Source organism: Veillonella montpellierensis (assembly GCF_947090115.1).
In the GTDB taxonomy this organism is placed as follows: domain Bacteria; phylum Bacillota; class Negativicutes; order Veillonellales; family Veillonellaceae; genus Veillonella; species Veillonella montpellierensis.
Map to the genome: position 1 here is coordinate 1 of NZ_CAMUMS010000002.1, position 57,671 is coordinate 57,671.

At 34.5% G+C, this 57,671-nt stretch carries 43 protein-coding genes and 1 riboswitch (1 of these 44 running past the window's edge); of the genes, 2 read left to right on the top strand and 41 right to left on the bottom strand.

Annotation, left to right across the window (positions count from 1 at the left end; genetic code table 11):
• Positions 1-161: 161 nt before the first annotated feature.
• The 18 genes from gpmI to P6940_RS01200 all read right to left on the bottom strand — a co-directional run bounded on the left by gpmI (position 162) and on the right by P6940_RS01200 (position 23,221).
• Positions 162-1,697, bottom strand: coding sequence for a 2,3-bisphosphoglycerate-independent phosphoglycerate mutase (gpmI, locus tag P6940_RS01115; protein ID WP_277292932.1), 1,536 nt, complete (start codon positions 1,695-1,697; stop codon positions 162-164).
• A 15-nt stretch (positions 1,698-1,712) separates the two neighbouring features.
• Positions 1,713-2,474, bottom strand: a complete 762-nt coding sequence (gene tpiA, locus P6940_RS01120; RefSeq protein WP_277292933.1) for a triose-phosphate isomerase — start codon at positions 2,472-2,474, stop codon at positions 1,713-1,715.
• Between the two features lies 1 nt (position 2,475).
• Entirely contained in the window at positions 2,476-3,654 is a 1,179-nt protein-coding gene (locus P6940_RS01125) for a phosphoglycerate kinase (RefSeq protein WP_277292934.1), read from the bottom strand.
• Positions 3,655-3,734: 80 nt separating this feature from the next.
• Positions 3,735-4,745 carry a type I glyceraldehyde-3-phosphate dehydrogenase gene (gene gap / locus P6940_RS01130; RefSeq protein ID WP_277288622.1) on the bottom strand — a complete coding sequence of 337 codons (1,011 nt, stop codon included), beginning with the start codon at positions 4,743-4,745 and terminating at the stop codon, positions 3,735-3,737.
• A 67-nt stretch (positions 4,746-4,812) separates the two neighbouring features.
• Complete coding sequence (locus P6940_RS01135) at positions 4,813-5,838, bottom strand: sugar-binding transcriptional regulator (protein WP_277292935.1); 1,026 nt, start codon at positions 5,836-5,838, stop codon at positions 4,813-4,815.
• A 136-nt stretch (positions 5,839-5,974) separates the two neighbouring features.
• Positions 5,975-7,273, bottom strand: coding sequence for an amidohydrolase (locus tag P6940_RS01140; RefSeq protein WP_277292936.1), 1,299 nt, complete (start codon positions 7,271-7,273; stop codon positions 5,975-5,977).
• Positions 7,274-7,392: 119 nt separating this feature from the next.
• Entirely contained in the window at positions 7,393-8,637 is a 1,245-nt protein-coding gene (locus tag P6940_RS01145) for an adenosylhomocysteinase (RefSeq protein ID WP_028257310.1), read from the bottom strand.
• A 137-nt stretch (positions 8,638-8,774) separates the two neighbouring features.
• On the bottom strand, positions 8,775-9,824 hold the full coding sequence (gene mtnA / locus P6940_RS01150; protein ID WP_277292937.1) for an S-methyl-5-thioribose-1-phosphate isomerase: 1,050 nt from the start codon (positions 9,822-9,824) through the stop codon (positions 8,775-8,777).
• A 13-nt stretch (positions 9,825-9,837) separates the two neighbouring features.
• Positions 9,838-10,632, bottom strand: a complete 795-nt coding sequence (gene mtnP, locus P6940_RS01155; RefSeq protein ID WP_277292938.1) for an S-methyl-5'-thioadenosine phosphorylase — start codon at positions 10,630-10,632, stop codon at positions 9,838-9,840.
• 342 nt (positions 10,633-10,974) lie between these two features.
• Entirely contained in the window at positions 10,975-11,844 is an 870-nt protein-coding gene (gene hslO, locus P6940_RS01160; protein ID WP_277292939.1) for an Hsp33 family molecular chaperone HslO, read from the bottom strand.
• A gap of 131 nt (positions 11,845-11,975) precedes the next feature.
• Positions 11,976-12,437 carry a 6,7-dimethyl-8-ribityllumazine synthase gene (ribE, locus tag P6940_RS01165; RefSeq protein WP_028257306.1) on the bottom strand — a complete coding sequence of 154 codons (462 nt, stop codon included), beginning with the start codon at positions 12,435-12,437 and terminating at the stop codon, positions 11,976-11,978.
• 50 nt (positions 12,438-12,487) lie between these two features.
• Positions 12,488-13,693 (bottom strand): bifunctional 3,4-dihydroxy-2-butanone-4-phosphate synthase/GTP cyclohydrolase II, encoded by a 1,206-nt coding sequence (locus P6940_RS01170; protein WP_277292940.1) that lies wholly within the window; start codon positions 13,691-13,693, stop codon positions 12,488-12,490.
• Between the two features lie 19 nt (positions 13,694-13,712).
• Positions 13,713-14,366, bottom strand: coding sequence for a riboflavin synthase (locus P6940_RS01175; RefSeq protein ID WP_277292941.1), 654 nt, complete (start codon positions 14,364-14,366; stop codon positions 13,713-13,715).
• Entirely contained in the window at positions 14,339-15,475 is a 1,137-nt protein-coding gene (gene ribD / locus P6940_RS01180; protein WP_277292942.1) for a bifunctional diaminohydroxyphosphoribosylaminopyrimidine deaminase/5-amino-6-(5-phosphoribosylamino)uracil reductase RibD, read from the bottom strand. The genes P6940_RS01175 and ribD overlap by 28 nt, the downstream gene beginning before the upstream one ends.
• A 74-nt stretch (positions 15,476-15,549) precedes the next feature.
• Positions 15,550-15,679, bottom strand: a riboswitch (FMN riboswitch).
• A 51-nt stretch (positions 15,680-15,730) separates the two neighbouring features.
• Positions 15,731-19,390, bottom strand: coding sequence for a PolC-type DNA polymerase III (locus tag P6940_RS01185; protein WP_277292943.1), 3,660 nt, complete (start codon positions 19,388-19,390; stop codon positions 15,731-15,733).
• Between the two features lie 28 nt (positions 19,391-19,418).
• Positions 19,419-20,399: a DNA polymerase III subunit delta gene (holA, locus tag P6940_RS01190; protein ID WP_277292944.1), complete on the bottom strand. Its 981-nt coding sequence runs from the start codon at positions 20,397-20,399 to the stop codon at positions 19,419-19,421.
• A gap of 21 nt (positions 20,400-20,420) precedes the next feature.
• Positions 20,421-22,781, bottom strand: coding sequence for a ComEC/Rec2 family competence protein (locus P6940_RS01195; protein WP_277292945.1), 2,361 nt, complete (start codon positions 22,779-22,781; stop codon positions 20,421-20,423).
• 8 nt (positions 22,782-22,789) lie between these two features.
• Positions 22,790-23,221: a helix-hairpin-helix domain-containing protein gene (locus tag P6940_RS01200; RefSeq protein ID WP_338116621.1), complete on the bottom strand. Its 432-nt coding sequence runs from the start codon at positions 23,219-23,221 to the stop codon at positions 22,790-22,792.
• 224 nt (positions 23,222-23,445) lie between these two features.
• On the opposite strand from P6940_RS01200, the gene P6940_RS01205 reads away from it, so the two are divergent.
• On the top strand, positions 23,446-24,675 hold the full coding sequence (locus P6940_RS01205; protein WP_277292947.1) for an aminopeptidase: 1,230 nt from the start codon (positions 23,446-23,448) through the stop codon (positions 24,673-24,675).
• Between the two features lie 302 nt (positions 24,676-24,977).
• On the opposite strand, the gene P6940_RS01210 is transcribed toward P6940_RS01205, so the two are convergent.
• The 6 genes from P6940_RS01210 to P6940_RS01235 all read right to left on the bottom strand — a co-directional run bounded on the left by P6940_RS01210 (position 24,978) and on the right by P6940_RS01235 (position 33,636).
• Entirely contained in the window at positions 24,978-25,457 is a 480-nt protein-coding gene (locus P6940_RS01210) for a deoxycytidylate deaminase (protein WP_028257297.1), read from the bottom strand.
• Positions 25,458-25,682: 225 nt separating this feature from the next.
• Positions 25,683-25,883, bottom strand: coding sequence for a helix-turn-helix domain-containing protein (locus tag P6940_RS01215; protein ID WP_277292948.1), 201 nt, complete (start codon positions 25,881-25,883; stop codon positions 25,683-25,685).
• A 1,045-nt stretch (positions 25,884-26,928) separates the two neighbouring features.
• Positions 26,929-28,224 (bottom strand): MFS transporter, encoded by a 1,296-nt coding sequence (locus P6940_RS01220; RefSeq protein ID WP_277292949.1) that lies wholly within the window; start codon positions 28,222-28,224, stop codon positions 26,929-26,931.
• 263 nt (positions 28,225-28,487) lie between these two features.
• Positions 28,488-29,003 carry a transcription repressor NadR gene (locus P6940_RS01225; RefSeq protein WP_028257363.1) on the bottom strand — a complete coding sequence of 172 codons (516 nt, stop codon included), beginning with the start codon at positions 29,001-29,003 and terminating at the stop codon, positions 28,488-28,490.
• Between the two features lie 55 nt (positions 29,004-29,058).
• On the bottom strand, positions 29,059-31,533 hold the full coding sequence (leuS, locus tag P6940_RS01230; protein WP_277292950.1) for a leucine--tRNA ligase: 2,475 nt from the start codon (positions 31,531-31,533) through the stop codon (positions 29,059-29,061).
• 213 nt (positions 31,534-31,746) lie between these two features.
• Entirely contained in the window at positions 31,747-33,636 is a 1,890-nt protein-coding gene (locus P6940_RS01235) for a glycosyl hydrolase family 18 protein (protein WP_277292951.1), read from the bottom strand.
• Positions 33,637-33,890: 254 nt separating this feature from the next.
• Here P6940_RS01235 and lgt point away from each other — a divergent pair, with 254 nt between their 5' ends.
• Positions 33,891-34,724 carry a prolipoprotein diacylglyceryl transferase gene (gene lgt / locus P6940_RS01240; RefSeq protein ID WP_028257365.1) on the top strand — a complete coding sequence of 278 codons (834 nt, stop codon included), beginning with the start codon at positions 33,891-33,893 and terminating at the stop codon, positions 34,722-34,724.
• Between the two features lie 183 nt (positions 34,725-34,907).
• Here lgt and P6940_RS01245 read toward each other — a convergent pair whose 3' ends face one another.
• The 17 genes from P6940_RS01245 to P6940_RS01325 form a co-directional block, all read right to left on the bottom strand.
• Entirely contained in the window at positions 34,908-35,735 is an 828-nt protein-coding gene (locus tag P6940_RS01245; RefSeq protein ID WP_277292952.1) for an energy-coupling factor ABC transporter ATP-binding protein, read from the bottom strand.
• 26 nt (positions 35,736-35,761) lie between these two features.
• Complete coding sequence (gene cbiQ / locus P6940_RS01250) at positions 35,762-36,565, bottom strand: cobalt ECF transporter T component CbiQ (protein WP_277287795.1); 804 nt, start codon at positions 36,563-36,565, stop codon at positions 35,762-35,764.
• 70 nt (positions 36,566-36,635) lie between these two features.
• Positions 36,636-36,947, bottom strand: a complete 312-nt coding sequence (locus P6940_RS01255) for an energy-coupling factor ABC transporter substrate-binding protein (RefSeq protein WP_277287794.1) — start codon at positions 36,945-36,947, stop codon at positions 36,636-36,638.
• Positions 36,947-37,723, bottom strand: coding sequence for an energy-coupling factor ABC transporter permease (locus P6940_RS01260; protein ID WP_277292953.1), 777 nt, complete (start codon positions 37,721-37,723; stop codon positions 36,947-36,949). The genes P6940_RS01255 and P6940_RS01260 overlap by 1 nt, the downstream gene beginning before the upstream one ends.
• A gap of 676 nt (positions 37,724-38,399) precedes the next feature.
• Positions 38,400-39,806 (bottom strand): ATP-dependent protease ATPase subunit HslU, encoded by a 1,407-nt coding sequence (gene hslU / locus P6940_RS01265; RefSeq protein WP_277292954.1) that lies wholly within the window; start codon positions 39,804-39,806, stop codon positions 38,400-38,402.
• A 178-nt stretch (positions 39,807-39,984) separates the two neighbouring features.
• Positions 39,985-40,524 carry an ATP-dependent protease subunit HslV gene (hslV, locus tag P6940_RS01270; protein WP_038113458.1) on the bottom strand — a complete coding sequence of 180 codons (540 nt, stop codon included), beginning with the start codon at positions 40,522-40,524 and terminating at the stop codon, positions 39,985-39,987.
• A complete protein-coding gene (gene trmFO, locus P6940_RS01275; protein ID WP_277292955.1) occupies positions 40,521-41,834 on the bottom strand; it encodes a methylenetetrahydrofolate--tRNA-(uracil(54)-C(5))-methyltransferase (FADH(2)-oxidizing) TrmFO in 1,314 nt (437 codons plus the stop codon). The genes hslV and trmFO overlap by 4 nt, the downstream gene beginning before the upstream one ends.
• Before the next feature lie 72 nt (positions 41,835-41,906).
• Positions 41,907-44,234, bottom strand: a complete 2,328-nt coding sequence (gene topA, locus P6940_RS01280) for a type I DNA topoisomerase (RefSeq protein ID WP_423839091.1) — start codon at positions 44,232-44,234, stop codon at positions 41,907-41,909.
• A complete protein-coding gene (dprA, locus tag P6940_RS01285; protein ID WP_051212029.1) occupies positions 44,224-45,402 on the bottom strand; it encodes a DNA-processing protein DprA in 1,179 nt (392 codons plus the stop codon). Before dprA ends, topA begins: the two co-directional genes overlap by 11 nt.
• Positions 45,402-46,958 (bottom strand): YifB family Mg chelatase-like AAA ATPase, encoded by a 1,557-nt coding sequence (locus tag P6940_RS01290; protein ID WP_038151018.1) that lies wholly within the window; start codon positions 46,956-46,958, stop codon positions 45,402-45,404. The genes dprA and P6940_RS01290 overlap by 1 nt, the downstream gene beginning before the upstream one ends.
• 23 nt (positions 46,959-46,981) lie before the next feature.
• Positions 46,982-47,350 carry a YraN family protein gene (locus P6940_RS01295; RefSeq protein ID WP_277292956.1) on the bottom strand — a complete coding sequence of 123 codons (369 nt, stop codon included), beginning with the start codon at positions 47,348-47,350 and terminating at the stop codon, positions 46,982-46,984.
• 176 nt (positions 47,351-47,526) lie between these two features.
• The gene (locus tag P6940_RS01300) at positions 47,527-48,318 is read right to left on the bottom strand and encodes a ribonuclease HII (RefSeq protein ID WP_277292957.1); all 792 of its coding nucleotides are present in this window, start codon (positions 48,316-48,318) and stop codon (positions 47,527-47,529) included.
• Positions 48,305-49,204 carry a ribosome biogenesis GTPase YlqF gene (ylqF, locus tag P6940_RS01305; protein ID WP_277292958.1) on the bottom strand — a complete coding sequence of 300 codons (900 nt, stop codon included), beginning with the start codon at positions 49,202-49,204 and terminating at the stop codon, positions 48,305-48,307. The genes P6940_RS01300 and ylqF overlap by 14 nt, the downstream gene beginning before the upstream one ends.
• Positions 49,205-49,424: 220 nt before the next feature.
• The gene (gene rplS / locus P6940_RS01310) at positions 49,425-49,766 is read right to left on the bottom strand and encodes a 50S ribosomal protein L19 (RefSeq protein ID WP_028257379.1); all 342 of its coding nucleotides are present in this window, start codon (positions 49,764-49,766) and stop codon (positions 49,425-49,427) included.
• A gap of 241 nt (positions 49,767-50,007) precedes the next feature.
• Entirely contained in the window at positions 50,008-52,059 is a 2,052-nt protein-coding gene (gene glyS, locus P6940_RS01315) for a glycine--tRNA ligase subunit beta (RefSeq protein ID WP_277292959.1), read from the bottom strand.
• 1 nt (position 52,060) lies between these two features.
• On the bottom strand, positions 52,061-52,936 hold the full coding sequence (gene glyQ / locus P6940_RS01320; RefSeq protein WP_028257381.1) for a glycine--tRNA ligase subunit alpha: 876 nt from the start codon (positions 52,934-52,936) through the stop codon (positions 52,061-52,063).
• A gap of 402 nt (positions 52,937-53,338) precedes the next feature.
• On the bottom strand, positions 53,339-57,671 hold the 3' portion of the coding sequence (locus P6940_RS01325; protein ID WP_277292960.1) for a TonB-dependent receptor plug domain-containing protein. It continues 620 nt past the right edge of the window; the window shows 4,333 of its 4,953 coding nt (coding positions 621-4,953); the start codon falls outside the window, past its right edge — the gene reads right to left on this strand; it ends in the stop codon at positions 53,339-53,341.

The following is a 57,671-nucleotide window of genomic DNA, read 5'->3' on the forward strand; positions in this document are numbered from 1 at the left end:
CACAAGGTTCACTATGGATTTTTTATGTGTTCAATTTCATTTTATAATTAAGCAATTATAAAAATTATTCATGCACTTTAATAAAACAGATAGTGTCATCTATTTAATAAAAAACTATAATGCCTATGTATCTATTATACGAAATATGCGTAGCTCCATCATCATTTATCTTGAACAAGTAAACTAGTTCCTGTCATATCAGAAGGTTGTTGAATCCCTGCTAATTCAAGAATTGTGGGAGCAATATCGCATAATGCACCTCTATGTAATGTACAAGATGCATGTTTATCACTTACTAATATAAATGGAACTAAGTTAGTAGTGTGTGCTGTATTAGGGCCACCCGTATTGTGATCAACCATAACTTCAGCATTACCGTGGTCAGCAGTAATTAATAAATCACCATCTATAGTTTGAATCGCCTTAGCAATTCGTCCTAAACAAGTATCGACTGCCGTAATTGCTTGTTTAGCGGCTTCAAAAACACCTGTATGTCCAACCATGTCTGGATTAGCAAAATTCAGGATAATTACATCATACAAATTTTTATTAATAGCCTCTATAACTCTATCGCAAACCTCATAGACACTCATTTCTGGTTTCATATCGTAGGTAGCGACTTTTGGTGAATTAACCAATATTCTATCTTCTAATTCCCAAGGTTCTTCTTTACCTCCATTAAAGAAATACGTTACATGTGCATATTTTTCTGTTTCTGCAATGCGTAATTGATGACATCCATGATGACTTAACACTTCACCTAATGTATTTTTTAACAAGCCCTTTGTATACACAATTTCTACAGGCAACGAATCTTCATATTTTGTCATGGTAGCCATGAAAATATGCTTTTGTCCACCTATTCTAGAAAAATCATCAAATGTATCTACTGTTAACGCCTTAGTAAGTTGTCTAGCACGATCAGGTCTAAAATTACAAAATAAAACGCTATCTCCATCGTTTATGGTGCCAGCATTATCAATAACAGTAGGAATTATAAATTCATCAGTAATGTTATTGTCATAAGAAGATTCTATAGCGTGTATAGCTGAAGTATCAAAATCTCCAATGCCATTCACCATGGCCTTATATACCTTTTCGATGCGTTCCCAACGATTATCACGGTCCATCCCATAATAACGCCCCCCAATGGTAGCAATCGATCCTAGACCTATAACACTCATAAAAGATTCTAAATCTTTTATATACGTACTAGCACTTTTAGGTGCCACATCACGCCCATCTAGCAACGCATGCACATATAGCTGTGTAACGCCTGCCTGCTTAGCCCCTTTAATAACAGCTTTCACATGCTCCAATGAACAATGTACATTACCATTAGAAATCAATCCAATAATATGTAATCTCCCCGTTTTTGCCTGTGCATATAATTTTTTGATAACTGGTTTATCATAAAACTCACCAGTTTCTGCATCGTTAGTAATACGAGTTAAATCTTGATATACAACACGCCCTGAACCAATATTTAAATGGCCTACTTCAGAATTTCCCATTTGTCCTTGTGGTAATCCAACGGCTAAGCCAGAAGCATCTAACATAGTATGAGGATAGGCATTCCAAAATGATGTGAAGTATTTTGGTTTTGCTTGTACAACAGCATTTGTTAAATCATTAGCATCACCAATCCCAAATCCATCCAAAATCGCTAGCATTACAGTCCGTTTTTCTTTTCTCATTTGATAGCCTCATTATTATATTGATAAAATAATATTCATAAATTCATCTGCATCTAATGACGCGCCACCAACGAGTGCTCCATCAATATTAGGCTTATGTAATAATGCCTTAGCATTATCACCTTTCACGCTACCACCATATTGAATACGCACAGAAGAAGCGACTTCATCATTAAACATAGTTTTTATCATATTTCTAATAGAGGAACATACCTCTTCTGCCTGTTCTGCTGTTGCAGTCATACCTGTACCAATAGCCCAAATCGGTTCATAGGCAATGATCATTTTAGATACTTCTTCACTTGATAACTCTTTTAATGCTGAAGTTAATTGATTCTTAATCCATGACAACGTTACATTCTTTTCTCGTTGCTCTAAACTCTCTCCTACACACAAAATAGGTGTCATTCCATAATGAAAAGCCGCCTTAATTTTTGCGTGAATATCGCTGTCACTTTCTTGAGCATATTCCCGTCTTTCAGAATGACCAATAATAACATAAGTACATCCTAATTCTGTCAACATAGGGGGAGAGATTTCACCAGTAAACGCTCCTTTATCGATAGCATGCATATTTTGAGCACCTAGTTGTATAGATGATCCATCTAGTAAATCAGTGACTGTACTCATAGCCGTAAAAGGAGGACATACCACAATATCACAACTTAGCTTATCTTTTTGTGAAGATATAGCTTTTTTAATAGCCTCAACTAATATAGTACTTTCTGTCACGGTACCATTCATTTTCCAATTACCAGCAATAATTTTTTTTCGCATCTTATACCTCTGCTAATGCGGCGATACCAGGAAGTTCTAATCCTTCTAAAAATTCCAAAGAAGCACCACCACCGGTAGAAATATGAGAAATTTTATCGGCCAACCCAGATTTCTTTATAGCCGATACAGAATCTCCTCCGCCAACAATTGTTGTACCGCTGGTTTCTGCTACCGCTTTTGCTATTTCATTAGTACCAGTAGCAAAGTTATCCATTTCGAAAACGCCCATTGGCCCATTCCATACAATTGTTTTCATCTGTTGGATAACCTCCGCATACATCTTACATGTCTTAGGACCTATATCAAGAATCATCCAACCATCTTCCACATCTTCTACAGATACTATTTTACGATTAGCATCATTAGAAAACGCATCCGCCACTACCACATCTACAGGTAATAACAACTTAGCGCAGTTATTATGTGCCTCCATACATAAATCACGTGCCACCTCATATTTATCAGTTTCAACTAATGAATTTCCTACAGGATTGCCACAGGCCCCAAGAAAAGTATTAGCCATACCGCCACCTATAATCATATAGTCAACTTTAGGTAATAAATTAGAGATAACAGAAATTTTATCACTCACTTTAGCTCCACCAATAATCGCAGCAAATGGTTTTTCTGGTCGCATTGTAGCTTTGCTTAAAAACATAATTTCTTTTTTTAATAATAACCCTGCTACCACAGGAATATACTTTGCGATACCGGCTACAGATGCATGTGCCCGATGGGATACACCAAAAGCATCATTAACTGCAAGATCCGCAAGACTTGCTAGTTCTTTTGCAAATGTTGGATCATTTTTTTCTTCCCCTACATGGTATCGTAAATTTTCTAATAAAACGATATCACCTTCATGCATAGCAGAAACAGTATCTTGCACCTTTTTACCAATACATTCATTAATAAATAGTACTGGTTTATTAAGTAATTCACCCAATCGTTTGGCACAAGGTGCTAATGTAAATTCTGGCTTACGTTCTCCTTTTGGACGGCCCAAATGAGACGCTAATACAATTTTACATCCTTTATCAATTAAAAATTGTATAGTTGGTATTGTAGCAGTGATACGTGTATCATCTGAAATACACCCATCTTGCAAAGGTACATTGAAATCAACTCGAACTAATACAGTTTTATGCCGTAAATCAATGTCTTCTATCGTTTGTTTCATATATATATCACCTTTATTATCATATACCTAAAAATAGTAGTTACTCATCCATCATATTTCTCGATAAATATAGCCGTTATTTATTCTAAACCAACACGTGCTATATAAGCAGCTAAATCTACTAAACGCAATGAATAGCCCCATTCATTATCATACCAAGCCACTACTTTAACTAAGTTATCTCCAATCACCATTGTTAAATCAGTATCAACGATAGAGCTTCTAGGATCACCATTAAAATCAGTGGATACCAATGGAATGTCAGATACACCTAAAATTCCCTTTAATTCGCCTTCTGCTGCTTTACGGAACGCATCATTAATTTCTTCTTTCGTAACATTTCTATTTAGTTCTACCGTTAAATCTGTAGCAGATACATTAGGTGTTGGTACACGTAGTGCAAATCCATCAAATTTACCTTTTAGTTCAGGCAAAACAAGCGCAACTGCTTTAGCCGCACCGGTAGTAGTAGGAATAATTGACAAGGCAGCAGCTCTAGCACGTCGTAAATCTTTATGACGTCCATCTAAAATACGTTGGTCATTTGTATAAGAATGTACAGTGGTCATCATACCACGTTTAATGCCAAAAGTATCACTCAAAACTTTTGCAAATGGTGCTAGGCAATTCGTAGTGCAGCTCGCATTGGAAATAACATGATGTTTCGATGGAATATAGTTTTTCTCATTCACACCCATAACAATGGTAATATCTTCATTTTTAGCTGGTGCAGAAATCAAAACTTTTTTAACAGTTCCACCAATATGAGCTTTAGCCTCTTCTGCTTTTCTAAACTTACCAGTACATTCAAGAACAATCTCTACACCATATTTAGACCAATCTAGTTCATCAATATTTCTTGTATGAAACACATGAATTTGTTTGCCATCCACAAACAATTCATCGCCTTTAGCATAAATTTCATTAGGAAGATTGCCATGTACAGAATCATATTTTAATTGAATCGCCGTACTTTCTGTAACACCAGTATCATTAATAGCAACTACTTCTACATCTGGATTTGTCATTGCTGCACGCATAGCACATTTACCAATACGACCAAAACCGTTAATACCAATTTTTACTGCCATTTTTATATCCTCCTAAATAATAACTATATAAAATACATATTATAAAATATGCTTATAGTAATCAATTCTATAAAATAGAAAGCAATTTAGCAATTTCTTCTGCTGCACTTTCATCAATAATAAGTGTTCCCCTCTTGCAGGCCCTCATAACGCCAATAATAGCGCGAGCTTTATGTTTTCCGCCTGCTACAGCAACTACATGATCAATAGTTTCTATATGCGATAAAGAGATTCCCACATTATTTGTGGCATATACAATTCTCCCATCGATAGCACAATATTGACCTAATGACTCACCAACAGCATGTTCTTCTTTCAATTTTTGTCGTTGTTCTAAAGAAATATGTCGTTGTTCTGCCATATGCATTGCTTCACCAATACCAAACATCATAATATTAGTTTGTTTCGATAACATAAGAATTTCTTTAATTTGTGGTTCCATTTCTGTCAATATCCGCAAGGACGCTGCTGAAAGTCCATCTGGCAAATGAAGCATTTTATAGGTACCATGAAATTTTTCTGCAATGACAGAAGAAATAACATTGGCCTGATATTCTACTCGCTCACCAATCCCACCTCTTGCAGGAATAATCGTAATAGGTAAATTCTTAGTAGGCAATGCTTCTGCTACCGCTGCCATAGTACTTCCGCCACTGACGGCCATTATTTGTCCCGGTTTAATAATTTCTTGTAAAACTTTAGAGGCACGATAGCCTAAATCTTTTAATATAGTTTCTCGCTCTTGTCCACTACTAGAAATGATAACACGGTCCAACTGTAATGCGTTACATATATTCTGCTCCAATTCACTGATTTTATTCAGTTCATGTAATGATGCAGATAATATTGGCAACAACTCCTCTCCTTCTTTAGAAAGTATCATCCCTTGTTGCGTAAATTCAATCAGTCCATTATCCTTCATAATTTCTACATGTGAACGTACTACACGTTCCGATAATTTACTCAACATAGCTAACATTCGTCTTCCAACAGGATGAGCGTACGAGATATGTGTCAGTAATAAATATCGTTCTTCAACGATTTTCATTAATTCTGGAGCTATTCGTTGATATATTTCTGATAAATCATTCACACTAAACCTCTATTCATACTTTAATTTCTTAAATGGACGTTTCACGTCCCGCAAAAAATAAAAAAAATAGAATATATCTCTAACCATATTGTACATGGTAGAGATATATTCTTCAAGTATATTTTACTATTATAGGTTAATGAGAAAAATATTCCTGTGCCTTTATGATTTCTGACCGTAATTTTTCTTCGTCAATGGTTAATAAACTTCTATCTTTCATAAGAATTTTTCCAGCTACAATAACAGTATTCGCATCTGATGAATTAGCCGCATATACTAATGAAGCCACATCGTTATAGCGAGGTAACCAATGTGCACCAGATACATCATACAAGACTATATCAGCTCTAAAACCTTCTTGTAATATGCCTAAGTCAGAATAATCAAGCGCCTTAGCACCATCAATGGTACCCATGTTCCATGCAACAGAGGCAGGAATCGCTTTTGGATTATATAAGCGAGCTTTATGAAGAGTAGCCGCTAATCTAACTTCTTCTAACATGTCTGCATTATTATTACTTGCTGATCCATCAGTGCCTAAACCTACTATGATTCCTTTGTCTTGCATTTCTGGTACAGGTGCAATGCCGCTTGCTAATTTTAAATTAGACTGAGGATTATGAGCCACACGTACACCTTTAGCGGCCATAATATCCATATCTTCTTCTGTTATATGTACACAGTGAGCTGCCAAGCAACCCATATCAAACAAACCTAACTCGTTCATATGGGCAATCGGTGTTTTACCTGTTTGTGAAATAACATTCTCTACTTCACCCTTAGTTTCACTCAAATGCATATGAATTTGTGCGCCAATTTCATGGCTAAGAGCAATTACTTTTTTCAAGTATTCATCTGGACAGGTATATGGTGCATGGGGCCCCAACATTACTTTTATACGATCATGATCATATCCATGCCAATCCATGAATAGTTGTTTATTCTCAACTAAAGCCGTTTCTGCTGTGGGAGCAACGCCCGCAAGTCCTCTTGACAGCACCGCTCTAATCCCCGTTTTAGCAACTTCTTGTGCCGTAGTATCCATGAAAAAATACATGTCGCTAAAACAAGTTGTTCCGCTACGCAACATTTCTGCTATGCCTAATTGCGTACCCCATTTTACATAATGATCTGTTAATTTAGCTTCCGTTGGCCAAATTGCATTTTCTAACCAATCCATAAGCTCCAAATCATCAGCATAATTACGAAATAATCCCATCGCAATATGTGTATGTGTGTTGATTAGGCCTGGTGTTGCTAATTGTCCATGTCCATCTAACACATCATTAGCAATAGTGCGTTCCTTTTCTTTTTCTTGTATATCATCTGCTGTTAACAGGCGACTGATATACCCATTATCGATGACTAAGGCACCATCTTTAATAATTGTATGACCACTCAAAATATTAATATTATGAATATATAATTGTCCCATTTAATTCACCCAATGCTTTACTGATAATTTTTATTACTATATCCCATAGAACTAGCAATACCTCTGGTATAGATAATCACTGACGTTAACATCTATAAAAGATCAATCACAATTGATTATTAATTTACTTTTGTCAAATAATCAATTTGTTCCTGTGTCAATGTATCGATAGCATATCCTAATGCAGCTAATTTTATACTAGCAATACGAATATCTAATTCATGTGGTAATACATATACTTTATTTTCCAATGTAGTGCTATGATTCATAATGTATTCTGCTGCTAATGCTTGCATAGCAAATGATAAGTCCATCACTTCCGCTGCATGTCCATCACCGGCTGCCAAATTAACCAAACGACCTTCAGCTAATAAATATAATCGAACACCATTTTTCATAGTATAGCATTCAATATTTTTTCTCACATTATGATGTTCCACCGCTAGTTCTTTTAACTCAACACCATTTACTTCGCAATCAAAGTGTCCTGCATTACACATAATGGCTCCATCTTTCATAGTTTCAAAATGATGCTTGCGAATGACATCTTTACATCCTGTGACAGTAATGAAAATATCACCAATTTTAGCCGCTTCATCCATTGGCAAAACTTTAAATCCATCAAAAATAGCTTCGATAGCTTTAATAGGATCTACTTCTGTAACATATACATGTGCACCAAGACCTTTAGCACGCATAGCCACACCTTTACCGCACCAACCATAACCGGCGACAACTACATTTTTCCCCGCTACAATTAAGTTAGTGGTTCTCATTATGCCATCCCACACAGATTGACCTGTACCATATCGATTATCAAATAAATATTTACAATACGAATCATTAACAGCAATCATGGGGAATGTCAATTGATTAGCATGTTCTAACGCATATAAACGATGAACGCCAGTCGTTGTTTCTTCTGCACCACCAATTAATCGTTCCTTTGCATCTTGTCGTGTAGTATGCAATAAGTTTACTAAATCGCCCCCATCATCAATGATAATATGTGGTTTATGATCTAACGCTTTATTGAGGAACATAAAGTATTCTTCTTCTGTGCAATCATGCCATGCATAAACAGTTAAGCCCATATCTACTAAACCTGCAGCTACATCATCTTGTGTAGATAACGGATTAGAACCAGTAACTATAACTTCAGCACCCGCTTTAGCAAACACAGTAGCTAAATACGCAGTCTTAGCTTCCAAATGAACGCTAACTACAACGGTTTTCCCCTTAAATGTTTGATTCTTAGTAAATTCTTCTGCTAATTCATTTAAGGCAGGCATAAAATTAGCAACCCAATCAATTTTCTTTCTACCTTCAACAGCCAAGTTAATATCTTTAATTAGAGATTTCATAGTTACATTGCATAATACGGAAGAAAATATTGTATTATGCACTCCTTTCTTTTATAAATTACTATACTATCTATTACTGAATGGTACAAATAAATTTAATTAATAGTGTCTATCTAGTTAATTAATAATTATATTAATTACATACACCCTTTTTGTAATGCACTAATGGACTCTCTATAATCAGGCTGCAATACGCCTTGTTCTGTAATAATAGCAGTTACTAATTCATGTGGTGTTACATCAAAGGCAGGGTTGAGTACATCAACACCTAGGGGAGCTACATTTTTTCCATATAAAGATGTCACTTCTTCATCAGATCTCATTTCAATAGGAATTTGTGTACCATCTTGTAATGTAAAGTCAAATGTACTATACGGAGCGGCTACATAAAATGGGATATCATGCGCTTTTGCCAATACGGCTACACCATAAGTGCCAATTTTATTAGCCACATCTCCATTGGTAGTAATGCGATCTGCTCCTACAATAACGGCATCAATGAATCCTTGTTGCATAGCATAGGCCGCCATACTATCTGTTTGCAAGGTAATCGGAATGCCTTCTTCATATAATTCAAAACTAGTCAGTCGTGCTCCTTGTAAGAGAGGGCGAGTTTCATCAGCATATACGCGTTCTAATTGTCCATTCTTATGAAGTTTTCGAATAACTCCTAGTGCTGTACCTATACCGGCTGTCGCTAAGGCACCTGCATTACAATGCGTTAAAATTCTCACACCTCTCTTTCCTTCAAATAGAGTAAGCCCATTTTCTCCAATCGCTTCATTTAACGCTTTATCTTCCTCTTCAATAACGATTGCTTCTTGCTCGATACTATTAATCACATCAGAAAATATTCCTACATGATTTTCAACTTTTTGTAATATACGTTCTATTGCCCATGCTAAATTAATAGCCGTAGGTCTAGACTCTTTCAGTATACATGCATTATGAATAAATGCTTCTAATTTATCTTTATAGGAACCGTCTTTAGTGTCTACTTCTCGCGCTACTAATACTAATGCATATGCAGCTGCCACTCCAATAGCTGGTGCGCCTCTAACACGCAACATTTTAATAGCTTCTACCACAGACCTCCAATCAGTACAATGAATATATTCAACTGTACTAGGAAGCTTTGATTGATCAAGTAAAACAAGCTCCTTGCCATTCCACGTAATAGGTTTCATGCTACAAATCCTCTTATAATTTAAAGCCACCATATTCACTCATGCGATGATGGCAATCATATACCACATTAGGATCTAATTGATCAATCACCTGCATAATCAGTTTTTTCAAATTCTCTGCTGATGCATCCATCATTTCTAACACTTCATGATGTGTTAAAACTGTTTTAGAAATACCTGCTGCATAATTAGTAATCATTGAAATTGTAGCATATGCAATTTCCGCTTCATTAGCTAAATTTACTTCCGGTACATTTGTCATTCCCACTGTATCGCCACCTAATAAAGCAAACATCTTAATTTCTGCAGGTGTTTCAAAGCGTGGTCCTTCTGTGCACACGTAGGTACCACCATTATGCATTTGAAGTCCTAAAGCAAGCCCTTCTTTCATAATAATTTCTCTAAGTTCTGGACAATACGGATTCGTCACGTCCAAATGAGCTACACCACGTTCATTTCCATCATAAAATGTAGTGATACGAGATTTTGTAAAATCTAAAAATTGATCCGTTAACACAAAATCTCCTGGTTTAAATTCTTCAGTAAGTGAACCGACTGCCGTAGTAGATATGATAAAAGTAACTCCTAGTTTTTTCAATCCCCAAATATTAGCTCTATAATTGATTAAATGGGGCGGAATGGAATGTCCTTTTCCATGTCTAGCTAAAAAGATAATTGTTTTATCTTTATAAGTACCTTCTGTATAGTGAATATCACCATAAGGTGTTTTCAACGACTTATCCTGAACACTAGTAAATATGGATGGGTCATACACACCTGTACCACCAATAATTGCAATCATACTCATATTATCACCTCAAACTAAATTAAATAAGTAATATCATCAAATATATACTATTATACCGCGTTATCAACAATTACAATACAAGCTATGCACTAAAGTAGCTATATTATATTATTGCTATCTACATCTATATATTACTACATAAAGTATTTCAAAACTGATTCACTGCATATTCTTTCACAAATTCTTATGTCAAACACCAATATAATACTGCATAGCTTTACCAATTAATGACATCTATATCTATTCCATGTCTCTATAACAACATACTATCTTCCTGATAAAGTTATACAGATTTTATAAATTCCTGTATCAACAAGCTTAGAATATGAATAGATATGTCTTCTATTCATTAAGCTTGAAAAGTTCTTTCAATTCATTCTGTGAAAAATGATATGTTTCATTGCAATAATGGCAAACTAATTCAGTAGTTGCATCCTCTAATAATGCCATTTTATCTGCTTTCGATAATGAAAGAAGGGCTTTTTCAAATCGTTCCTTATTACACGTGCATTGAAAGGATACATCATGATGATAGACTTCGTGAAAATCCATAGGAGCTAAAATTTTTTCTACTAATCCCTCTCCATCTGGATATTCTTTTAAAAACGCAGAGATAGATCCAATTTGATTAATATGCTCTTCAATCACTGCTAACACTTCATCGTTAGCATCTGGTAACGCTTGCACTAAAAATCCGCCTGCAGCTATAGTATGTCCATCAGCATCAAGTAAGACCCCCAAATTGATAGTTGAAGGTATTTGTTCAGACACATATAAGTAATACGCCAAATCATCTGCTATCTCACCAGAGTGCAAAGGACTGCTAGAGGAATAATTTTGTTTTAATTTAGTAAATCGTGTTACTTTTACCTCGCCATCAGTACCAACCACATGTCCTACATCTAATTTTCCTTTTCCTTGTAATGGCACTTCAATATGTGGATGATCCACGTAACCACGTACAGTATTGTCTGCGAAGGCATCCACATGAACAACACCTAACGGTCCCTTTCCATCTAATCGAATGCTTATGTTCTCTTTATTTTTAAAGTCACTCGCCATTAATAAGGCTCCGGTCATAGTGCGACCTAATGCAGCTGTCGCCACTGGCCACAAATCATGTCTTTTTCTTGCCTCATCTACGGTATTGGTTGTCACTGCAACAGACAATCTCACGCCATCTGTCGTAGTATATCGTTTAATATAATCCATAGTATATCCTACTCCTATACTAATACGGTGTTTCACTAAATCCATTAACATAAAAGGTATTATATAATAAGACACCTTATAATTGACAATCAGCACTAGCCTTTATCACATTATAAGGTGTTATATATTAATTACCCAATTGTATCTAATAGATTTACCATTTCAATAGCCCCCATAGCACAATCGAACCCTTTATTTCCCGCTTTAGTACCAGCTCTTTCAATTGCTTGTTCAATATTTTCTGTTGTTAAGATGCCGAACATAACAGGTACTCCAGTATCTAAACTAATATGTGCGATTCCTTTTGATACTTCCGCACAAACATAATCATAATGAGTAGTAGCACCGCGAATAACAGCACCTACACAAATAACTGCATCATACTTGCCACTTTCTGCTACTTTTTTAGCAATTAAAGGAATTTCAAATGCACCTGGTACCCAAATAGTTGTAATATCCTCTTCCGACACATCATGTCGTATTAAAGCATCCATAGCACCTGCAATTAATTTTGTAGTAATAAACTCATTAAACCGAGAGCCAATAATAGCAAATTTTTTATTTGTTCCTACTAAATTACCTGTTTGTAACATATATCCTCCTATATTTCCAGCAAATACAATTATAGTCCATACCTATTAATTTATATCTCTAATTGATGTCCCATTTTTTCTGTTTTTGTTTTTAAATATCCTGCATTAATATTATTAGCTTTAATAATCAATGGAATACGTTTAGATATCTTAATTCCCCAATGCTCAATTCCTTGGCGCTTAGTTGGATTATTTGTTAATAATTGAATGCTTTTGATACCAAAATAGCGAATAATTTGGGCTGCAATTGAATATTCACGCATATCTGCAGGAAACCCCAATTTTTCATTAGCTTCTACCGTATCATAACCTTGCTCTTGTAATGCATAGGCTTTAATTTTATTGGTCAACCCAATGCCTCTGCCCTCTTGTCTCATATACACTACAACACCTTGTCCGGCTTCATCAATTTTTCGTAACGCCCGTTCTAATTGCTCTCCACAATCACAACGTTTAGATCCAAAAACATCACCTGTTAAGCATTCAGAATGTACTCGTAATAATACATTTTCTTGACTAGTAACATCCCCTTTAACAATCGCCAAATGTTCTTTATTATCTAAGGCATTTTTAAATACATAAATATCAAAATCCCCAAACTTAGTAGGCAATTTGGACTTTGCTCCCAATGAAATAATAGATTCATGCTGTTTTCTATATTCAATTAAGTCTGCCACACTGCATATTTTCAAATTATGTTTCTTTGCAAACTGTAATAAATCATCAAGTCGTGCCATATGCCCGTCATCATTAGTAATTTCACAAATCGTCGTTGCTTCTTGTAACCCTGCTAATCGGCAAAGATCAACCGATGCTTCCGTATGACCTTGGCGAACTAACACACCACCCTCTTTATACTGTAAGGGAAATACATGGCCTGGCCGTCTAAAATCAGCAGGTTTCGCCTTTGGATTTAATAATTCACGAATTGTATGCGCTCGTTCTGCTGGAGATACACCTGTTGTTGTGTCCACATGATCTACCGTTACAGTAAATGCTGTTTCATGATTATCCGTATTTTTTTCCACCATTGCACCAATACCAAGTGCTTCAAGTCTCTCTGCTCGCATTGGTGTACATACAATACCACGAGCTTCTTTAACCATAAAATTGATACTTTCTGTAGTAGCAAATTCAGCGGCAATAACGAGATCGCCTTCATTCTCTCTATTTTCATCATCTACTACAATAATTAAATGCCCTTGTCGTAATTCCTCTAATACTTCTGGAATTGTATTAAATACTTCTTTACCCATAGGTTTTCTCCTCATATATTTATATAAATCCATTTTCACACAATAGCGCTTTAGTAACAGTCGTCTTCGATGTATCTTTTTGAGTATCACTTCTTAGAAAATGTTTAATGTAACGCCCTACTATATCTGTTTCTAAATTAACAAATGTCCCCTTATGCATATTTGATAAAATAGTTTCTGAAATAGTATGAGGAATAATCGATACTTGAAAGAACGTATTTTCTTTCTTTGATACTGTTAAACTAACCCCATCAATAGTAATTGACCCTTTATAAATAATATACTCCAAAATAGTTGGACTTGTTTTAATCGTAAAAATAAATGATTGATCTATTTGTTGAATGTCAACAATTTGTCCAGTCCCATCTATATGTCCAGCTACCATATGGCCCCCAAATCGGCCTGTAGCAGCCATAGCCCTTTCTAAGTTTACATTCATACCAGCTTTACATGTTGCCAGCGTAGTCATCTTAACAGATTCTGGCATCACATCCGCTACAAAATGCTTATTTTGAAAGCTTGTAACTGTTAAGCAAACACCATTAACAGCAATGGAGTCACCTACATACATATCCTCAAAAATACGGTTTCCAGAAATAGTAATTTGCAAAGACTTCGCACGTTTATATACTGATTCGATCTTACCTACTTCTTCAATGATTCCTGTAAACATAATCGTCCTCGTCTTTCCTTCTCATAAGCAATAATTTTTATATTATTTCCTAATAACATTACTTTCTCATATGCTAATGAAAGGGAATCTGACAAATGTACTAGATGACTACCACTAAATGCATTCAAGGCAAATTCATCTCCCATAATTTTATCACCTATATAAATAACAAATTTATTTATATACTGTTCTTGCATATAAGAACTAATGATTCTCGACCCTCCTTCAATTAATACAGACACATATTGACGCTTTCCCAATTCCTCTAGTATCTCTGCCCAGCATAGTCCGTGAGTATCCTCTTGGACCATAACCACATCAACTCCTATATCAATAAGTCGCTGTCTATCTGATAACTTAGAGTTTGGCCCAACAAAAATCAATATATTTCTAGATGTTTCTGTAAATATATTGGCATTACTCGGTGTTCGTCCACGACTATCAAGAATAATAACATCCGGCTGATGCGGTGTTTTTATCGTCTTAGAACGACAAGTTAACTGTGGGTTATCTGCCAAAATAGTCCCAATGCCGACTAGAATAGCGTCATGGTTAGCACGAAGTTCATGTGAATCTATACGTGCTTCATCATTAGTGATCCATTTAGATTCTCCATATCTCGTAGCAATTTTGCCATCTAATGTCATAGCTGATTTAACAGTAATAAATGGCTTCCCTTTTTGTATATAATAAAAAAATGCTTCATTTAAATCAGCACATGCCTTAGCCATAACTCCCACATGTACTTCTATGCCAGCTTGTTCTAACAATGCCACCCCCTTACCGGATACCAACGGATTAGGATCAAGTGTACCAATGACGACTCGTCGTATACCCGATTCAATAACTCGTTTAGCACACGGAGGTGTTCTTCCATAATGCGAACAAGGTTCTAAGGTTACATATAATGTGGCATCTTTACTCTCTTTCCCTGCCTCATTAAGAGCATGAATTTCCGCATGAGGCGTACCAGCTTTATGATGATATCCTCGGCCTATAATTTGACCACCTTTTACAATAACCGCTCCCACTAAGGGATTAGGAGATGTATATCCTGTTGCTTTTTTTGCCAAATCAATAGCTATCTTCATATATTCTGTATCTATCATGACACATCATCTCCTATAAAAAAAAGAGGCTACTATATAATAGCCTCTTTAAAATTACACACTAATACATGCAATTGTGTCTTTTCTCATCCAGACTTTACTGTCGGTTACGGAATTGCACCGTATCGTGCCATCACAGGCTTGCGGACTATCACCGCCGGTTAGGAATTGATATAACTATCTCACCTGACCTCAAAGACTATATATAACTATGACCCTATAATATCACTATCTCACAAAGAATGCAATGTATACTTAGAACAAACTCATCTGTTCATCGTCTGGTAATTCACCCGTACAGCCCATAGAAATCATAGTATCAAGAATTGTCTGTGACACCTTGCATCGACGTTGTATATCTTTAATGGATGTAAAAAATTTCTTTTCTCGTTCTTCTACAATAATATCTGCTACTTTTTCACCTAAACTATCAATAGCTAAAAATGGTGGTAATAGTTTCCCATCTTTAATGGAAAAACGTCGAGCTTGAGAATATCGTAAATCTACGTTAATAAATTCATATCCTCTCTGTCGCATTTCCATAGATACTTCTAAGGCACTCATCATATCTTTATCTTTTTGTGTAGCTTTATAATCCAGTGCTTTTAATCGCTTAAATTCAGCTAATTGAGCATCTACATCTTGTGTCATAATACGTAAATCAAATGCCTTAGCGCGAATAGAAAAATAGGCTGCATAAAACGCTAAGGGATAATTAATTTTAAACCATGCAATTCTAAATGCCATCATAACATAAGCTACTGCATGGGCACGTGGGAATAGATAGGAGATTTTTTTACAAGAATCAATAAACCATTCGGGTATGCCTCCATCGCGCATTTCTTTTTCATATGCCGATTCTGGATTACCCAACTTATCTTTTTTATCAATACCTTTCCCTTTACGAACATTTTCCATAACTTTAAAACCGGTTAAGTCGGCAATTCCATGATTACGTAAATAGTTCATTACATCATCACGAGTAGAAATGGCTTCATTTAATTTACATGTGCCATTTTTAATTAAAGTTTGTGCATTATCTAACCACACATTGGTGCCATGAGAAAATCCAGAAATACGAACTAAGTCAGAAAAATGTTGTGGTTTAGAGTCTTCTAACATCTGACGCACAAAACTAGTTCCACATTCAGGCACCGCCAAGGAAGCGACCTTATCACCTTGCAATTGTTCTGGTGTCAAGCCTATTGCTTTTGTTGACGAAAACAAACTCAATGTTTCTGGATCATCAAAAGGAATTGTTTGTACATCTATACCGGTCATATCTTCTAGCATACGAATAATAGTAGGGTCATCATGACCCAGTATATCTAATTTCGTCATACGTCCTTCTATCGAGTGATAATCAAAATGTGTAGTAATAACACCACTCTCTTTTTTATTTGCTGGATATTGAACTGGTGTAAAATGATGTACATCCATATCTCGCGGACAAACCATAATACCACCAGGATGTTGTCCCGTTGTATTTTTTACCCCGGTAAATCCTTTTGCTAAATTTTCAAAATATCCATTGCGTGCTTGTATACCTCGAATTTCTGCATATTTTTTTACATAGCCAAATGCTGTTTTAGAGGCAATCGTACCAATTGTACCTGCTTTAAATACATTATCACGGCCGAATAATTCCTCTGTATACTTATGCGCTTTAGCTTGGTAATCACCAGAAAAATTTAAATCAATATCAGGTACTTTATCGCCATTAAATCCCATAAAAATAGCAAATGGAATATCGTGACCATTTGTATGTAAAGGTGTGCCGCATTTAGGACATTTTTTTCTTGGTAAGTCAAATCCCCCTGGATATTCGCCTTTCGTATAAAACTCACTCCATTTACAATGAGGACACACATAGTGTGGCGGTAATGGGTTAACCTCTGTAATATCTGCCATAGTTGCAACAAAAGAAGAACCTACAGAACCTCGTGAACCCACTAAATATCCATCATCTAATGATTTTTTTACCAATTTATGCGCAATATAATATAATACGGCATACCCATGACCTACAATACGTTCCAGTTCATAATCTAAGCGTTCTTGTACAACTTTTGGTAGTGGATCACCGTAAATAGATTTCGCTTTTTTATAACACATATCTGTTAATGCTTTTTCAGAGCCTTCAATTTTAGGCGAATACGTACCATCTGGCACAGGTGTAAGTTCATCAATCATTTCATTAATGGCTCTAGAATTAGTAACTACTACTTCGTATGCTTTATCTGTCCCTAAGTACTCAAATTCAGCTAACATTTCATCCGTCGTACGCAAGTGCAAATCTGGTTGATGGGCCGCGTCCATAAATCCACTGGCCGTCAACATAATTTCACGATAAATCTTATCTTCTGGATGTAAATAATGTACATCACAAGTTGCTACCACTCGTTTACCTAAAGCATCTCCTAATTCAACAATCGTTTTATTCATGTCAATCAAGGTTTCTCTATCAGGTACAATGCCTTGGCGTACCAAAAATTCATTATTACAAATTGGTTGAATTTCTAAATAATCATAGAAGCTGGCGATGTCTAATAAACGCTCTTTAGACTCCCCCTTAACAATGGCTTGCATCAATTCTCCCGCTTCACACGCAGAACCAATAATAATGCCTTCTCTATGTTCTTCTATAACCGCACGTGGCAATCTAGGTCGCCGTTTATAATAATCCAAATGAGATATACTAATCATTTTATATAAATTCCGTAATCCCACTTGGTTCTTCGCTAATAAGATAATATGATAACGTTTATCCGAATCAGGATTTTCAATTAAATAACCCTCTACGCCATATATAACCTTAACGCCTAAGCCCTTAGCAATTTGTTGTGCCTCTGGAAAAGCTTGTACCACACCATGATCAGTAATAGCTACCGCAGGATGCCCCCATTCTTTAATCGTTTGTAGTAATTCTTTTACCGATACAAGTGCATCTTTATCACTCATTTTAGTATGAAGATGCAGCTCAACACGAGAATCTTCGCGATGTTCTTTTCGTTTCACGGTGGTAGATATTTCTTCTATACTCTTTACCTGCAATATAAAATCACGTTCGAACTTATCATCAAAATCAACATCTCCTTGTACTCGTACAGAAGATACTTTTTTTAATTTTTTTACAACATCTTCCCCTTCCTCAACAGAATTAAAGAATTTTTTAAAGCGAATACTATTAGTCATATCAGCAATCGTGCCAATGACAATCGACTTATCTGTTTTAGTAACTCGTAACTCGCATTCCCCTACAATAACGCCTTCAAATACTAAATTGCGACCACCATCATTAATATCCATAATATGTACCGCATCACCTTGAATATGAGGTCCCAATAACATACCTTCTGCGGTTTCTTCATTTTTACGTCTACGGGATTTTCCAGAATAACTACTCCGCACTGTAGCCTCTTTCTTATGAGATACACTATCTGGTTTAGTAGTTACATAATCACACGCAACAGGTGCAGTATCAAAAAAATCAAGGCTTTCATCATCCTCAATAAATGGAGCAAAATCAATAGGTATCGGTCCGTCTTCAGAACAACTATATACTTCCCTATAGTCAGAACTTACTTCACAGTCTTTTTGTTCACTGCGAATTGCTTCAATCTCTTCAATCAATTCACCAACGCCACAGCCTCCAGCGTAGTAATACGTATCCATTCCATCGCCTGTAGTAGTATTAATATTCCAAGAAAAGCAACATGTGGTATCACTATTCGATGGTATGGCTGAAAAACTAATTCCCTTTTCTTCATACCAAGCAACTAATTTATTTCGCAAATTATCTAACGTAGTGAATGATGGTTCTCTTGTCTCTACCGTTACTTCTTGTTTTTCTAAATCCACATAATAATCTGTATGCTGTTTTTGTTTTGATACTATATGATACCGTACTTTCATATTCTATTCCACACAATCAATACCTAGACTAATTTGATTCTTTACAATAAGCTATACATAAATCTCTAAATTGCCACATATCACTTTTACCTTGACGACTATCAGTCATAATCGTATATAAACCTACTAATAGTTTCTCTAGGGCAGATATAGAAATCTCATGGGCTGCATTATAGGCCAACTTAATGGGATAGCTTTTTATAGAAGAGTTTTTCTCTTTACATAAATTTTCTATGCTTTGTCGAGACATTCCTAGTGAACGGCATTCACTCACCATTAATTGCAGCCGTAATTGACCTTCTATATAAGACATGGCTCGATCAATTTCTTTATAACCTAACATAAACGGAAATAATTCTAATAATGTAGATACATTTTTTTGTAATAAAGCTTCTTTAAAAGCAAAAATATTTTTAGCACCATAATCACTACTATTTGTTTCCAAAAACTGTTGGTCAATTATCTTATGATTACCTAATTGCAAAAAATATCGATCCAATTCTGTTCTCATAAATGAAACAGATACATCTTGCCATAGTTCCATTAAATGACGGATATATTCTATACCATCTGGTGTGATTTTAAAACCATGATGTGTGCAGTAATTACGTATCCATGCTAATAATTCACCGCCTTCTAGGCGTTTGCATTCTATTGACTCAACTTTATTCAATAGCGCCATATTTGTTTTAATCCGTTTATCAATTGTATCATGATATATAATAACAACTGGATTTTTCCCTTTATACTGTAGGATACTGTTATATAAATTATTCCATGCTGGATCTTCTCGTTTACCACTCTTTTTAAAAACAGGTGGATCAATTAAAAGAAATAATCGTTCATCATCAAATAAAGAGTCTTCACATAAAAACTCGCTAATACGAACGGGATCTATGGCATCACGCACTGTAGTAATCGGAATAGTTTTATAACGCTGTAAAATTTCTTGTTTTTTCTCTTCTATCAATTGTGGTTCATTGCCATAAATAATTGATACTTGAGCCATAACTAATCTCCTTACATACAATTAAAGTGTTACATCTGGAATATATCGATACTTAGCAGTATAAATATAGTCATTATCTATATCAACATCTACCTTTTTATAACCTGTAGCGTAATAAATAACAGTAGAATTATTTACAATTTCACTGTCGATAATTTTAGGCGTATCTGTGATAAATACATTCACTTTATTGTTTAATTCTAGTGCTTTTTTATCTATTTGTCCATGAGTAAAATAATAATTACCATGTGAATTACTTACATGAATTGCTAATAATTTATCATTACTTTTCTCTATTTCTAGCTCTCCTCCACTATATGGTTTCCAATCGCCTACTATATATAATTGATTCTGATTTGAACTATGTGGCACTTTATTATTGCTACTACTAGAAATTCTATATTCATCTTGTCTATAAAAAGATCTACTACTATCCATATTAATTGACCTATTGCATAACATTGTTAATTGCTCTCTATCACACTTTTCCACATGTTCTCCAATAATCATTGTGTACGATGAAAATCCTTGGCCTTGAATCGCTTTACGTAACATTCGTATATCCGCTATATCTATAGGATTATTTTTCATATCGATATACAACATGCGATTATTATATCCTTGTACAATAGTATATGCTATTCCTCGTTTTATCGGGATATAATGAAATCTAAGATGACTACTATAATAATTCATACCCAGTGCGAATATAAACGTGATACCAATAATACTAATCACATAAATCACATAGTGATATATAACGACTGAAATCTCGGCTACATAGTAATACAAGCATCTAATTCCCATATAATATATCACACTATATAGCAATGGTAACATGCCGACCCAAATTACAGAAAATTGCCACTGTACTAACGAATAATTAAAAAATAACGCTAACTGTAATATCCATTTAATTACATACCATAGTATAGGTACAGATATAACGATTGATAGTACTAAGACTAACAATAATAAAATAATTACTACATCTAATAAAGGTGTTACAATAACAGCCGTCACCACTGAAATAGGACTAAAAAAATGAAAATAATATAATTGTAGCGGCAAAATTATACTTTGAGCTGTTAAAGAAAGAATAATTGGACCTTTTAGGTAACTTGGTATACGTGGCAGTAATATATACATTGGTCTAAAAAATAAAATAATTCCTAACGTGGAAAGAAAAGAAAATTGAAAACTTATATCGAGTGCTAATAATGGATTATATATTAATAAAACAATAGCTGTATTCAATAAAGCCTGTCGTGCGTTATATCTTCGGCCCATAATAACGCTCATACCAATGATGACGCCCATGATAGAGGCTCTTACCGCTGGGGCATTAAATCCAAGCAGTATGCAATAACCGATAACAACTAATAAGGCGACATATACCGATTTTCGTTTAGGTACGCGAAACAGAGCTAAGCTCCCATACACAAAAGAAAATAGCAAGGCTATATGTGAACCTGACACAGATAAAATGTGAATGAGTCCAGAGTAAGAGAATGTATCTATAATCAATGGTGATAAATCATGATAATTAGCACCTAATATAAGGGACTTACAAATAGTTCCTTCTTCTTCTGGCAGATAAGTATGTATATAGTCACTAATTCTATAACGGAAGTGACTTGTTACACTATAGATATTTCGTACCATCCTATCTATAAATGATTCATGAAAGCCATAGGATGACAACATTTCCTCGGATATATATTGATAATCACCATTATAAATAGTAGCTACCGTTCCAGAAGAAATCGCTCTAGCCGTCAAATCAATTGACCCTACTTCTTTGATAGGTCGATATATAGTAGGAGTCCCTTTTACCATTATCAAACTGCCTGCTTGCAGCAAGTTAGGATGTGTCTCATTTTTTACCATATCTTTTTTTTGTGTATTAGTCTCTATTTTACTATACGTATTAATTAGACCTTTTCCTACTATATGCCATTCTTTATGATTTTTCTCTGCTATTACTCCATATAATCTTCCTGTAATTTTTTGATAAGCACCCTCTGAAAAAGAAACTAGCTCACTATCCTTAGTCGTAGCTATAATATACTGTCCTTCTTGTTTAGCATAAAATGGTTGTAATTCATAGTAATTCATCACGCTACGTTCTGTAAGTATATAACCTAAACAACTACTACCCAAAATCAATATAGTGATGATTACTATTCGTTGCCATAAAAACTCTCTAGTTCGTAAAAAAATAATAATTTTGCTAACTACATATAACATAGAAAGTATAACAAGTAATTCTAATGGATAGGTACTATCAACTATTCGCATATATGCTATCCCTATACCAGTAAGCATAGCCGCCAATATAATAGCACTAACATCTGTATATAAAATATATAGTCTACGCATAATACTACCTATACAGTTACTTTATCTTGAATTTTGCGCAACAAAGCTTTTCCAATCCCCTTGACTTTTGTCATATCATTAACACTAGCAAAACTACCATGTTCCTTCCGATACTCATCAATTCGTTTTGCCATAGTTTCACCAATACCTGGCAAGCTTTTTAATTCTTCAATCGTTGCTGTATTAATATTTATCTTCTGCTTCCGTAATAATGCTTCTGGATTCCCATTAAAATTAAATGGAATATGAATATGTGTTCCCGGTTCAACTTTTTCTGCTAGATTAATAGAATCTGTTCCCGCATAAGGTAATAAGCCCCCAGCTAATGTAATTGCCTCATGTATAGTATATGATTTTTCTAAATTGTATAATCCTGGATTTTCTATAGCCCCTGTAATATAAATATGATACTCTCCATCACTCGAACTATTAGCATTCATAGATGTTGAATAAGAATCTTGATTTTCTCCATTATTTATTTGTACTTCATTCTCTGTTATAATAGGCACTAGAAAGTAAATTATACATATAATGATTATGATGCCTATAGTGCCATATATTATTTTCTTATCGTATTGTTTCATTTACATCACCTCTACTATAGAATTCTAAGTCATTAACTAAATTCCTAGTAAATCTACTAGCAGTGATATAAGGAGCTATTATGTTACATCAAAAATTAAGAGAATATGCTAAACTATTATTGACTTCTGGAGTCAATTTACAAAAAAATCAGACTCTATTTATTTCTGTGGATGTGGAAAATAAAGAGTTTGCATATATTGTCACTGAAGAAGCTTATAAAATGGGTTGCTTTGAGGTAGTCGTAAATTGGCGGTCTATTCCTGTAGCTAAGCAACGACTATTATACGCACGCGAAAATGCATTAATACGTCAACCTAATTGGCTATCAGCCTACTATAAAACCTATGTTGATCGTAAATCAGCCTTTCTATCATTGATCAGTGCCAATCCTAAAGCCTTTTCTGAAGTTCCCCCTAAACGACTAGCTATGCAAGGAAAAAGCTTAAATGACGCGTTATCATTTTATCATCAAGCCATTATGGGTTCTCAATTAACTTGGTGTGTTGCCTCAGTAGCTACGCTAGAATGGGCAGAAACACTGAACTATACAGGAACTAATAATGAAAAAATATACGCCTTATGGATGGATATTTTACGTTTGTGTCGACTAGTTGATGTGCCAGAAGACGAATACATTACATCGCATTTAACTAACCTAAAAAAACGAACTGAAACATTAAATGCATTAAACTTAGAAGCCTTACATTATACATGTTCTAACGGCACTAATTTAACAGTTCACCTACCAGAAGGACATATTTGGCAAGGTGGTACAGAATTAGCGAATAATAAGATAGAATTTAATGCCAATATTCCTACAGAAGAAGTATATACAGCACCACAATTCAACGGTGTTAACGGTATAGTGTATGCTACAAAACCGTTAATCTATCAAGGAAATATGATTAAAAATTTTTATTTTAAAATTGAACGTGGAGATATCATTGAAATTCATGCTGAAAAAGGTCAAGAAATTCTTGAAGAACTTATCTCTACAGATTTTGGTTCCCACTTCTTAGGTGAAGTAGCACTTGTTGATCACTATAGTCCTATTAGTCAATCAAACAAGATTTTCTACGAAACTTTATACGATGAAAATGCTTCCTGTCATCTAGCCATTGGTGCTGCCTATCCTACCTGCATTGCTAATAACGAAGGTAAAAGTGCAGAGCAATTACGAGATCGAGGGATAAATTATTCTATGGTGCATGTTGATTTTATGATTGGCCACGAAGATATGAATATTGTAGGGATAAAAAAAGATAAAACTACGGTTCCCATTATGGAACATGGAAGATTATTAGTATAGAAATTATTCTACTAAATTTATCTTTCTTATTTGCCTAATATGATTAAATACTTCTAGGCGATATAAAAAATAATTTTCAACAATACATCTTTCCTCTAGCACATAAGTAGCTACTCTCAAGATAGACTCAATGTTCTTAAACTATAATTATAAGGCCGCTAATCAAAGTAATATATCTTTGATTAGCGGCCTATTTATTACTATACTCTTATAAATGAGTATAATTAATATATTTTTTTATGTCTTATATCGCTGTAGTCATAAAATGACTACTATTTCTATTTTTTATCATGCCGAACTACCTATAGATGAATAGTTAAGACTCTACTTGTTGGTTCATATTGAATTAACTCAACACCTGCTGTTTGTAACATACGCTTTGATGCCATAACTTCTGGTGTATTTGCATACTTATCTTCCCAATAAATAACTGACTTTATACCACTTTGAATAATCGCTTTAGCACATTCATTGCAAGGAAATAAAGTAACATAAATTTTACTATTTTCTAATGAACCACCTCTATAATTCAAAATAGCATTTAATTCACTATGCACTGCATAAAAATATTTATTATCATTATGTGTATCTCTGCTCCAACTAAAATCATCATCATGACAATGCAATGGCAGACCATTATAACCAATAGATAAAATTTTATTGTCATCACTAACAATGCAGGCACCTACTTGTGTATTAGGATCCTTTGACCGCTGTGCAGCTAATTTAGCCACTCCCATAAAATATTCGTCCCAACTTATATAATCATTGCGCTTACACATACTATATCCTCGTCTCTAATAAATTATTATATATATATATTTAATATTTTACCGTAAAACTCGATTTTTTTAAAATATAATAAAACTAAGTAAAATAACATAATAGCCAAAAATGCAATATATAAAATTTGTCTACTAACTATCAATAAAATATAGTTAGTTTTTGCCGTTTTTTTGCCGTCAAAAGAAAAGGACTATCATATGCGATAGTCCTTTTTGGAATCATTATTTTTCTAATTTCCCATATAATCGTTCCATGCCTTGTCGTGTTACAAGCCACATTTTACCCGACTTTCTACATTCTACATCTATTTCTAATCGTGGTCCTCTTCCTTGCACGCCTGTACATAACTGTTTGATAGATATAGGACTTTTCCCCCACAACTCTGCCGCCTCGCCAGTTGTCATTACATCTTCTAATTTCATAATACTCCTAATGCAATTAATAAATTATATACTGATAATATAAAAGCAATAACACTAATTATTAAAGTTAATCTTGAAATCATATACTCACCATTGATATAATAGTTAGGAAGACGGGACTCTTTCGACTCCCTGTGGTTATCGTTTTAACAATTCTATTATCGCGATTACGAGTTGGATAAATACAGTTGTTATCGGTAGCCACTTTTTTACTTTCTTCCTTAACTACATTTATATCATAACCTTTATCGATTATATTGTCAAGTATTTTATTAATATTATTGCCAAAAAAATAAAGCCTATCAATCTAGATATATTCTAAGTTGATAGGCTCTTCTTAAGAGTTATAGGACTTTATAGCCACGCAAGACTGTATGACATCAAACAAAAATAAGGGTTTACAGAATTATCTGTAAACCCTTATTTAATTAGCTTGTGCTGATTGATAGTATATACTCTACTATCCCAACTACAGTCAATACATACTGACTATCAGCTAATCTATAGGGACACTATAAGGGCATATATATTTCATATACGATTTCGTAAAAGTCGCAATGTCTAGTAAATAAATCGCTGTGTATTTATGTGTATAAAATACTACTAGTACACACACCACGACTAACCTTGCTAAATACTTTCATGCTCACTACTAATACATACCAAGGTATGGAATATAAATTTATTACATATCACTGATTTTCATATATTGTGCTACTTATTTGCAATTCATTTTCATTGACTATGATGCGATTGCCATTACCAAAATCGATAAACTGCATTATACATCTGTATGCTAAAAGTTCAATATAAAATAAGCTCTGTTAAACCAATTGTTATGTAAATAGTATAAACTCAACACTTAACAAAATAATTCATTCATTTTATTTACAAGTCCACTGCATATGCATGATACAAATGTTGTATAACAATATCACAGAAGAGAATTTTGTTATATATTATAATTATACGTTTACTAATCACTAAATGTATTATTGTATCTATTCACATACCTATTCATAGATACAATCAAATACATCTATGATTATTCTTCTAAGGACGTATTTTTCTTTTCTACGCCTAATAATATTACAACAATTGCTATAATGACAAAAACAGTTGCAAACATAAAGAATATGCTGTCTACAGATATTTTATATGACAATAATGTGCCTACTAATAATGGTGCGATAATACCACCAATTCTACCTATACCTGCAGCCCAACCTGAACCAAGCCCTCTAATACGAGTGGGATATAATTCTGGTGTGTATGTATATAGTACACCCCAAGCTCCTAGATTAAAGAATGACATCAAAGCACCCCACATAAGCAAAATCATTTCTGTTTCTGCATGGCCAAAAAAATAACTAGCGATGCCACTACCTAGTAAAAAAATTGCTAATGTATATCGTCTACCGAGCCAATCTACTAGCATGGCCGCACAATAATATCCTGGCAATTGCGCCAATGTCATTAGCAAAATGTATTCAAAAGTTTTTACCACTGTAAATCCTTGCTGATATACTAGTGTAGGTAGCCACAAGAATATGCCATAATAACTAAAAATAATTCCAAACCATAAAAGCCATAACATAATAGTACGAACTCGATAGTCTCTATTTAATAAGTCTTTTACATTCAAATGAGTCACTAACGAATTAGTATACACCCGACTATCATCATGAGTAACACTTCCCAAAGATTGCTTAGTCGCTGATTCTAAGTATTGAACAACCTTATTAGCTTCTAAAAGTTGTCCTGTTTTAAGTAAATATCTAAGCGATTCTGGTATATGTCTTCTAATAATACCTGTATACAAAGCTGGTATAGCCCCTACCAACAAACCAAAACGCCACCCATATATAGGTATGATCGCATACGCCACTAATGCGGCAGCTAGCCAACCAACAGCCCAAAAACTTTCTAGAGCTACCATAAAACGTCCTCGATATGCTTGTGGCGAATATTCTGTAAGTAATGTAGCTGCAACAGGTAATTCTGCGCCCAATCCTAATCCTACTAACAATCTAAAAAACAATAATAATTCATAATTAGGCGCTATGGCAGATAAAGCTGTAGCTACACCATATACAATCATTGACCATGTAAAGATTTTAGTTCTACCATAATGATCAGCTAAGGTTCCTCCCAAAATAGCACCAATCGCCATTCCAAATAGGCCAATACTGCCTAAGAGTCCTATTGCACTACTAGATATGTGCCATTCTTTTACAAGCATAGGGATGATAAAAGAAATAATCCCTGTATCCATGGCATCAAACGCCCAACCAATACCTGCCAATACTAATAGTCGATAATGAAATCTGCAAATTTTCATCGAGTTTAACGTATCTAATATCATTCTTCCTATCTCTCCTCGTATGTATACTAAAAGCTATACACATAACCACATGTATAGTTTTTAGTATACATACGAGTGCTAAAAAAAGTCAATACGTACATAAGAAAAGCACCGATATATAATAAAATTATATATCAGTGCTTTAATGTTATAAAAAATCTATAATTACCAATACTGCTATATGTTATGATAAGAGCTATGATTATACATAATGTAAAGAAGCCATCACTAGATTATATTTAATGATAAATGATGCCCAGCTCTTCTAACTTTTTTATAATCATTTCCATAGTTTCTATACTATCCGCCTCAATCGTATGCATATGGATACCTGCACTTAAAGAAGATAATAGTCCACTATAGGATTCTTTTTGCTTGATTAAGTAATTTTCTACATCTTGTAACGATCGTAAATACAAAGAAACTCGTATAGAGCCATATACATCATGTTCAATTGTTACATCATGTACGATCCCACCTAATTTAACAATAGTAGATAGCTCTAAGGAAACTTCACTAGCATCGTGCTTACATACAATTTCCCGTTTTACCATCGATTTAACATTTTGCAATAATTGATAGCCTCTAGCAGTAGACACGATAGGATATCTCTGACTACGCAATGCCGCCATATCACCTACTATAATCTGACGTGTTACGTTAAACTGTTCAGCTAATATGGTTCCTGAAATAGGTTGTTCGGTAGATTCTAATATCTGTAACAATTGTGTGCGTCGAATTTCTTTTTTCCCCATATTTCTTATCCTATCGTAATAAAAGCTATATAATTCTACTACTTGCCCTAATTAATTATTTTACAACAATATTAACTATTTTGGCTGGGATAACAATACATTTAACTACTGTTTTACCCTCTGTAAATTCTTTAACACGAGAAGATGCGAATGCTAACGCTTCTAATTCTTCTTTATTAGCATTCACAGGAACTGTCAATTTATCTCGAACTTTACCATTTACTTGAATAGCAATTTCTACTTCGTCAACAACCAATGCATTATCTTCATACATAGGCCATTCTGCTTCATGAATACTACCGTCAAACCCTGCACTATGCCAAAGTTCTTCTGTAATATGAGGCGTAAATGGAGCTAATAATAGGAGTAAGTTTTTTACAAGTTCATTAGCTAATCCGCCATTCATATTTTTCACTGTATCTTTATATTGATACATAGCATTCACTAATTCCATAATAGTACTAATCGCCGTATTAAAGTTAAATCTACCATCTAAATCTTCAGTGACTTTTTTTATAGTTCTATGTAATTCACGACGCAATGCCACTTCTTCTTTTGTCAAATCACCATCATTACCTTGTTGTGCAATTTGGTAGTATGTATCAACTATGCGCCATACGCGACCTAAGAAACGATAAGAACCTTCTACGCCCTTATCACTCCAATCAAGATCACGATCAACTGGTGCGGCAAACAAAATAAATAAACGAGCTGTATCTGCCCCATATGTATTAATTATTTCTTCCGGCGATACGACATTTCCCTTTGACTTAGACATTTTACTGCCTTCTTTAAGAACCATCCCCTGTGTTAAAAGTCCTTTAAAAGGCTCATTAGCTTCAATAAGTCCTAAGTCATGCAAAACTTTTACAAAGAATCGAGAATATAATAAATGCAAAATAGCATGCTCAATGCCACCAATATATTGGTCCACATTCATCCAATAATCAGCAATTTTTTTATTAAACGCTTCTTTATCATTACGTGCATCAGTATACCGTAAAAAATACCATGATGAGTCAATAAATGTATCCATTGTATCTAATTCGCGACGAGCAGGACCACCGCATTTAGGACACGTACAATGTGAAAAATGCTCTGATGTGGCTAATGGAGATGTAGTTCCTGCCCCAAATTTTACATCTTCTGGTAATAATACTGGTAATTCTTCTTCCGGTACAAGTTGTTCTCCACAGTGTTCACAATACACAACTGGAATCGGTACGCCCCAATAGCGTTGACGAGAAATTAACCAATCTCGTAATCTAAAATTAACTTTTCCTTCACCTATATGCATTTCTTCAAGACGATTGGTAATCGCCTTTCTTGCTTCTTCAGATGTTAAGCCATTAAATTCGCCAGAGTTAACGAGAATTCCATCTTCATGATTAACTGCTGTCATTTTATTAGGATCTGTTTCTACTGTTCCTTCTTGATTTTGAATCACTACTTGAATCGGTAAATTATATTTTTTAGCAAATATAAAGTCCCGTTCATCATGTGCAGGAGATCCCATAACTGCACCTGTACCATAATCAACAAGCACATAATTAGCAATCCAAATAGGAATATCTTGTCCAGTGAAAGGATGCTTTGCATAAGCCCCTGTAAACATTCCCTCTTTTTCTACATCTGTAGACGTACGATCAATATCACTCATATTGCGCATGCGTTCAATAAAAGCTTTTAATTCACTTTCATTTGAACGATTAGCAATTAACTCTTCCACATACGGATGTTCTGGTGCTAACACAATATAACTTACACCATAAATAGTATCCACACGCGTTGTATACACAGATACTTGTTTATTAATTTCTGGAATAGAAAATTGAAATTCTGTGCCTTCACTACGACCAATCCAATTTTTCTGCATAGCTTTAACTCGTGATGGCCAACTATCAAGTGTATCTAAGTCCTGTAATAATCGATCTGCATAATCAGTGATTTTCAAAAACCATTGACTTAAATCTTTCTTATGCACTGGGTTATCACAACGCCAGCATAGACCATCAATAACTTGTTCATTAGCTAATACAGTATGACAATCATCGCACCAATTAACTTTAGCTTCCTTTTTATAAGCCAATCCTTTTTTATAAAATTGTTGGAATAGCCACTGCGTCCATTTATAATAATCTTCTTTACATGTAGCAACTTCGCGATCCCAATCATAAGATAAGCCTAATGCTTTTTGTTGCTTTTTCATGTTTTCAATATTATCCAACGTCCATGTTTTAGGAGCGATACCATGTTTAATAGCTGCATTTTCCGCAGGCATGCCAAATGAATCCCACCCCATTGGATGTAATACATTAAAGCCTTTCATTTTCTTAAATCGTGCTACCACATCTCCAATTGAGTAATTTCGTACATGCCCCATATGTAAATTCCCTGATGGATAGGGGAACATTTCTAGTACATAATATTTTTCTTTACTTTCATCATATTCTGTTTTGCAAGTTTTATGCTCAGACCAATAATCTTGCCATTTTTTTTCAATATCTTGGGCTACATATTTTTCGTTCATGCCCTCTCCTCCTCCACAATACAGCATAACACATGTCATTATTGTATATATTGGTGTATTATATATCCTAATCTCTCTACGTAACCATGATTATATAATGACATATAGGACCTAACACATATAGATATAATAAATAACTATACATACTAATATAAATTAACACTTTCAGTCTATTATAGTACTAATCAACAAATATCGTCAATTCTAGAACCTCTAATAATGATAGATAAAATCTAAGATATCTTCCGTTTCAAAATCTTTTCGCCACGCTGCAAAGCCAGCTAATGATAAATTCTTAATTAACTCTAATTTATACTGTAAAGAGTCTATATCTTCAAACCATATTGATTCTACTATCTTACTTCTCTTTTTTACTGTTTCCCTTTGTAGTGAGTTAACATGCTTTTCATTACCACTCATCGTCTTACCATCATAGATTTCTAACCGATGTGTCTTGAGTATATCATCCCACCAAATAGAATCTTTATACTTAGATAGGTAATCCATACTATCCTTAATGGTTAACGTCCTACCTTTTGTAATATTGTTAGTAGTAGTCCATATACGTGTGTAAAAAGGAATACCCAATACCAATTTATTAGGTGGTACTTCCTGCAATATATCTGTTACATTTCGTTTAACCCATGGATAGCTTGCTACGGGTCCTGGTTTAGGACTAGAAGCCCACGTTTCATCATAGGCCATTAGCACTACATAATCTACATTCTTAGCCAATTGATACCTATCATATACTAATGACCAATTAGGACTATCCGAATATCCTGTTACATCAATAGAGGTGTATAAATTATACTTATGTAACTCTTCATTTAAATATGCCACAAAATCTACAAGCTGTTCTTTATCCTTAAGATAAATATTTTCAAAATCAAAATTATAGCCACTAAATCCATAGATTAGCGCATACTGTATTAATTGTTGTGCATAAATTTTCCATGCTCTCGGTGAATGTAAAATAGTATGTGTTATATCTGGATCAAATTGATTCGTAATTAGTGGCCAAACTTGATACTTTTGTACTCCATAACTCATAACGTAATCAATATTCATGCCTTTATTAGGTATAATACCATCTACTCCTAATTCAAACCAACTTGGAGAAATAACAGACTGTTGATTTGCGGTCAAGCTTTTCTTATATGGTTTACTTGGATATGGATCAAAGGCCCATGATATTGGTGTGTGCAACATGTTTTTTTCACGAAGTTTCCAGCTCTGATAAGATGGTTTAATATAAATACCATTTTTTCCTTCTTCTACGATAACACCTAAAGTACCATTACCAATGGTACCATTAATATACTTTATATTATCAATAGTAATTAACGGCACTTCGATTTTTGTTCTAGTCCTATCTTGTGAAAATCTAACATATGTATCTTGTAAATCTAATCTAGGCACTAACATCATTATTTTATCAGTTGCACTCTCTATAGCATGCACTTTCTCCAATGTAGTAGTTTGTAAGTACACATCTAAAGGAATTAATACTTGAGAATTACGAATGAGTCCCTGCCCAAGCTTTTTATATGCTTTATTAGTCAGTTGCAATAAACTTGTGGTGACATAAATTGGTTTGCTATCATCATGAGAATCACATACTACAGATGAATTGATTTTCTTCATCTTCGTGCTATCTTCTGTAGTAGATTCATTCAATTTATCTATATTTTTAACTAACAGAGCCTCCTTATCCATCATACTATTTTTATACGGTCTAGTACTATCTATATGGATCGTCATTTTATCAGTCTGTTGTCTACTTTTTTTATAATACTCCATCTTATCTCTAGCAAGTGATTTTCTAGGCATTATAGTAATGTGCTCATATAAAGCTTCTTTCTTACTCCCCTTAATGCGTCGCTTTTCCATTCCAGACGGGGTATAAGACTCTTCCTTGGTGATTAACTTTCCATAATCACTAGTAAAAGTATTAGCTACTTTCCCCTCATTCATACGTTGAAAATTCACTGATGTATGAGAATAATTTTCTATATCATTAATTATTGGCTCATCATTTGCTAAACAATTAACTGTAACTACAGTTAAAATAAAAGTGGCAGTAATTATTTTTTTTATCATCCATATCACCTTATAACATATACTACAATAATGCAGTTACAATATTATAGATAAGAACATAATCTATATATTTATTTATTATATCACATACAGTTAATTGCCCTAAATACTATCAAATATCGTTACACACATATACTAGTATAGTATTATCCCATATTACTATCACTCTATGATAAAATTACTATACCTTTTCTATAAAATTGGTATATACTACTTCATAGATTCAATTAACATAAGAGAAAGGACTGATTGTTTTGCATCAATACTTATTTTTTATAGGAAATTTTCCTATACGCGCCTATGGCACATTATTAGCTATAGCCATTATTTCTGGTGCCTGTGTTGCCTATTATTTAACCAAAAAAGATGGCCGAGGTTGGCATGTACATATCGTCGACTTTTCTATCTATGTAGGCATAGCAGGTCTTATTGGAGCACGATTATGGGATGTGCTATTCTTTGATTGGGCCTATTATCATAATCATTTATTAGAGATTCCTTTTGTTTGGCAAGGCGGTATGGCTATTCAGGGTGGTGTTGTATTAGGCACATTAGTAGGTATCTGGTATACAAAAAAGCACCATATTGACACATGGGCGTTTGCGGACTTGTTTGCACCAGCACTTATCTTAGCTCAATCAATTGGCCGAATGGCTAACTTGATGAATGGAGATGCTTTTGGAACGCCAACAGGAAGCAACTTTGGTATTTTATATCCAGAAACCACATTAGCCTATCATACGTATGGCAATCAACCATTATGGCCTGCTGAAGTCTGGGAAGGACAAATTGATATTCTAATATTTGTAATTTTATTACTATTTAGTTCTTTTACTCATAAAAAAGGGCAAGTATTTTGCTTATATGCATTTCTATATTCATTAGCTCGTTTCTGTTTAGAATTTCTCCGTGGTGATTATGCACAACCTGCTTTTTTAACATTTACATCAGCACAAACAACAAGTCTGATTGTCATATTACTCAGTATAATTGTATTTACTTATTTACAAGTCGCAGGGACCAACCACAAAAATTTAACTACTATAGAAAACAAGAACTCCTATCCAACTAAAAAAAGAAAAAAATAAAAGCTCTGAGCTATATAGTAATCATCCGTATAGAAACATTAGCAACTACTAATACTTGTGTCACTTTAATTCTAAAATAATGCATATTGAATACTAAGATAACCCCTAAAATCATAAATATTTTAGGGGTTATTTCATATTAGTAATCGTTTTTTATGTGTAAAACTTCTTGTTATAAATTATTTATAGAAGTATATCAAAATCTTCTACTGTTTTAGGATATGTCTCTGTATCTAACAATACACCATGTTTCAATAAAATATTTCGCATTGATAACAATGTAGGTGTCTTTAAATTAGCTTTTACTAAGATATCCTCTTGTTGAAATACATCTTCTGGTATTCCATCAGCAATAACCTGTCCATTAGAAAACACTATAATGCGGTTGGCCCAACGATATGCAAAATCTAAATCATGTGTTGAAATCAACAAAGTTTTACCCTCATTCGATAACTTATGAAGAACTGTTTCTAACGCACATACATTAACTGGATCTAATGCTGTTGTTGGTTCATCAAAAACAATGACCTCTGAGTGCATAGCAATAATATCTGCAATAGTCACACGTTTTTTCTCGCCACCAGATAAATAATGAGGTGCTCGTTCTTTAAAATCTGCTATATTCATATATGATAAAGCTTCTAGCACACGATTTTTGACTTCCGCTTTAGGTAATCCTAAATTCATAGGGCCAAAGCTAACTTCTCCCATAACTGTAGTGGCAATAATTTGATTATCCGCATCTTGAAAGACGATACCTATACCTCGACGAAGTTCCATCAAATCTTCTTTTGATTGTTCCATCTTACGTCCATGAAAATAAATTTCGCCACTATCAGGTGTTAATACGCCATTAAGATTTAAAAAGAAAGTGGATTTACCAGCTCCATTTGTACCTATAACAGCGATTTTTTCACCTTTCATAATATCAAGGGAAACACCTTTTAAAATTTCTTGCCCCATGCCATAGGAGTATCGCAAATCTTTTACACTAATAATAGGATGACTCATATCTTATACCCTTCCCAACACGTCTTCTATTTTGTCATGATCCATATACCTAGAATTATTATCATGCTAACCAGTACCGTTACACTTTGTATAACTGTTATATCTTTTTCAGTTTCTAAAAATACTAAATTACCATCATAACAACGTGCTTCCATTGCATCATAGTATCTATCTCCTTTTTTCATAGATACGATGAACAAATTGCTGGCAATACAGCCAAATGTTTTTAGTGAAGTACGGTAATTAACAAATCCTAATCTTGATTCTGCTGACTCATGCATATGCAGAAAGGTTTCTATCATAACAAATACAAATCGATATACCATATTCATCAATTCAATCACTAATGTTGGAACATATAATTTACGAAGGATTGAAAATATTTCATTCGATGGGGTTGATAATGACAACATAAACATGGCACTCATACTACCAAATGCTTTTCCCCACAAATGTAACACCGTATTCAAACTTTCATGACTAGCAAATATATACCCAAGTGGTGTCCACATACCAAATAATCCTCGTTCTACAGAATCTATGTTAAATGCAATAACAAGACTTCCAACGATCAAAAAGGTAATAGGAACGGATAAAATAATCAAATATTCACGAAAATTCATCTTACCAATCACTACAGTAATAAACATACTAATAAGTATGATACTCATAGATACATATAGATTATCCAATACAATGCAAGAACAAATCATACATGTAGCTAATAGTAACTTTAATCCTGGATTCCAACAATTAATATTCGAATGATATGCATACATGTCTATAGAAAAAGCATGTTTTTTATGTTTATATTTCTTGTTATGACTCATATTCTATAAATGCTCCCTATTGATTAGATAAAAGACTATGCATTCCATAAATAATTACTCTATCATGCGTTTATTTTACTTGATTCCATTTTTTACGTTCTACTAAGCGGCCCATTAAGAAAGCAAATACGCCAACACCGATACCTGTTTGTACACAGAACAATAAACTTTCTACTTCTCCTGGTAGTTCACCACCAATTAAAGTTTCAGCTACAGGTTCAAACCAAGGTTCATATTCTGTACCAGTAATTTCTGCTACTGCATTACTTGCAGCGTCATCAGAACCACTAAATTCAGCATCTTTAATAAATAACAACGGAGCAATTGCTAAAAAGATAATTAATACAATAAGACTGATAACAGTTTTCTTATTCCCGTTCATTATTTTCCCTCCTTATTAATAAAACCAATAGCTTCTAATTCTGGTTTAGCATATGTTTCAATACCAATTACAATAATAACGGTAATTAAACCTTCAATAATAGCCAATGGCACTTGCGTAACAGCAAATATAGTTAGGAATTTTTCAAAAGATGCCATCAATCCGCCAACTTCTGATGGATAAGCAAGAGCTAATTGGAAGCTAGTAACACAGTAAGTAATTAAATCGCCTAATGAAGCAGCTAAAAATACAGATACTAAACGACCTAAGCCAAGTTTGCTAGCAATTTTATAAATCGCATAGGAAATAAATGGGCCTGCAATTGCCATAGAGAAAGTATTAGCACCCAATGATGTTAATCCACCATGAGCTAATAAGATTGCTTGGAATAATAAAACAATAATACCTAAGATACTCATTGCTACTGGTCCAAATAAAATAGCACCTAATCCTGTACCAGTCATATGTGAGCAACTACCTGTAACAGATGGAATTTTCAAAGATGAAATAACGAATACAAATGCGCCTGCCATTGCTAACAATGTAATCGCACGACGATTATGTTGTAATGTTTTTCTAATTGAAAGATACCCAGCAATTAAAAATGGGATACAAATGGCTCCCCAAGCTATACAATATTGTGGTGGCAAGTAGCCTTCCATGATATGCATAGCATTAGCAGATGGAATAATGCCAAACAAGGCAATAACTGTGGCAACAGTTTTCATTACCATCAATGAATTAATACGAAATTTCTTTACATTTTTTTCTTGCATATATTCATAACCTCCTACCAAAGCCATATATCTTCATTCGATATATAACTTTTCTTAATAACAAAATGCATTATTTAAATACTGTAAAAGTCTTTACATTGATAATCTTTTCCCTAATTATTTACCATCAAAAACAGAAAAATACCAGATTGAATTTTCATTAATGATAATCAACTAAATCAAGAATACGCTTGTAAAAAGACTACACAGGGTAATATACATTCTAATTGAGAATAAATAAAATAAATATTTTTCATTCAAATATAACCATAAGTTATATGTTGATAAATATAAATTTCTAAGTTATTATTTTTTTATGAGTGCCAAAATAAATATAATTAATATATTATCAAAATATATTGTATTATATATTCATATATTCATAATAAAAAGCTCCTTCATAGGCTTATTGTAAAACTACAAAAAGCATATAAAAGAGCTTTCTATATAAATAAAACTGATAAATATAATTATAAAATTATATGGTGGTAAATAAATATGTATAGTGCAGCATATAAATTCATGTATATCATTATTTTTTATCCTATATATGCTTCATCATACTGAATCTATTAGAAATAATCGAGTCATATACTTGCACTATATTCTTTCTATCTATCATTTATACTAAATCGACCTGATAATCAATATATTCTATGTACACACAATACAATCCCTATAAAATATAATTAGATATATCTATATCTTCAACAATACCACTTAGCCGATCTTCAACCATTTCTTTGGTAATAGTAATTTCGATTGGTTCAGAAGGTGGTGCATTAAACGAAATATCTTGCAATAGTTTTTCTAAAATAGTATGTAATCGTCTGGCACCAATATCTTCTGTTTCATTGTTAACACGATAAGCAAGCTCTGCCACTTTATCAATAGCCTCTTCCGTGAAATGAATTGTTACATTATCTGCCTGTAATAATAAATAATATTGTTTAATGAGTGCCTGTTGTGGGGTCGTTAAAATAGATTTAAAATCTTCTTGTGTTAAACTATTTAATTCCACTCTAATAGGAAACCGTCCTTGTAATTCAGGAATCAAGTCAGACGGCTTTGACACATGAAAGGCGCCTGCTGCAATAAATAAAATATGTTCTGTCTTGATTGGTCCATACTTTGTAGTAACGGTAGCCCCTTCTACAATAGGTAAAATATCACGTTGTACTCCATCACGAGATACTTCTGGCGTACTTTGATGACTATGGCTAGCTATCTTATCAAATTCATCAATAAATATAATACCATCTTGTTCTGCTGCCTCAATAGCATGTTCTATGATAGTATCCATATCTAATAATTTTTGTGCTTCTTCTTCACAAAAAATAGTTCTTGCTTTAGCAACTGTAGTATGTCTTTTCTTCTTTCGCATAGGAATAATAGAATTAATCATATCTTGCACATTATTACTAATTTCCTCTACATTGCTACCTGCTAGAATACCTGTAAATGATTTTGGTGATTCTTCTACATCAATCTCTATATCACGATCATCCAACAAACCATTGACTAATTCATCATATAATTTATCTTTGTCTAACTCTTGTATCTCAGGTGTACGACTAGTCTTTTCTGAATCTGCTAGTTCTTCCTTAGATTCTACCGAGACACTACTGGTTGTTTTTCTTGTATTATTAGGTTCATTAACTAGATGTGGATATAAAATAGCAAACAATCGTCGATTAGCTAATTCTTCTGCTTTATGTTTTTGTTCCTCAAGCATTTTGGCTTTTATCATGCGAACAGAATTTTCTACTAAATCACGAACCATTTGATCTACATCGCGACCAACATAGCCAACTTCTGTAAATTTAGTTGCTTCTACTTTAACAAAAGGAGCTTTTATTAATTTTGCCAAACGACGAGCAATTTCTGTCTTTCCCACGCCTGTAGAGCCAATTAATAAAATATTTTTAGGTACATATTCATCCCGTACATCATCTGGTAGTTGTTTCGCTCTCCATCGATTACGTAATGCGATAGCAACCATCTTTTTTGCTTCCCCTTGTCCTACAATATATTTATCTAATTCCTCTACAATTTGTCGAGGCGTATATTGACTCATATCCATGTTATACCTCACATCAATTTTAACTCTATATGTAAACGTAACACCCTAATTATTATTTTTTAATCAATCTGCTTACCTAAACACATCTAACTAAGGTGTGTATATTAATAATCACCCATAAACCTGTCTACGAAAATATTCTATTATGATTTCTCAATATTCAAATCTATATCTAGTATCACAATTCTTCGACAATAATATTATGATTTGTAAACACACAAATATCAGCGGCGATATGTAATGATTTTTCTGCAATCTCTTTGGCCGTTAATTGTGTATTTAATTGTAATGCCCTAGCTGCAGCTAATGCATAATTTCCACCTGAGCCAATTGCACAGATTCCATCATCTGGCTCAATAACTTCACCATTACCTGATACAAGTAATATATTCGTTCCATCTGTCACTAACAGTAATGCTTCTAAATTCCTTAGTATTTTATCACTACGCCATTCCTTTGCTAATTCTACTGCACTTCGTATTAAATTCCCATTATATTGATTTAATTTATGTTCAAATTTATCAAATAAAGTAAATGCATCTGCTACAGATCCTGCAAAGCCAGCAATAATTTTGCCATTATATAAGCGTCGTACTTTTTGTGCTGTATTTTTCATCACTACAGATTGTCCTAATGTTACTTGTCCATCTCCAGCAATAGCTGTTGCCCCATTTCGCTGCACAGCACATATAGTTGTCGCGTGAAATTCAGGTATCATAGTTTTTCCCTTTCTTTCAAAATGTTTAAATCATCCAATGCTCGTTGTGCAATTTTAGGATTTTTTTCTCGTTTTTTTATCCGTTCTGGCCAAGGGTCAATAATGCCAAAATTAACATTCATAGGTTGGAAATTGCTTCCTTCATAGGCACTAATATAATTAGCAAGTGCACCACAAGCAGTAGTACGTGGGAATCGTATAAAGTCTTTTTTTTCTACATATCGACTTACCTGCAAGCCCACCATTAAGCCAGATGCTGTCGACTCAACATATCCTTCTACACCTGTCATTTGCCCAGCAAAAAATAATCGTTTATCTTTTTGTAACTGAAATGCATGATTTAATAGTTCTGGTGAATTAATATATGTATTTCTATGCATAACTCCATATCTAATAAACTCAGCATTCTCCAAGCCAGGAATCATAGAAAAGACTCGTTTTTGTTCGCCCCATTTCAAATGTGTTTGAAAGCCTACTAGATTATATAATGTACCTGCTCTATCTTCTTTTCTCAACTGAACCACAGCATATGATTCACGATTAGTTCGTTTATCAACTAACCCCACTGGCTTTAATGGTCCATATCGTAATGTATCGCATCCACGAGATGCCATAATTTCTACAGGCATACATCCTTCGAAATAAATTTCTTTTTCAAACTCTTTCGGTCTGACTACCTCTGCACTTAATAAAGCTTGTAAAAATTCTTTGTACTGTCCTTCATCCATAGGACAATTTAAATAATCTGCTTCTCCTTTGTCATAGCGAGAAGCAGAAAAAACTTTTTCATAATCCAAAGACTCTGCAGATACAATAGGTGCCGCTGCATCATAAAAATAAAAATCTTTATGTCCTGTTAAATTTCTAATTTCTTCACCTAGTGGTTGTGCCGTCAATGGTCCTGTTGCAATAATTACAATACCATCCTTAGGAATAGTTGTTACTTCCTCACGAACAACAGTAATCAACGGATGATTAGAAACTTTCTCAGTTACCATCTGGCTAAATAAATGACGATCCACTGCTAAAGCACCGCCAGCTGGTACTGATGTAGCATCGGCACATTCCATAATAATCGAATGTAACTGTCTCATTTCTTCTTTTAATAATCCTACAGCATTTTCAATATTTCCAGCACGTAAAGAGTTACTACATACTAACTCAGCAAATTGATCTGTATGATGTGCTGGGGATTGTTGTACTGGTCGCATTTCATATAAACGAACGGCTATGCCTTGTTGTGCTAATTGCCAGGCTGCTTCAGATCCAGCTAATCCAGCGCCAATAACAGTTACACTATCTGTATTCACGACTCTATCTATCTCCTTTTATTCATTCTTTAGTCTTCTAGCAACTTACTATAGTATGACACTCTATTAATATCATTTCTTATCATCCGTTGCCCGTGTATCATCTTTCTTCTTTTTTCTAGCTCGCTTTGGTGGTTGTGTTGGACATTCTGGGTTAGAACAGAATTTCTTAACCGTACCATTTTTATATTCTTTTTCTGTCATAATACTACCACAGGTTTCGCAAAATTCATTAATTGGTTTATTCCAAGTCATAAAATCACAGGTTGGATATGTATCACAACCATAAAAAACCCGCCCTCGTTTAGACTTTCGTTCTACAATCATACCCTTTTTACATTTAGGACACTCTATACCTGTGCTAATAGTAATAGGCTTTGTATTAGTACATTCTGGAAAATTTGAACATGCCAAGAATCGACCAAATCGTCCGAATTTATACACCATCGGTTTTCCGCAAAGCTCACAAACTTCTCCACTTTCTTCAGTAGAAATTTTAACTTTCTCCACATTATTAGCAATCGATAATTCCTGTAAAAAAACAGAATAAACTCTATCTAATACATCACGATAGGTATCTTGACCACTAGCAATTTTATCAAGGTCATCTTCTAAATGTGCAGTAAAATCAGTGTTGATAATAGCACTAAAATGAGCCACTAAGAAGTCCACCACTATAAAGCCTAGTTCAGTAGGAATAAATTGTTTATCTTGCTTTTCTACATAATTTCTTCCAAGAATTGTATCAATAATAGGTGCATATGTACTTGGCCGACCAATTCCTTTTTCTTCTAACGTTTTTATTAAACTAGCTTCCGAATAACGTGCTGGTGGTTGTGTAAAATGCTGATTAGGTAGTACAGAGGAATTCGTAACGACAGTGTCTTTTTGCAATAATGGTACTTGTTTATTTCCACCATCACGTTTCTTGCTATCATCATATACTTCACTAAACCCTTTAAAGATAACCTTACTTCCCGATGCTTTAAGTGTATACTCACCACATTCTAATTGTATAGATAAGGATTCCGTTTGTTGTTGGCTCATCTGACTTGCCATAAAACGATTCCAAATTAATGTATACAACTTAAGTTCATCACGATTTAAAAATGGCCTTACAACTTCTGGTGTTAATTCTAGTGTCGTCGGTCTGATTGCTTCATGAGCATCTTGCGCATTTTCTTTTGATCCATACACATTAGGCTTAGAAGGATAATACGCATTACCATATGTCTTAATGATATATTCCTTAGCAGCTTCTTGCATATCTTTAGAGATACGAGTGGAATCAGTACGCATATAAGTAATTAATCCCACATGTCCATATCCACCTATCTCTAACCCTTCATACAAATGTTGTGCTATCATCATAGTTCGTTTAGCCCCAAATCCTAATTTACGAACTCCATCTTGTTGCAAAGTAGATGTAGTAAATGGTGGTTGCGCTTTTTGTAGTCGCTTTCTTTTTACGACAGATGAAACAGTAGCAGATTGATGCTCTATATGAGATTTAATTAGCAACGCCATCGATTCATTTACAATTTTCGCTTTTTCTCCACGAATATGTGATAACTCTGCCGTAAATTCTTCACCATCTGAAGTGCTATAGTTAGCTTCAATTGACCAATATTCTTCAGGAACAAAGGCTTGAATTTCTCGTTCTCTTTCACATATTAAACGAACTGCCACCGATTGAACACGACCAGCACTAAGTCCTTTACATATTTTTTTCCATAATAATGGACTTAATTTATAGCCTACCAATCGATCAAGAATACGGCGTGCTTGTTGAGCGTCTACCATATTCATATCAATAGTTCTTGGATGTGCAATCGCTTTATCTACTGCACTTTTTGTAATTTCATTAAATGTGATACGACAAGTAGATGTATCATCTAAGTTTAAAATATATGCCAAATGCCATGAAATTGCTTCTCCCTCACGATCAGGGTCAGTGGCTAATAAAATGGCACGGCTTTCATCGGCACATGCTTGTAACTCTTTAATCAACTTTTTTCTAGTGACTAAGTTAGTATAGTTAGGAACAAAGCCATCTTCAATGTTAATACCTAAATTACTTTTAGGTAAATCGCGCAAATGCCCCATACTAGCTTTTACTATATAATCAGATCCTAAAAATTTTTCAATTGTTTTTGATTTAGCTGGCGATTCCACTATCACCAATATTTTCCCATCTTTTTTAAACTCTCTAGGTTTATGTAACTCTGCTACCATTCCAATCGGCTTAATAATCGATTTATCTTGAATGGATCCTCTAATGATTGAAGATTTACGAGAAACTTTATTCTTACTCTCCTTATCTTTCTGGTCAATTATTTCTTTTTCTACATGATTTGACGATAATACTTCGCCAATAACAATGGAACGCTTAATGGACAACTACACCACTCCCAAGTACACTGATTATATATCCTCGTGTATCAACTTTTTCTATATAATGTTTCATTTCTAACGTTAACAATATAGATTGAACTACAGACAATGCTAACTCTGTTTTTATGACAATATCATCGATATGCATCGGTATATCAGTTTGTAAAGTTGCTAAAACTTTACGCTCTTCCATAGTAAAGCTTACCATACTCGACTTATTATCGCCACTAGATTTTGATGGCAATTTTGATATATCCCATTGATACTCTTCTAAAATATCCATTGGATCTGTTAATACAGAGGCTCCTTGGCGCAATAACCAATGATTCCCCTCTGCATAATGATCCAATACATTACCGGGAATAGCAAATACATCTCTTCCATCATTAATAGCCATATCTGCTGTAATCAAAGACCCACTGCTTGCCTTAGCTTCTACCACTACTACGGCTCTTGCTAAGCCACTAATAATACGATTTCTTGATGGAAAGTTCTTTCCATGTGGTGGCACGTGAGGTGGAAATTCAGAAACCAATAGGCCTCCATTTTCTATAATTTTATCAAATAAATATTTATTTTCTGGTGGATACACTTGATCTAATCCACAACCCATAACTGCTATGGTTGCTCCTTTTCCATACAAAGCACCTTCATGACAAAATGAATCAATCCCTCTAGCACCACCACTCACAATAATAACACCATTTTCTGCCAACTTTTTAGCAAAATGATGTGCCACATTGCGACCGTAAATACTACATTCTCTAGCGCCTACCATAGCAATCGATTTTTCTAGCATAGTCAGCAATTGAGCATTCCCCTTTAAAAACAATACTGCTGGAGGATTATAAATATTACTCAAACAGGTAGGAAAAATAGCTTCTTGATATGTTACAAATTCAATACCATGCTGTTGTAAAGAAACCAATAATTCATCAATATGCGAGTCAACAACATATCCTTTAATAGCCGATTTTTGCTTTTGACTAATCCCCTGTAACGAATCTATATTTTCATTCACTTGCAATGCTTGCCATGCCACATTAGCATTACCATAGGTATTGATAATTTCACGAATTGTTGTACCACCCACACCTGGTATCGACTGAAAACCTGCAATACATTCTCTCTCAGTATATGTTTTTTCTTCATAATTGTCTCTATATGTTACCATTATTGTATTCCCTCCCATGAACTTCTATATGTAATAGATTCTGCAATGTGTTCCACATCAATTACATCAGAATCAGATAAATCAGCAATTGTTTGTGCTACTTTAATAATCTTATCGTATGCTCTAGCGCTAATATGATAGGTTCTAAAATATTCCTCTAATATCGTTTGTGCTTCCTTTGATAGAGAGCAAAAATACTCTATATCTCTATGCGTCATATGTGAATTAAACTGATACGATGTAGTTAAAAACCGTTCATATTGCCGATTCCTAGCCAACTGTACTCTGTTTACTATATCCTGTGACGATTCACTATTTTCTTTCGTAGAAAGTAAATCTTCATACTTAGGCCTCTGTACATCCATAGAAATATCAATACGATCTAATAAGGGACCTGATAATTTATTCCGATATCGCTTTATATCATTTCTTTTACATATACATGGATGCTCATGATCTCCATAAAATCCACATGGACATGGATTCATTGATATAATTAATAAAAAATCTGCTGGATATTCATAACATATACCTGCCCTAGAGACTTGAATAACTCGAGTTTCTATGGGTTGTCGTAATACCTCTAATATTTCACGTTTAAATTCAGCAGCTTCATCTAGAAATAAAATACCTTTATGTGCTAATGTAATTTCTCCAGGTTTCGGAGGTATACCTCCTCCCGCCATGCCTTTTAATGTAACTGTATGATGCGGCTTTCTAAAAGGTCGATGTAATTGTAAGTTTCCACTCGGCAATAACCCTGCAATACTATAAATTTTACTAACTTCTAATACTTCTTCTTTTGTCATTCTTGGAAGAATTGTCATGAGCCTTTCAGCTAACATTGTTTTACCAGAACCAGGTGGACCTATCATCATGCTGTTATGAAACCCTGCAGCAGCAATCTCTAATCCTCGTTTAGCCAAAAACTGTCCCCGCACATCAGAAAAATCACAGTCCATATCTTTCATCTGTAACGTATCCATAGCACTATCTATTTCTGTAATGAATCTAGGCGCCACGTCTTGTTGTTTTTCGATAATAGACATAATCTCTTTGAGTGTGCCTGCGCCCACCGCACAATTCCCACCTATATAACTCGCTTCTTTTGCGTTATCAACACTCGTATATACAGTCTGTATCGTATCAGATAAAACACCAAGTGTCATGGCTAATACGCCTGTCACAGGTCTAATATCGCCCTCTAAGGATAATTCACCAATAAACACAGTACTACTACAAAATTTTTCTTTCTCTTTTTTTGGTAATTTCAACTGTCCTGTTGCCACAATAATTCCGATAGCAATTGCTAAATCTAAAGCTGCCCCATCTTTACGCAAATCAGCTGGCGCCAAATTGACAATAATGCGACGCATCGGAAATTCATAGCCAGTATTTTTTAACGCTGCACGCACACGTTCACGTGCCTCTTTTACCGATGCGGCAGGTAAACCTACTATTTCAAATGTAGGCATTCCTTGCGCTATATCAATTTCTACCGTAATTAATTGCCCCTCTATACCTTGTATAGAAGCGCCATATACTTTTGCATACATAACATCTCTCCTTACTTTCTGTCTCAAAAACACATTTCATAATGCTCTATATCATAAGAATCATCATCGTGCACCATAATAGCTATGACATCAAATCGTATATTCCTATCGTATAATCCCTCTTGCTCTATATAATGGAATGCTGTTTTTTTTATATGTTGCCGTTTTTTCCAATTGACCGCCTCAATCGGTATACCATATCGTATAGACGTTCTAGTTTTCACCTCTACAAACACAATCATCTCATCGATCATTGCAATAATATCAATTTCCCCAAAAGGACACGTATAATTTGTTAAGAGAATGTGATATCCTTTCTTTATTAAATATGAAACTGCTTTTTCTTCACCATGTCGCCCTAACCACCGTTTGTTAAATAACTTAGAATCCATACATACCTCGCCATTTATCTTTCATTCCTAGTATCACTATCTAGTATTATCATGATAGCTATATATTTATCATACAAACTATAAAACCTACACGTAAAGAAAGGCAGTCACACCAGTAGTGTGACTGCCTCATCAATTTTATATAAATTCTTCTAGTAAAAGAGATATGTAATTTTCTATTTCGCAAATCCTGTAAGTGTTTTAATCGGTTCAAAACTACGCCTGTGAATCGGAGTAACACCTTGATTTTCTAATGCTTCTCGATGTAATTCTGTATAGTACCCCTTATGAATAGAAAAACCATACCCAGGATACTCTACTTCTAATGACTTCATATATCGATCACGCGTCACTTTAGCAATAATAGACGCAGCTGCAATCGTAGCACTCTTGCTATCCCCTTTAATAATAGATTCTACAGGTATCGTTAAATTAGGTAATTTCATCGCATCAACGAGTACTGCCTCAGGTGCTACTGATAAAGTACTAACAGCTTCATACATAGCCTTTCTTGTAGCTTCATAAATATTAAGAGAATCAATGATTTCTGGGCCATACGAAACACAAGAAATAGCTATTGCTTTTTCCTGTATCTCTTCATATAAAGCTTCTCGTTTCTGTTCAGACAATTTTTTAGAATCATTTAAACCAAGTATACATATATGAGGTGGCAATATGACAGCTGCCACCGTTACTGGTCCAGCAATAGGCCCTCTTCCTACCTCGTCAACTCCAGCTACATGGTACATACCTTGGTTATAAAACACTTCTTCAAATGCATACATGCCATCGATTCTTTGCCGTTCTTTTACTAATTTTTTCTGTTTATTAATATATGACTGTGCTAATTGTCTAACAGAACTTCTCCTATCTTCCTGTGCCCATAATAGATAGTCTAGTGCTACTTCATCAACTAACAATTCTTTAATTGATGATACTGTTAACTTTTCAAATTCAGTCTTCAACATAATACCGTTCCTCATCGACACGATCTAACGTCATAACACCTAATTTCCCACTACGATAATCTGTCAAAATAATACGACGAGCTTTATCAATATCTACTATACCGCCACTGACTAAGCACCCACGACGTCGTCCAATATGTTCAATAATAGAAGGTGCATCTATCAATTGTTCTTCTTTTAGTTTATATCGCTCTATCAAACTCTGTGGATGTATGGTGAGTATCGTCTCTATTAATTGCTGTATGACGGACTCTAAATCGTACACATCATCAGAAATCGATCCAGTCATCGCAAGCCTAGCTGCAGCCCGCTGATCCTCTAATTTAGGCCACAAAACCCCTGGCGTATCTAAGAGCTCCAAGTTTTTCCCAATTTTCACCCATTGCTGACCTCTTGTATGGCCTGGTTTATTAGCAGTTCTCGTTGCTCCAGAACCAGCTAATTGATTGATCAACGTAGATTTTCCTACATTTGGTATACCTAGAATAATGGTTCGTACCGATCTCGGACGAATCCCTTTTTGTATCCATCGATTCATAATTGGTTGGCTCAATGTTTCTACCAACTTAATTAATTGCTTTTTCCCATTGCCCACTTTAGAATCCATCGCCAACACAGATAGCTGCTTAGATTTGAAAAATTCAATCCATTGCTTGGTTATCATCGGATCCGCCAAGTCAGCTTTATTTAAAATAATTATATGTGGTTTATTACCAATGGTATCAATCATAACAGGATTAGCACTACTTCGTGGTATACGAGCATCCAATAATTCAATGACCACATCAACCTTTTTTATATGCTCTTGAATCATACGAGTCGCTTTCGCCATATGACCTGGAAACCAATGCACTACAGGAAATAATTCTTTATTTTGATTCGCCATATATCCTCCCACTATCATATATGCTAGATTGCCATCAGGACATGAAATTTTTCTCTCTAGTATATAAAACGCCAATGTATATACATAACTATATGTTCTAGTTCTATGATGCAATGCAATAGAATTCTATCCATCGTATCGCTTTATTGTATTAATACTGTCATATATAGGTAATTCTATAAAAATAAAGGGCTGCCTTTGGCAACCCTTTATTAAATAATTAGCGTTTTTCACGAATACGTGCAGCTTTACCGGTAAGATTACGTAAGTAGTACAATTTAGCACGACGAACGATACCATGACGAAGAACTTCGATTTTAGCAAGACGTGGGCTGTGTAAAGGGAATGTTCTTTCTACACCAACGCCAGATGCAATACGACGAACTGTAAAAGTTTCACGAATGCCGCCGTTTTGGCGTTTAATAACAAGGCCTTCAAACATCTGAATACGTTCGCGGCTGCCTTCGACTACCTTTACATGAACACGTACTGTATCTCCAGCACGGAACGCAGGAATGTCTGCACGAAGTTGTTCTTGTTCAAGCACATTAATAATATTCATTTTATTTCCTCCTATTGTAGACATTCTTACTCACACCTCATGAGCAGCGGACTATCTCAAATTAACACTACAATTTTATCACAACTGATAGAAAAATAGCAAGTTTTTTTACATCATTCACTATACATTGTGAAGTGCACTACTCTAATATATACCTTTCATAGGTTTTAATAAGGATTCTATCTCCTCACCGATATATACCAAAAATGTATTGCCATTCCCCTAAGGCGATAAAACTATATTATTTCAATGCACTAATATCACCGATAATTGCCATAGATTCATAGGCTAATCGAAGCAATTGTAATCGATTATTCTTAATAGCTTCATCTTTATCCATAACCATAACTGCTTCAAAAAACTCATTAATCGAATCGATTAATGTAGCTGGCACGGCCACCACTTTCGCATATGCTTCCTGTTCCCATGCGCTTTGACTTAGGTTATAGGCTTCTAATGCCTTTTTAAATAAAGTAATTTCAGCCTGCTCTTGTAAGGCACTTTCATCAACACCGCTATAAGAAATATCTTTCACCAAGTTATACATACGTGTGAAAGCTTGTACTAGTTCTTCCTGTTCATCAATGCGATTATTCATAATAGCTTGAGCTAATCCCTCTGCATCAGCTACAGTAGTACTATCATTAGAAAGTATTAATTCTATCACTGTATGAGGTAATTGGCGATCCAAGAAAATATGTTTCAACCGCAATGTAAAGAACGTTGTTACCTGTTTCATTAATTCACGCTGTTCTTCTTCAGGTACTTGTAATAATTCCATAGCCTTCGTGAAAATTGGAACTAAGCTTACATTCCATTCAGAGTCCATCAATATATTTAGTATACCAATTGTTTGCCGACGTAATGCATAAGGGTCTTGTGAGCCAGTTGGAATTAACCCACGGCTAAAAGTAGCTACAATATTATCGATTTTATCGATAATAGATAATACTTTACCAGCGCTTGTTGTTGGCAGTACATCACCTGCGAAACGTGGTAAATACTGTTCATAAATAGCTTCTGCCACTTCAGGTGATTCTCCATCTAGCAAGGCATATTCTTTCCCCATGACACCTTGTAACTCAGTAAATTCTGTAACCATACCTGTCGTTAAATCAGTCTTTGCTAATTGTATAGCCCGTTCTAAAATAACTAATTCCGATTCTTCTAAATTAACTGCTTCCCCTAATACTGCACCTAATTCTAATAAGCGCTTTGTTTTATCACTTAAATTTCCTAGACCCTCTTGGAATACAATCCGAGTCAATCCTTCACTACGATCCGCCAATGCTGTTTTTCTATCTTCCTTAAAGAAAAATTTTGCATCATCTAAGCGAGCTCGTAACACACGTTCATTGCCATGCTGTACTGTTTCTAAGGAATGGTCAGATCCATTACGAACCGTCAAAAACATAGGTAATAGCTTTCCCTCTTTTGTCATCAATGGAAAATAGCGTTGATGATCTTTCATAGGTGTAACAATAGCAGCATCTGGCAATTCTAAATAGGATTCATCAAATTCCCCACATAGAGCCGTAGGCCATTCTACTAAATAGTTAATTTCTTCTAGTAATTCATCATCCCAAACAATATGAGCATTCTTTTCATCCGCTAAGTCAAATAATTGTTTCTTAATCAACGAACGACGTTTATCTTGGTCGACCATGACAAAATTTTCTTCACAAGCCTTTTCATAACTTTCTGCATCCGGAATGGTAAAGTCCCCATTACTTAAAAAGCGATGTCCTCGCGATACATTACCTGATTGTATCGTAGCAAATTCTACAGGAATCACTGTATCATCAAGTAATGCCACTAACCAACGAACAGGTCGAACAAACTTGTCATCTAAATTGCCCCAATGCATGGATTTAGGGAAACTCAAGCCATGAATCAATTCTGGTAGTATATCTTTTAAAATGGTTTCTGCTTTCACGCCCTGTGTCATAGTAACCGCATAGATATATCCATCTTTTTCTACTAACTTAGATACATCAATACCTTTTCCTCGTGCAAAGCCCATTGCCGCTTTTGTAGGTTGATGATCTTTATCATAAGCGATTGCCACAGAAGGCCCCTTATGTTCCTCATGCATATCGGCAGACTTTTCATCGAGTCCAAAAATTTGTAATGCGAGTCTTCGTGGTGTACCTTTTGTAGCAATACTTTCAAAAGAGAGATGATGGTCTCTTAATTGTTGTACAGCTAATTCTTTTAGCTGAGCAAGAACTTGATTCATAAAGCCCGCTGGAATTTCTTCACAGCCAATTTCAAATAAAAAATCCTTTGCCATCTTATTTATCTCCTTTCAAAAGTGGGAATCCTAATTCTTCTCGTTTTTTTAATTGTGCTTTTGCACATATACGGGCTAATGCACGTACACGACCAATAAATGCCGTTCTTTCACTAATACTGATAGCCCCGCGAGAATCAAGCAAATTAAATGTATGCGAACATTTTAATACATAATCATAGGCTGGTAGCACATAGCCTAATTCACAAATGCGTTTTGCTTCTGATTCATACATGTCGAATAAGGTAAATAACATATCTGTATTGGCTAATTCAAAATTATAGGTAGATTGTTCCACTTCGTTAGCATGCCACACGTCTCCATAGGTAACGGTATCATTCCATTTCAAGTCGTACACATTTTCTACCCCTTGAATGTACATGGCCAATCGTTCTAATCCATAGGTAATCTCTACAGAAACTGGCTTTACGTCTATGCTGCCAACTTGTTGAAAGTAGGTAAATTGTGTTACTTCCATCCCATCAAGCCAGACTTCCCAACCGAGGCCCCATGCTCCCAATGTAGGAGATTCCCAGTTGTCTTCTACGAATCGAATATCATGTTCTTCCGCATGAATTCCTAAGACCGCCAAACTCTCTAAATATAATTCTTGTATCGTATCTGGCGATGGTTTAATAATCACTTGAAACTGATGATGTTGATATAAACGATTTGGATTATCTCCGTAGCGACCGTCTGCCGGACGACGTGATGGTTCTACATAACAAACAGACCAAGGCTCTGGTCCTATGGCACGAAGAAATGTTGCTGGGTTCATGGTGCCCGCACCTTTTTCTACGTCATAAGGATTTTGCAATACACAGCCATGTTCGCCCCAGAATTTTTGCAAATTTAGTATGATCTCTTGAAATGTCATAATCAATCCTCCACATACTCATAATCGATGGTAATTGAACAAAATAAAACGTCCCTGCAACGAAATTCGCTACAGGGACGAGAATAACCCGCGGTTCCACCCTACTTGGCAATATGCCCTCTTTTTTAATCGACCTTTACTAACCAATTGGCGTTCCTGTCAAAGCTCCACAGCGCCTTCGACTCAATTGTGAGCTTACACTATCCTCACTCGCTGATACGAGACTACTACTCTGTTTCTTAGCTATTATCATAATTGTACAAGTTAGATGTTACGGTGTCAATATAAATATGTGTTTATATTGAGAAATATGGTAAATGTATTTTACTCTATATAAAATTTACTAGTATAACTAATACTATATCATACCAATACAAATAACTGGATACCATTACTTCTACTTTAGAATCTATAAGTAGCTTGTACTCTTGCATAATCACCTAATGAGAAATTTTCAGGACCAAATAATGTATCTCGTTTATTAGTGCCTTTTGCATCAAAAGTATAGAACATTTCCCAAAGAACATTCTTCGTTGGCACATATCCAGTACCTATAGTAAAGCTACGTATACCATCTAAATAGCGATCTGGTAAGGATTCAGTCCCGTTGCCACCAAAGAATGAACCGTGTTGGAAATATTTATAATCTACAAACATATTCCAGCTACGAGGGACATTGATATCTGCTTTACCAATATCTAATCGTGCAGTCCAAAAATAAGGAGTGCCACCATCAACATGTCCTTTAGCTTGATAATCCCCAGAGTCAGCCTCTTGATACCCTACGGAATGACCATTCATATATCGTCCAAAATTAGTTTGATTACGTCCATAGTCAAAGGATAGAATAGCACTTCTACCAAATTGCCATTTAGCCCCTATGCCCCACACATTAGCTAAGTGATTAAATTTTGACATATCATTGTTCTTGCCATTAGCTGCACCAATAGTATATGTGTCATCATTAATGGATTGCAAATACCAAGCATTGAAACCTAAATTATGATTCAACCTGTGCTTAACTTGTGAAAATACAGTTTGATGAATGGAAGGTATCACATCTTGCTCCATAACAGATCCTTCAGTTTTAACAATTAAACCGATTGCATCCCCTAATCCGGCTCGTGGTTGTTTACTTCCATCTTCAGCAGAATATAATACTTTAGTTAAATTATAAAGATATGATAAAAATACTTGTGGGAGACGTCCTTCAGATCCATAAATAGTTAAACCTTGCGGTGAACCTTCACCTGTAAAGCTAGATTCATAGATAGATTCAATTAATCTGTCACTATTGATAGGTTTATATGGACCTGCGGCCCAATCATCTGGTGGTATGATTGACTCTTCTAAATCAGCAATTGTCACAGTTTTAGGCAACTCATAATCTCCCCATGTTTCATTGACCGTAATAGGCTTCCATGTTCCATCAGCAGTTTTTTCAACAGCTCGCGTAATCATTTCATTACGATATTCATCAGTATCATAGATTTTCCATAATTTACGGATCTCATGTTTTGCAAGTTCATTATATGCAGAAATAATAGAAGCCTTTTTATTTGCTGATTGTAGATAATTCCATCCCACTTTACCATCTTTATTCGTTTCTAATGCACTAATTTCCGAACCTTTAATACTTAATGCATCACCATATTTTTCAATAAATTTCAAGTCTTCATCTGTTGTATTACTTGTAATCTGTGTTGAAAAATTAAGGTCTAGCCCTCTTACCATGAGTTCTTTTTTTGTTTTTTTATTAATTATTTTATATACAGGTTCAATTTTATTATCTCCATAAAGAGCTAATGGAATACGAATCTTATTCATTTCCTTTCCATAAGCTTTATTTACTATTGTTACTAATCTGCGTAATATGTCAGCTCGTTTTTCTAATGGTTCATTAGCATCAACAGAATCTCTCAATTGTTTATAAAAATTAATATTTTTATCTGCTCCTTTTATGACATCTGATGGTTCTAATGGTTTATATGAAGAATCATAATTAGTACCAGTAGCATCAGGCTTAATTCCAAGTAGTTCATTCACAGTAACTGGTCGTTTGAACTTTTCATACAAAATATGAGTATATGGAGAATCAATAATACCAGTACTACCTTTTAAAGACCCATAGCCTATACGAATTTGGGAATTCTGGCCCGTCCAAATAGCACGAACTCCATCAAATTCTTTACCAAACCAGTAGCCAGTTACGCCCATAGATTCTGTTAATCGGCCAATTGAAAAGTCCCAATGATTTACATGTTTTGTAACATCTAGTTTATCAATTCTCTGTTTGTTAAGTGATTTATTCTTATCTAAATCAAGCTTCGTATCTATATTAGATGTACTAGATGCACTGCCTACTACTTTTACATGCAATGTATCATTCATTCTAGCATCAATTCCTAATCGAAGACGTTGTCCAAATGAGTGACCATCTGCATCATACATATTTTTGCTTCCTGTCGCCACACTCGTATCTGTACGGAATATAACACCTGCACGATTAGATCCACCATGTGCATTCCACCTTGCACGATAGTCACCAATTAAAGTAACTCCACGTTGTTTATTGCTATCAAACGATGATGCTACAAAATCATCCAATGATAACTTAGATAAGATAAAAGGACTTTCAAAATTGCCATCACTAGTTATATCACCACTGCCAAATTTCATGTTAATACCAAAACGATATACTCGTGACTGTATAGCTCGATCATCATCATGGTGATTGAATATATTATTAACTCCTATATATGCCAATGAATCTTTACCGATTTGTTTTTGCAATATAAAATTCCAAATACCAAATGTTTTCTTTTTATAATCTGAACGATGTGCATAAATTTGACTAGCTTGTTTGTCTAATCCCTCCATACTCCAATAATTGGATGAATTTGCCAAAGAATTAGAGTCTAACATATTAATATAATAATTACTCCATAAAGAACCATTCCAACCAGATTTTTTATTCGTATAGTTAATATTAATATCAAATTTATGTACTGGTTTGTCTAATAATTGATGTGGCATAGTAGGGTCTGATTTATTAATCGCATGAAGCCAAGTATAACCTAATTTAGTAGACCAGTAATGACCAAGCTTTTGTGTAACTTCAAACTCAAGTCCTGTAATATCAGCCTTCCCTATATTTTTAAAACTATAAATAAGATCAGGTGCCACTTTCCATTTTTCAGTAAAACTCAAATAAGGTGCAAAATCCTTAACTTTACCTGTAAAGTAAGTAGTCATATAGTTTTTAATCTGGTTATGAAATATACCTACTCGCCAAGTTGTTTTTTTATTCTCTCCTTCTAAACTAATATCATAATTAACGGATTTTTCTGGTTTTAAATTAGGATTTCCATCCCACCACCAACCCATACGAGCATATCCCATAGCAATTGGTGTACTACCAAACATTTCCCAGTTATACCACAGCTCACCCATTCCTGGTTCTGTATATCCTGTACCAATATTAGTTTTTAATCGACGATGTGGATTCCCATGAACCATGTGCGTTATGCCAAGGTTTCCAGATATATTAAGTCCAAATAAGCTGCTCCAATCAGCACGAATAATTGGTGTAAAAATCGTGTCATCTGACACTTGCCAAGTATCACCAATATAAATATGTCGTTTTTTTATCTCTCCACTACCTACAGTGATTTGATTATTACGTTCACGATACTCACCCATAAACTTTTTACCATTATAAATAGGTGCTGTCTTATTAATTCGTGGATCATGAGAGACACCTTCAGAAAAATACTTACCTACTATATTAGTATATGATGTATTTGCTAATGTTGGGTTTTCTCGTTCTAATGCTTCTTTAAAAGGTTGATAATTATTTAAAAACCACGATTTTGACGGCGTATCATAACCACTATTACCAGAAATGCTCCCTGTATATTTTGACATAGAAATTTCGCCTTTTTCTAAGCCATATTTAACATAGTCATTATACGACACCAAAGGTTTACTATTATCTTTTAACCCATAATATTCATAATTTTGTTGCCACACATTATTTTCATTAAATGCATAATCATGAATATGAGACCATAATAATTTTCTATTATTAGCTGCTGTGTTTGATAGACCTTCAATATTATCAACGCTATCTACCATTAAATTTTTATCATAGTCCCACGGATTCACTTTCATCGTTTTTCTATGAGGAGATGCCTTCAAACGACTACCCTCTCCTGTTTCGATAGATTGTCCAAATCCATAACTCAATACATGTTGATCGTTAAGATCTGTCATAAAATTTGCTTGTATCGTTTTCTGGCGATGATCAACATTATCTATATATTTTAATTCATTTTTCCCTTCATAACGTGAGCGACCACTATAATTAGTAAGCGCCACATCATCTTCTTTCATTTTTGTATAATTAGACTCAATAGTCCATGCTGTACGCCCTTTTTTATCTGACCAATTAAAAGTGTAATTATCTCGTTCTGACTTGCGTTTATAAATTTGTTGTGGCTCTACTTCTGCATCAGTATGTTTAACATGTCTCGATAAATCTTCTGTATAATGGCCTATATTAAAATCCATCTTGTTATTTTTAGAAAACTCATACGAGCCAACAGCGCCTAATTGGATAGCATTACCGCTATATCTTAATTCATTGGTTTGAAAATTTTCTTGAAATGATTCATTTTCTCCCCAAACATGTCGCCGCTTTTCAGTAGCATATACGGGCATAATATCTCTTTTA

What these genes read in the sequence shown, in the direction of transcription:
- gpmI (WP_277292932.1), bottom strand. Translation starts at nt 1,697, where the DNA reads ATGAGAAAAGAAAAACGGACTGTAATGCTAGCGATTTTGGATGGATTT.
- tpiA (WP_277292933.1), bottom strand. Translation starts at nt 2,474, where the DNA reads ATGCGAAAAAAAATTATTGCTGGTAATTGGAAAATGAATGGTACCGTG.
- P6940_RS01125 (WP_277292934.1), bottom strand. Translation starts at nt 3,654, where the DNA reads ATGAAACAAACGATAGAAGACATTGATTTACGGCATAAAACTGTATTA.
- gap (WP_277288622.1), bottom strand. Translation starts at nt 4,745, where the DNA reads ATGGCAGTAAAAATTGGTATTAACGGTTTTGGTCGTATTGGTAAATGT.
- P6940_RS01140 (WP_277292936.1), bottom strand. Translation starts at nt 7,273, where the DNA reads ATGGGACAATTATATATTCATAATATTAATATTTTGAGTGGTCATACA.
- P6940_RS01145 (WP_028257310.1), bottom strand. Translation starts at nt 8,637, where the DNA reads ATGAAATCTCTAATTAAAGATATTAACTTGGCTGTTGAAGGTAGAAAG.
- mtnA (WP_277292937.1), bottom strand. Translation starts at nt 9,824, where the DNA reads ATGAAACCTATTACGTGGAATGGCAAGGAGCTTGTTTTACTTGATCAA.
- mtnP (WP_277292938.1), bottom strand. Translation starts at nt 10,632, where the DNA reads ATGAGTATGATTGCAATTATTGGTGGTACAGGTGTGTATGACCCATCC.
- hslO (WP_277292939.1), bottom strand. Translation starts at nt 11,844, where the DNA reads ATGGATTATATTAAACGATATACTACGACAGATGGCGTGAGATTGTCT.
- ribE (WP_028257306.1), bottom strand. Translation starts at nt 12,437, where the DNA reads ATGTTACAAACAGGTAATTTAGTAGGAACAAATAAAAAATTTGCTATT.
- P6940_RS01170 (WP_277292940.1), bottom strand. Translation starts at nt 13,693, where the DNA reads ATGGGTAAAGAAGTATTTAATACAATTCCAGAAGTATTAGAGGAATTA.
- P6940_RS01175 (WP_277292941.1), bottom strand. Translation starts at nt 14,366, where the DNA reads ATGTTTACAGGAATCATTGAAGAAGTAGGTAAGATCGAATCAGTATAT.
- ribD (WP_277292942.1), bottom strand. Translation starts at nt 15,475, where the DNA reads ATGATAGATACAGAATATATGAAGATAGCTATTGATTTGGCAAAAAAA.
- P6940_RS01185 (WP_277292943.1), bottom strand. Translation starts at nt 19,390, where the DNA reads ATGAAAGTACGGTATCATATAGTATCAAAACAAAAACAGCATACAGAT.
- holA (WP_277292944.1), bottom strand. Translation starts at nt 20,399, where the DNA reads ATGGCTCAAGTATCAATTATTTATGGCAATGAACCACAATTGATAGAA.
- P6940_RS01195 (WP_277292945.1), bottom strand. Translation starts at nt 22,781, where the DNA reads ATGCGTAGACTATATATTTTATATACAGATGTTAGTGCTATTATATTG.
- P6940_RS01200 (WP_338116621.1), bottom strand. Translation starts at nt 23,221, where the DNA reads ATGAATGCTAATAGTTCGAGTGATGGAGAGTATCATATTTATATTACA.
- P6940_RS01205 (WP_277292947.1), top strand. Translation starts at nt 23,446, where the DNA reads ATGTTACATCAAAAATTAAGAGAATATGCTAAACTATTATTGACTTCT.
- P6940_RS01210 (WP_028257297.1), bottom strand. Translation starts at nt 25,457, where the DNA reads ATGTGTAAGCGCAATGATTATATAAGTTGGGACGAATATTTTATGGGA.
- P6940_RS01215 (WP_277292948.1), bottom strand. Translation starts at nt 25,883, where the DNA reads ATGAAATTAGAAGATGTAATGACAACTGGCGAGGCGGCAGAGTTGTGG.
- P6940_RS01220 (WP_277292949.1), bottom strand. Translation starts at nt 28,224, where the DNA reads ATGAAAATTTGCAGATTTCATTATCGACTATTAGTATTGGCAGGTATT.
- P6940_RS01225 (WP_028257363.1), bottom strand. Translation starts at nt 29,003, where the DNA reads ATGGGGAAAAAAGAAATTCGACGCACACAATTGTTACAGATATTAGAA.
- leuS (WP_277292950.1), bottom strand. Translation starts at nt 31,533, where the DNA reads ATGAACGAAAAATATGTAGCCCAAGATATTGAAAAAAAATGGCAAGAT.
- P6940_RS01235 (WP_277292951.1), bottom strand. Translation starts at nt 33,636, where the DNA reads ATGATAAAAAAAATAATTACTGCCACTTTTATTTTAACTGTAGTTACA.
- P6940_RS01245 (WP_277292952.1), bottom strand. Translation starts at nt 35,735, where the DNA reads ATGAGTCATCCTATTATTAGTGTAAAAGATTTGCGATACTCCTATGGC.
- cbiQ (WP_277287795.1), bottom strand. Translation starts at nt 36,565, where the DNA reads ATGAGTCATAACAAGAAATATAAACATAAAAAACATGCTTTTTCTATA.
- P6940_RS01255 (WP_277287794.1), bottom strand. Translation starts at nt 36,947, where the DNA reads ATGAACGGGAATAAGAAAACTGTTATCAGTCTTATTGTATTAATTATC.
- P6940_RS01260 (WP_277292953.1), bottom strand. Translation starts at nt 37,723, where the DNA reads ATGCAAGAAAAAAATGTAAAGAAATTTCGTATTAATTCATTGATGGTA.
- hslU (WP_277292954.1), bottom strand. Translation starts at nt 39,806, where the DNA reads ATGGATATGAGTCAATATACGCCTCGACAAATTGTAGAGGAATTAGAT.
- hslV (WP_038113458.1), bottom strand. Translation starts at nt 40,524, where the DNA reads ATGATACCTGAATTTCACGCGACAACTATATGTGCTGTGCAGCGAAAT.
- dprA (WP_051212029.1), bottom strand. Translation starts at nt 45,402, where the DNA reads ATGGTAACATATAGAGACAATTATGAAGAAAAAACATATACTGAGAGA.
- P6940_RS01290 (WP_038151018.1), bottom strand. Translation starts at nt 46,958, where the DNA reads ATGTATGCAAAAGTATATGGCGCTTCTATACAAGGTATAGAGGGGCAA.
- P6940_RS01295 (WP_277292956.1), bottom strand. Translation starts at nt 47,350, where the DNA reads ATGGATTCTAAGTTATTTAACAAACGGTGGTTAGGGCGACATGGTGAA.
- P6940_RS01300 (WP_277292957.1), bottom strand. Translation starts at nt 48,318, where the DNA reads ATGTTGAAGACTGAATTTGAAAAGTTAACAGTATCATCAATTAAAGAA.
- ylqF (WP_277292958.1), bottom strand. Translation starts at nt 49,204, where the DNA reads ATGGCGAATCAAAATAAAGAATTATTTCCTGTAGTGCATTGGTTTCCA.
- rplS (WP_028257379.1), bottom strand. Translation starts at nt 49,766, where the DNA reads ATGAATATTATTAATGTGCTTGAACAAGAACAACTTCGTGCAGACATT.
- glyS (WP_277292959.1), bottom strand. Translation starts at nt 52,059, where the DNA reads ATGGCAAAGGATTTTTTATTTGAAATTGGCTGTGAAGAAATTCCAGCG.
- glyQ (WP_028257381.1), bottom strand. Translation starts at nt 52,936, where the DNA reads ATGACATTTCAAGAGATCATACTAAATTTGCAAAAATTCTGGGGCGAA.